The organism is Pelagibacterium mangrovi (assembly GCF_036662815.1).
GTDB classification, from domain to species: Bacteria; Pseudomonadota; Alphaproteobacteria; order Rhizobiales; family Devosiaceae; genus Pelagibacterium; species Pelagibacterium mangrovi.
Genome location: NZ_JBAFXA010000004.1, coordinates 112425 through 165519 on the forward strand (window position 1 = coordinate 112425; position 53095 = coordinate 165519).

The 53095-nt window shown below is 61.2% G+C and carries 71 protein-coding genes and 1 tRNA gene (2 of these 72 only partly in view); 27 read left to right on the forward strand and 45 right to left on the reverse strand.

Features of this window, described 5'->3' with window-relative positions; translation table 11 throughout:
• The 7 genes from pyrC to rpmG all read left to right on the forward strand — a co-directional run.
• Positions 1 to 302, forward strand: partial view of a dihydroorotase gene (pyrC, locus tag V4T21_RS08145; protein ID WP_332715303.1) — the 3' portion only. The gene continues 1024 nt to the left of window position 1, outside the view; 302 of the gene's 1326 nt are visible here — the last part of the coding sequence; its start codon lies beyond the left edge, outside the window; its stop codon occupies positions 300 to 302.
• On the forward strand, positions 299 to 901 hold the full coding sequence (plsY, locus tag V4T21_RS08150) for a glycerol-3-phosphate 1-O-acyltransferase PlsY (protein WP_332715306.1): 603 nt from the start codon (positions 299 to 301) through the stop codon (positions 899 to 901). Before pyrC ends, plsY begins: the two co-directional genes overlap by 4 nt.
• Positions 902 to 914: 13 nt before the next feature.
• Positions 915 to 2027: a DNA-processing protein DprA gene (gene dprA / locus V4T21_RS08155; RefSeq protein WP_332715308.1), complete on the forward strand. Its 1113-nt coding sequence runs from the start codon at positions 915 to 917 to the stop codon at positions 2025 to 2027.
• A gap of 163 nt (positions 2028 to 2190) precedes the next feature.
• Positions 2191 to 4770, forward strand: coding sequence for a type I DNA topoisomerase (gene topA / locus V4T21_RS08160; RefSeq protein WP_332715310.1), 2580 nt, complete (start codon positions 2191 to 2193; stop codon positions 4768 to 4770).
• Positions 4771 to 4779: 9 nt separating this feature from the next.
• Complete coding sequence (gene rnr / locus V4T21_RS08165; RefSeq protein WP_332715312.1) at positions 4780 to 7074, forward strand: ribonuclease R; 2295 nt, start codon at positions 4780 to 4782, stop codon at positions 7072 to 7074.
• A 3-nt stretch (positions 7075 to 7077) separates the two neighbouring features.
• Entirely contained in the window at positions 7078 to 7506 is a 429-nt protein-coding gene (locus V4T21_RS08170; protein WP_332715315.1) for a DUF983 domain-containing protein, read from the forward strand.
• A gap of 102 nt (positions 7507 to 7608) precedes the next feature.
• Positions 7609 to 7776 (forward strand): 50S ribosomal protein L33, encoded by a 168-nt coding sequence (rpmG, locus tag V4T21_RS08175; RefSeq protein ID WP_332715316.1) that lies wholly within the window; start codon positions 7609 to 7611, stop codon positions 7774 to 7776.
• Positions 7777 to 8168: 392 nt separating this feature from the next.
• On the opposite strand, the gene V4T21_RS08180 is transcribed toward rpmG, so the two are convergent.
• Both V4T21_RS08180 and V4T21_RS08185 read right to left on the reverse strand, forming a co-directional pair.
• On the reverse strand, positions 8169 to 9539 hold the full coding sequence (locus V4T21_RS08180) for a PleD family two-component system response regulator (protein WP_332715317.1): 1371 nt from the start codon (positions 9537 to 9539) through the stop codon (positions 8169 to 8171).
• Positions 9540 to 9575: 36 nt separating this feature from the next.
• Positions 9576 to 9950 carry a response regulator gene (locus V4T21_RS08185; protein ID WP_332715319.1) on the reverse strand — a complete coding sequence of 125 codons (375 nt, stop codon included), beginning with the start codon at positions 9948 to 9950 and terminating at the stop codon, positions 9576 to 9578.
• Positions 9951 to 10049: 99 nt separating this feature from the next.
• On the opposite strand from V4T21_RS08185, the gene V4T21_RS08190 reads away from it, so the two are divergent.
• The 6 genes from V4T21_RS08190 (at position 10050) to V4T21_RS08215 (ending at position 14671) form a co-directional block, all read left to right on the forward strand.
• Positions 10050 to 10325: a DUF3572 family protein gene (locus V4T21_RS08190; RefSeq protein WP_332715322.1), complete on the forward strand. Its 276-nt coding sequence runs from the start codon at positions 10050 to 10052 to the stop codon at positions 10323 to 10325.
• Between the two features lie 3 nt (positions 10326 to 10328).
• Positions 10329 to 11657 (forward strand): DNA polymerase IV, encoded by a 1329-nt coding sequence (locus V4T21_RS08195; protein WP_332715324.1) that lies wholly within the window; start codon positions 10329 to 10331, stop codon positions 11655 to 11657.
• The gene (locus V4T21_RS08200) at positions 11632 to 12084 is read left to right on the forward strand and encodes a RidA family protein (protein WP_332715326.1); all 453 of its coding nucleotides are present in this window, start codon (positions 11632 to 11634) and stop codon (positions 12082 to 12084) included. The genes V4T21_RS08195 and V4T21_RS08200 overlap by 26 nt, the downstream gene beginning before the upstream one ends.
• A 3-nt stretch (positions 12085 to 12087) precedes the next feature.
• A complete protein-coding gene (locus V4T21_RS08205) occupies positions 12088 to 12843 on the forward strand; it encodes a glycerophosphodiester phosphodiesterase family protein (RefSeq protein WP_332715329.1) in 756 nt (251 codons plus the stop codon).
• Positions 12844 to 13033: 190 nt separating this feature from the next.
• On the forward strand, positions 13034 to 14194 hold the full coding sequence (locus tag V4T21_RS08210) for a GNAT family N-acetyltransferase (RefSeq protein ID WP_332715331.1): 1161 nt from the start codon (positions 13034 to 13036) through the stop codon (positions 14192 to 14194).
• A 57-nt stretch (positions 14195 to 14251) separates the two neighbouring features.
• Positions 14252 to 14671, forward strand: coding sequence for an HIT family protein (locus tag V4T21_RS08215; RefSeq protein WP_332715334.1), 420 nt, complete (start codon positions 14252 to 14254; stop codon positions 14669 to 14671).
• A gap of 134 nt (positions 14672 to 14805) precedes the next feature.
• Here the strand turns inward: V4T21_RS08215 and V4T21_RS08220 are convergent, their stop codons facing one another.
• The 3 genes from V4T21_RS08220 to clpS all read right to left on the reverse strand — a co-directional run bounded on the left by V4T21_RS08220 (position 14806) and on the right by clpS (position 18159).
• On the reverse strand, positions 14806 to 15252 hold the full coding sequence (locus V4T21_RS08220; RefSeq protein WP_332715336.1) for a pseudoazurin: 447 nt from the start codon (positions 15250 to 15252) through the stop codon (positions 14806 to 14808).
• Positions 15253 to 15357: 105 nt separating this feature from the next.
• Entirely contained in the window at positions 15358 to 17742 is a 2385-nt protein-coding gene (gene clpA / locus V4T21_RS08225) for an ATP-dependent Clp protease ATP-binding subunit ClpA (protein WP_332715338.1), read from the reverse strand.
• A 9-nt stretch (positions 17743 to 17751) separates the two neighbouring features.
• A complete protein-coding gene (gene clpS / locus V4T21_RS08230; RefSeq protein WP_440589641.1) occupies positions 17752 to 18159 on the reverse strand; it encodes an ATP-dependent Clp protease adapter ClpS in 408 nt (135 codons plus the stop codon).
• 288 nt (positions 18160 to 18447) lie between these two features.
• On the opposite strand from clpS, the gene V4T21_RS08235 reads away from it, so the two are divergent.
• The 3 genes from V4T21_RS08235 to V4T21_RS08245 all read left to right on the forward strand — a co-directional run bounded on the left by V4T21_RS08235 (position 18448) and on the right by V4T21_RS08245 (position 21220).
• Positions 18448 to 20025, forward strand: coding sequence for a serine hydrolase (locus tag V4T21_RS08235; RefSeq protein WP_332715343.1), 1578 nt, complete (start codon positions 18448 to 18450; stop codon positions 20023 to 20025).
• 46 nt (positions 20026 to 20071) lie between these two features.
• The gene (locus tag V4T21_RS08240; RefSeq protein WP_332715346.1) at positions 20072 to 20353 is read left to right on the forward strand and encodes a hypothetical protein; all 282 of its coding nucleotides are present in this window, start codon (positions 20072 to 20074) and stop codon (positions 20351 to 20353) included.
• 87 nt (positions 20354 to 20440) lie between these two features.
• The gene (locus V4T21_RS08245; protein ID WP_332715349.1) at positions 20441 to 21220 is read left to right on the forward strand and encodes an SDR family oxidoreductase; all 780 of its coding nucleotides are present in this window, start codon (positions 20441 to 20443) and stop codon (positions 21218 to 21220) included.
• A 3-nt stretch (positions 21221 to 21223) separates the two neighbouring features.
• Here the strand turns inward: V4T21_RS08245 and V4T21_RS08250 are convergent, their stop codons facing one another.
• The 4 genes from V4T21_RS08250 to mgtE all read right to left on the reverse strand — a co-directional run bounded on the left by V4T21_RS08250 (position 21224) and on the right by mgtE (position 24948).
• Positions 21224 to 22096, reverse strand: a complete 873-nt coding sequence (locus V4T21_RS08250) for a division plane positioning ATPase MipZ (protein WP_332715351.1) — start codon at positions 22094 to 22096, stop codon at positions 21224 to 21226.
• Between the two features lie 182 nt (positions 22097 to 22278).
• A complete protein-coding gene (locus tag V4T21_RS08255; RefSeq protein ID WP_332715353.1) occupies positions 22279 to 22680 on the reverse strand; it encodes a PRC-barrel domain-containing protein in 402 nt (133 codons plus the stop codon).
• Positions 22681 to 22774: 94 nt separating this feature from the next.
• Complete coding sequence (locus V4T21_RS08260; RefSeq protein ID WP_332715356.1) at positions 22775 to 23197, reverse strand: DUF1489 family protein; 423 nt, start codon at positions 23195 to 23197, stop codon at positions 22775 to 22777.
• A gap of 341 nt (positions 23198 to 23538) precedes the next feature.
• A complete protein-coding gene (gene mgtE / locus V4T21_RS08265; protein WP_332715359.1) occupies positions 23539 to 24948 on the reverse strand; it encodes a magnesium transporter in 1410 nt (469 codons plus the stop codon).
• 223 nt (positions 24949 to 25171) lie between these two features.
• On the opposite strand from mgtE, the gene V4T21_RS08270 reads away from it, so the two are divergent.
• Positions 25172 to 25756, forward strand: coding sequence for a DNA-3-methyladenine glycosylase (locus V4T21_RS08270; protein ID WP_332715361.1), 585 nt, complete (start codon positions 25172 to 25174; stop codon positions 25754 to 25756).
• A 30-nt stretch (positions 25757 to 25786) separates the two neighbouring features.
• Here the strand turns inward: V4T21_RS08270 and V4T21_RS08275 are convergent, their stop codons facing one another.
• On the reverse strand, positions 25787 to 26422 hold the full coding sequence (locus V4T21_RS08275) for a L,D-transpeptidase (RefSeq protein WP_332715363.1): 636 nt from the start codon (positions 26420 to 26422) through the stop codon (positions 25787 to 25789).
• 456 nt (positions 26423 to 26878) lie between these two features.
• Here V4T21_RS08275 and V4T21_RS08280 point away from each other — a divergent pair, with 456 nt between their 5' ends.
• Positions 26879 to 27250 carry a DUF983 domain-containing protein gene (locus tag V4T21_RS08280; protein ID WP_332715365.1) on the forward strand — a complete coding sequence of 124 codons (372 nt, stop codon included), beginning with the start codon at positions 26879 to 26881 and terminating at the stop codon, positions 27248 to 27250.
• Positions 27251 to 27409: 159 nt separating this feature from the next.
• On the opposite strand, the gene V4T21_RS08285 is transcribed toward V4T21_RS08280, so the two are convergent.
• A tRNA-Leu gene (locus V4T21_RS08285) sits at positions 27410 to 27496 on the reverse strand.
• Between the two features lie 115 nt (positions 27497 to 27611).
• A complete protein-coding gene (locus V4T21_RS08290) occupies positions 27612 to 27845 on the reverse strand; it encodes a FliM/FliN family flagellar motor switch protein (RefSeq protein WP_332715367.1) in 234 nt (77 codons plus the stop codon).
• Between the two features lie 134 nt (positions 27846 to 27979).
• Here V4T21_RS08290 and lipB point away from each other — a divergent pair, with 134 nt between their 5' ends.
• The 6 genes from lipB to folK all read left to right on the forward strand — a co-directional run bounded on the left by lipB (position 27980) and on the right by folK (position 32450).
• The gene (gene lipB, locus V4T21_RS08295) at positions 27980 to 28657 is read left to right on the forward strand and encodes a lipoyl(octanoyl) transferase LipB (protein WP_332715370.1); all 678 of its coding nucleotides are present in this window, start codon (positions 27980 to 27982) and stop codon (positions 28655 to 28657) included.
• 31 nt (positions 28658 to 28688) lie between these two features.
• On the forward strand, positions 28689 to 29243 hold the full coding sequence (locus V4T21_RS08300; RefSeq protein ID WP_332715372.1) for a DUF4282 domain-containing protein: 555 nt from the start codon (positions 28689 to 28691) through the stop codon (positions 29241 to 29243).
• Positions 29244 to 29430: 187 nt separating this feature from the next.
• Entirely contained in the window at positions 29431 to 30765 is a 1335-nt protein-coding gene (gene rimO / locus V4T21_RS08305) for a 30S ribosomal protein S12 methylthiotransferase RimO (RefSeq protein ID WP_332715823.1), read from the forward strand.
• Positions 30762 to 31613, forward strand: a complete 852-nt coding sequence (folP, locus tag V4T21_RS08310; RefSeq protein WP_332715375.1) for a dihydropteroate synthase — start codon at positions 30762 to 30764, stop codon at positions 31611 to 31613. The genes rimO and folP overlap by 4 nt, the downstream gene beginning before the upstream one ends.
• Positions 31614 to 31617: 4 nt before the next feature.
• Positions 31618 to 32004: a dihydroneopterin aldolase gene (gene folB / locus V4T21_RS08315; protein ID WP_332715378.1), complete on the forward strand. Its 387-nt coding sequence runs from the start codon at positions 31618 to 31620 to the stop codon at positions 32002 to 32004.
• Positions 32004 to 32450 carry a 2-amino-4-hydroxy-6-hydroxymethyldihydropteridine diphosphokinase gene (folK, locus tag V4T21_RS08320; RefSeq protein ID WP_332715380.1) on the forward strand — a complete coding sequence of 149 codons (447 nt, stop codon included), beginning with the start codon at positions 32004 to 32006 and terminating at the stop codon, positions 32448 to 32450. The genes folB and folK overlap by 1 nt, the downstream gene beginning before the upstream one ends.
• On the opposite strand, the gene V4T21_RS08325 is transcribed toward folK, so the two are convergent.
• From V4T21_RS08325 to V4T21_RS08350, 6 genes are all read right to left on the reverse strand, one after another.
• Complete coding sequence (locus tag V4T21_RS08325) at positions 32442 to 33215, reverse strand: ATP12 family chaperone protein (protein ID WP_332715383.1); 774 nt, start codon at positions 33213 to 33215, stop codon at positions 32442 to 32444. The two genes, folK and V4T21_RS08325, sit on opposite strands and share 9 nt — an antisense overlap.
• Positions 33215 to 33883: an HAD-IA family hydrolase gene (locus V4T21_RS08330; protein WP_332715386.1), complete on the reverse strand. Its 669-nt coding sequence runs from the start codon at positions 33881 to 33883 to the stop codon at positions 33215 to 33217. The genes V4T21_RS08325 and V4T21_RS08330 overlap by 1 nt, the downstream gene beginning before the upstream one ends.
• Positions 33883 to 34881, reverse strand: a complete 999-nt coding sequence (locus V4T21_RS08335) for an RluA family pseudouridine synthase (protein WP_332715389.1) — start codon at positions 34879 to 34881, stop codon at positions 33883 to 33885. The genes V4T21_RS08330 and V4T21_RS08335 overlap by 1 nt, the downstream gene beginning before the upstream one ends.
• 138 nt (positions 34882 to 35019) lie before the next feature.
• The gene (locus V4T21_RS08340; protein ID WP_332715391.1) at positions 35020 to 36348 is read right to left on the reverse strand and encodes a replication-associated recombination protein A; all 1329 of its coding nucleotides are present in this window, start codon (positions 36346 to 36348) and stop codon (positions 35020 to 35022) included.
• 47 nt (positions 36349 to 36395) lie between these two features.
• A complete protein-coding gene (locus V4T21_RS08345; RefSeq protein ID WP_332715393.1) occupies positions 36396 to 36530 on the reverse strand; it encodes a hypothetical protein in 135 nt (44 codons plus the stop codon).
• Positions 36527 to 36916 (reverse strand): trypsin-like peptidase domain-containing protein, encoded by a 390-nt coding sequence (locus tag V4T21_RS08350; RefSeq protein ID WP_332715395.1) that lies wholly within the window; start codon positions 36914 to 36916, stop codon positions 36527 to 36529. Before V4T21_RS08350 ends, V4T21_RS08345 begins: the two co-directional genes overlap by 4 nt.
• A gap of 231 nt (positions 36917 to 37147) precedes the next feature.
• Between V4T21_RS08350 and V4T21_RS08355 the strand changes: the two genes are divergently transcribed.
• From V4T21_RS08355 to V4T21_RS08365, 3 genes are all read left to right on the forward strand, one after another.
• The gene (locus V4T21_RS08355; protein WP_332715398.1) at positions 37148 to 38299 is read left to right on the forward strand and encodes a type III PLP-dependent enzyme domain-containing protein; all 1152 of its coding nucleotides are present in this window, start codon (positions 37148 to 37150) and stop codon (positions 38297 to 38299) included.
• A 142-nt stretch (positions 38300 to 38441) separates the two neighbouring features.
• Positions 38442 to 38696, forward strand: coding sequence for a type II toxin-antitoxin system Phd/YefM family antitoxin (locus V4T21_RS08360; protein ID WP_332715399.1), 255 nt, complete (start codon positions 38442 to 38444; stop codon positions 38694 to 38696).
• Entirely contained in the window at positions 38693 to 39127 is a 435-nt protein-coding gene (locus V4T21_RS08365) for a type II toxin-antitoxin system VapC family toxin (protein WP_332715825.1), read from the forward strand. Before V4T21_RS08360 ends, V4T21_RS08365 begins: the two co-directional genes overlap by 4 nt.
• Positions 39128 to 39175: 48 nt before the next feature.
• Here V4T21_RS08365 and rplQ read toward each other — a convergent pair whose 3' ends face one another.
• The 27 genes from rplQ to rpsJ form a co-directional block, all read right to left on the reverse strand.
• Positions 39176 to 39604, reverse strand: a complete 429-nt coding sequence (gene rplQ / locus V4T21_RS08370; RefSeq protein ID WP_332715401.1) for a 50S ribosomal protein L17 — start codon at positions 39602 to 39604, stop codon at positions 39176 to 39178.
• 37 nt (positions 39605 to 39641) lie between these two features.
• Positions 39642 to 40658, reverse strand: a complete 1017-nt coding sequence (locus V4T21_RS08375) for a DNA-directed RNA polymerase subunit alpha (RefSeq protein ID WP_332715828.1) — start codon at positions 40656 to 40658, stop codon at positions 39642 to 39644.
• A 99-nt stretch (positions 40659 to 40757) separates the two neighbouring features.
• On the reverse strand, positions 40758 to 41150 hold the full coding sequence (gene rpsK / locus V4T21_RS08380) for a 30S ribosomal protein S11 (RefSeq protein ID WP_309161017.1): 393 nt from the start codon (positions 41148 to 41150) through the stop codon (positions 40758 to 40760).
• Between the two features lie 126 nt (positions 41151 to 41276).
• Positions 41277 to 41645 carry a 30S ribosomal protein S13 gene (gene rpsM / locus V4T21_RS08385; protein WP_014130814.1) on the reverse strand — a complete coding sequence of 123 codons (369 nt, stop codon included), beginning with the start codon at positions 41643 to 41645 and terminating at the stop codon, positions 41277 to 41279.
• A 183-nt stretch (positions 41646 to 41828) separates the two neighbouring features.
• Positions 41829 to 42395, reverse strand: coding sequence for an adenylate kinase (locus V4T21_RS08390; RefSeq protein ID WP_332715412.1), 567 nt, complete (start codon positions 42393 to 42395; stop codon positions 41829 to 41831).
• Positions 42392 to 43726, reverse strand: a complete 1335-nt coding sequence (secY, locus tag V4T21_RS08395) for a preprotein translocase subunit SecY (protein WP_332715414.1) — start codon at positions 43724 to 43726, stop codon at positions 42392 to 42394. Before secY ends, V4T21_RS08390 begins: the two co-directional genes overlap by 4 nt.
• Positions 43727 to 43923: 197 nt before the next feature.
• Positions 43924 to 44403, reverse strand: a complete 480-nt coding sequence (gene rplO / locus V4T21_RS08400) for a 50S ribosomal protein L15 (protein WP_332715416.1) — start codon at positions 44401 to 44403, stop codon at positions 43924 to 43926.
• 16 nt (positions 44404 to 44419) lie between these two features.
• Complete coding sequence (rpmD, locus tag V4T21_RS08405) at positions 44420 to 44608, reverse strand: 50S ribosomal protein L30 (RefSeq protein ID WP_332715418.1); 189 nt, start codon at positions 44606 to 44608, stop codon at positions 44420 to 44422.
• 22 nt (positions 44609 to 44630) lie between these two features.
• Positions 44631 to 45161: a 30S ribosomal protein S5 gene (gene rpsE / locus V4T21_RS08410; RefSeq protein WP_332715421.1), complete on the reverse strand. Its 531-nt coding sequence runs from the start codon at positions 45159 to 45161 to the stop codon at positions 44631 to 44633.
• A gap of 47 nt (positions 45162 to 45208) precedes the next feature.
• The gene (gene rplR, locus V4T21_RS08415) at positions 45209 to 45562 is read right to left on the reverse strand and encodes a 50S ribosomal protein L18 (protein WP_332715423.1); all 354 of its coding nucleotides are present in this window, start codon (positions 45560 to 45562) and stop codon (positions 45209 to 45211) included.
• Position 45563: 1 nt separating this feature from the next.
• Positions 45564 to 46097: a 50S ribosomal protein L6 gene (rplF, locus tag V4T21_RS08420; protein ID WP_332715425.1), complete on the reverse strand. Its 534-nt coding sequence runs from the start codon at positions 46095 to 46097 to the stop codon at positions 45564 to 45566.
• Between the two features lie 46 nt (positions 46098 to 46143).
• Positions 46144 to 46542: a 30S ribosomal protein S8 gene (rpsH, locus tag V4T21_RS08425; RefSeq protein ID WP_332715427.1), complete on the reverse strand. Its 399-nt coding sequence runs from the start codon at positions 46540 to 46542 to the stop codon at positions 46144 to 46146.
• 12 nt (positions 46543 to 46554) lie between these two features.
• A complete protein-coding gene (gene rpsN, locus V4T21_RS08430; protein WP_332715429.1) occupies positions 46555 to 46860 on the reverse strand; it encodes a 30S ribosomal protein S14 in 306 nt (101 codons plus the stop codon).
• A gap of 36 nt (positions 46861 to 46896) precedes the next feature.
• Positions 46897 to 47451 (reverse strand): 50S ribosomal protein L5, encoded by a 555-nt coding sequence (gene rplE / locus V4T21_RS08435; protein ID WP_332715431.1) that lies wholly within the window; start codon positions 47449 to 47451, stop codon positions 46897 to 46899.
• Complete coding sequence (rplX, locus tag V4T21_RS08440) at positions 47444 to 47758, reverse strand: 50S ribosomal protein L24 (RefSeq protein WP_332715433.1); 315 nt, start codon at positions 47756 to 47758, stop codon at positions 47444 to 47446. The genes rplE and rplX overlap by 8 nt, the downstream gene beginning before the upstream one ends.
• Positions 47758 to 48126, reverse strand: a complete 369-nt coding sequence (gene rplN, locus V4T21_RS08445; protein ID WP_114644921.1) for a 50S ribosomal protein L14 — start codon at positions 48124 to 48126, stop codon at positions 47758 to 47760. The genes rplX and rplN overlap by 1 nt, the downstream gene beginning before the upstream one ends.
• A 69-nt stretch (positions 48127 to 48195) precedes the next feature.
• Entirely contained in the window at positions 48196 to 48429 is a 234-nt protein-coding gene (rpsQ, locus tag V4T21_RS08450) for a 30S ribosomal protein S17 (protein WP_332715441.1), read from the reverse strand.
• Between the two features lie 10 nt (positions 48430 to 48439).
• Positions 48440 to 48637: a 50S ribosomal protein L29 gene (gene rpmC / locus V4T21_RS08455; protein ID WP_332715443.1), complete on the reverse strand. Its 198-nt coding sequence runs from the start codon at positions 48635 to 48637 to the stop codon at positions 48440 to 48442.
• A gap of 15 nt (positions 48638 to 48652) precedes the next feature.
• Positions 48653 to 49066, reverse strand: a complete 414-nt coding sequence (gene rplP / locus V4T21_RS08460) for a 50S ribosomal protein L16 (RefSeq protein WP_332715445.1) — start codon at positions 49064 to 49066, stop codon at positions 48653 to 48655.
• Positions 49067 to 49071: 5 nt separating this feature from the next.
• Entirely contained in the window at positions 49072 to 49788 is a 717-nt protein-coding gene (gene rpsC / locus V4T21_RS08465) for a 30S ribosomal protein S3 (RefSeq protein WP_332715447.1), read from the reverse strand.
• Positions 49788 to 50168 (reverse strand): 50S ribosomal protein L22, encoded by a 381-nt coding sequence (gene rplV, locus V4T21_RS08470; RefSeq protein WP_332715449.1) that lies wholly within the window; start codon positions 50166 to 50168, stop codon positions 49788 to 49790. The genes rpsC and rplV overlap by 1 nt, the downstream gene beginning before the upstream one ends.
• Before the next feature lie 2 nt (positions 50169 to 50170).
• A complete protein-coding gene (rpsS, locus tag V4T21_RS08475; RefSeq protein WP_332715451.1) occupies positions 50171 to 50449 on the reverse strand; it encodes a 30S ribosomal protein S19 in 279 nt (92 codons plus the stop codon).
• Between the two features lie 5 nt (positions 50450 to 50454).
• Positions 50455 to 51294 (reverse strand): 50S ribosomal protein L2, encoded by an 840-nt coding sequence (gene rplB, locus V4T21_RS08480; RefSeq protein ID WP_332715453.1) that lies wholly within the window; start codon positions 51292 to 51294, stop codon positions 50455 to 50457.
• A gap of 23 nt (positions 51295 to 51317) precedes the next feature.
• Positions 51318 to 51611 carry a 50S ribosomal protein L23 gene (locus V4T21_RS08485; protein WP_332715456.1) on the reverse strand — a complete coding sequence of 98 codons (294 nt, stop codon included), beginning with the start codon at positions 51609 to 51611 and terminating at the stop codon, positions 51318 to 51320.
• On the reverse strand, positions 51608 to 52228 hold the full coding sequence (gene rplD / locus V4T21_RS08490) for a 50S ribosomal protein L4 (RefSeq protein ID WP_332715458.1): 621 nt from the start codon (positions 52226 to 52228) through the stop codon (positions 51608 to 51610). The genes V4T21_RS08485 and rplD overlap by 4 nt, the downstream gene beginning before the upstream one ends.
• Positions 52228 to 52923, reverse strand: a complete 696-nt coding sequence (gene rplC / locus V4T21_RS08495) for a 50S ribosomal protein L3 (RefSeq protein ID WP_332715459.1) — start codon at positions 52921 to 52923, stop codon at positions 52228 to 52230. Before rplC ends, rplD begins: the two co-directional genes overlap by 1 nt.
• Positions 52924 to 53013: 90 nt before the next feature.
• Positions 53014 to 53095 carry the 3' portion of a 30S ribosomal protein S10 gene (gene rpsJ / locus V4T21_RS08500; RefSeq protein WP_309160994.1) on the reverse strand. 227 nt of this gene lie beyond the right edge of the window, so only the last 82 of its 309 coding nucleotides appear in the window; the start codon falls outside the window, past its right edge; its stop codon occupies positions 53014 to 53016.

Sequence of the window (53095 nt, forward strand, 5' to 3'; positions counted from 1 at the left end):
TGGAAACACTGCTTTCCGCCGCGCTGCGCCTTGTCCATTCGGGCGATGTCGACCTGATGACGGTCCTGCGCGCCATGACGGCGCGGCCCGCCGAAATCCTGGGATTGCAGGCCGGGCGCATCGCCAAGGGCGCCAAGGCCGATCTGTGCCTTTTCGATCCGGACTATCCCTGGGTCGTGGAGGAGGCTAGACTTCGCTCGCGTTCGACGAACACGACCTTCGAGAACGCTCGCATGACCGGCAAGGTCATGGCGACGCTGGTTGGGGGAAATATCGTTCATAGAGAGGAAGGCTTCGCATGATCCAGTATGCGCTGGCCGTGGTAATTGGATATCTGCTTGGCTCGGTCCCCTTCGGGGTGATCGCCACGAGGCTGGCAGGGCTTGGCGACGTGCGCTCGATCGGCTCGGGCAATATCGGCGCGACCAACGTGCTGCGCACCGGCCGTCGCGATCTTGCGGCGCTGACACTGGTCTGCGACGCGGGCAAAGGCGCCCTTGCGGTTGCCGTGGCCGGCTGGCTGTGGGGCTATGAGGCGGCGCTTTTCGCCGGCGTCGCGGCGTTCATCGGCCATATTTTCCCAGTCTGGCTGGGTTTCAAGGGGGGCAAGGGTGTAGCGACCTATATCGGCATCCTCCTGGCCCTCGATTGGGTCATCGGACTGATCTTTTGCGCGGTCTGGCTGCTGATTGCCTTCGCCCAGCGCTATTCGTCGCTCGCCGCGCTGACAGCGGCGGCCACCGCGCCGATGTTCGCCTTTGCGTTCTCCGGCCCGCAATTGACCTGGGCGACCTTCGTATTGTCCATCGCGCTGTTCATCACCCATCGCGAAAACATCAAGCGGCTGATAGCAGGGACTGAAAGCAAGATCGGCGACAAGAAACCAACCGAACAGGTCTAGGATCGACCGACAGATGACGCGCTCTCCCCTTACTCCGGCCCAGCGCGTCAGTTGGCTTCGCCTCATCCGCGCCGACAATGTCGGCCCCGCCACGTTCCGCACGCTCGTCAACCGCTTCGGCTCGGCCGAGGCCGCGCTGGACGCCCTGCCCCATCTCGCCCGGCGTGGCGGCGGGCGGCAGGTGACCATTCCGACGCTGGCCGAAGCCGAGGACGAAATCGCGCGGATGGAGGCTGTAGGGGCGCGGCTGGTAACGATCAACGATGCCGACTATCCTCCGCATCTGCACCATATCGCCGGTCCGCCGCCGGTGCTGACGATCATGGGCGGGGAGGCTCATGCCAACAAGCGCGCGGTGGGCATCGTGGGGGCGCGAAACGCCTCGGCGGCCGGGCGCCGCATGGCCCAGCTCCTGGCCACCGATCTGGGGCGAGAGGGTTATACGATCGTCTCCGGCCTGGCGCGGGGAATCGACGCGGCGGCTCATCAGGCATCGCTGGATACAGGAACCATCGCCGTCATGGCGGGTGGTCTGGACCGCATTTATCCGCACGAGAATTTGGGGCTGGCCCAAGCGGTCGTCGACGCCGGAGGCACGCTGCTCACCGAAATGCCGATGGGCTGGGAGCCGCGAGCGCGGGATTTTCCGCGCCGGAACCGGCTCGTTGCGGGAATTTCTCTCGGCGTGGTGATTGTCGAAGCGGCCAAACGGTCGGGATCGCTGATCACGGCGCGGCTGGCGCTGGAACAGAATCGCGAGGTTTTCGCGGTGCCAGGCTCGCCGCTCGATGCGCGGGCCGAAGGCGGCAATCATCTGATCCAGCAAGGGGCGCGGCTGGTCACGGGAGCGCATGATATCATCGCCGAACTCACCCACGCCGATCCGGCCCGCCTGCCGCTGTTCGAGAATGAGGATGCCCATCCGGCCTCTCTCGAATCCGCCGACCCCACCGAGGACGAACGCGGCCTTCTGCTCACGGCGCTGAGCCATGCGCCGACGGCGACCGACATGCTGATCGAGGCCACGGGCATTTCGGCGCCGGCCATGCAAATCCTTTTGCTCGAACTCGAGCTGGCCGGGCGGATCGAGCGTTCAGCGGGGCAGCAATTCGCTTTGCGGGTCTGATTTTACCGGGCGATAGTTATCCCCCAAACTCTCTCGCGGACCTGCTGCGATTGACAGAACGGAACGTTATCACCATTTTGCGCGGACCTTGAGGGCGGGCGTTCGCCGCCCTATCTCCCCGGTTCAAGGCCATTTCTCTTTTAGTCGCGGAGCCTTTTCAGGCATGAAAGTCGTCATCGTCGAAAGCCCGGCCAAGGCAAAAACCATCAACAAATATCTGGGCAAGGACTTCGAGGTTCTCGCCAGCTTTGGCCACGTGCGCGATCTGCCTGCCAAGGACGGATCGGTGCGCCCCGACGAAGATTTCGCCATGAGCTGGGAGGTCGATTCCCAGTCCAAGAAACGGCTGGCCGACATCACCCGCGCGCTCAAGGGCGCCGACGAACTGATTCTGGCGACTGACCCTGATCGCGAGGGTGAGGCAATCTCCTGGCACCTGCTCGACGCCCTCAAGGACAAGAAGGCGATCAAGAAGGATTTGCCGGTCAAGCGCGTGGTGTTCAACGCCATCACCAAGGACGCGGTGACCGAGGCGATGAAAAAGCCGCGCGATATCGATGCGCCGCTGGTCGATGCCTATCTGGCGCGCCGGGCGCTCGACTATCTCGTGGGTTTCACGCTTTCCCCCATCCTGTGGCGTAAGCTGCCCGGCTCACGCTCGGCGGGGCGCGTGCAGTCGGTGGCGCTGCGGTTGGTGACCGAGCGGGAGGAAGAGATCGAGCGCTTCAAGCCGCAGGAATACTGGAGCGTGGCGCCGACGCTCAACCAGTCCGGCAAGAGCTTCGTGACACGGCTTTATTCGGTCGATGGCGACAAGACCGACAAGCTGGCGATCAAGACCGGGGAAGACGCCGAGGCGCTGAAAGCCGCTATCGAAAAGGGCAATTTCAAGGTTGCCAATGTCGAGCGTAAGCCGACCAAGCGGAACCCCTACGCCCCGTTCACGACCTCGACGCTGCAGCAGGACGCGTCGTCGCGACTCTCGCTGTCCCCCTCGCGGACGATGCAGATCGCCCAGCGCTTATATGAGGACGGACTTATAACCTATATGCGAACCGACGCCGTGCAGATGGCGCCCGAGGCGATCGAAGCGGCCCGGCGCGTAATCGGCAAGGAGTTCGGGCCCGAATACGTGCCGGAAAAGCCGCGCCTCTACCAGACCAAGGCCAAGAACGCGCAGGAAGCCCACGAGGCGATCCGCCCGACCGATCTTGGCAAGCATCCCGACACACTGCGCAACATCGATCCCGACCAGCACAAACTCTATCAACTGATCTGGCGGCGTGCGCTGGCCAGCCAGATGCGCTCGGCGGAAATCGAGCGGACCACCGCCGATATCGATGTGCTGGCGGCGGGGCGCGCGATCGCGCTGCGCGCTACCGGCTCGGTCGTGACCTTCCCCGGTTTCCTCGGCGTCTATGGCGTCGAAAAGACCGACGAGGACGATGAGGACGGACTCGATCTGCCCGCGCTCAAGGTCGGCGATACGCCCGCGCTCGAAAAGGTCGATATCGAGCAGCACTTCACCCAGCCGCCTGCCCGCTATACCGAAGCCAGCCTCATCAAGAAGATGGAAGAGCTGGGTATCGGGCGACCTTCCACTTATGCGGCAACGCTGGGTACGCTCAAGGACCGCGACTATATCCGCCTCGATAAACGCGCCATCGTGCCCGAGGATCGCGGGCGGCTGGTCACGGCGTTCCTGCAGAGCTTTTTCACCAAATATGTCGAATACGGTTTTACCGCCGGACTCGAAGAAGAGCTCGACGAGATTTCGGCGGGCGAGATCGACTACAAGGAAGTGCTGCGGCGCTTCTGGAAGGATTTTTCCCATCAGGCCGAAGAGATCAAGGACCTGCGGGTTTCCGAAGTTCTCGACGCCCTCAACGAGCTTTTGGGCCACCACATCTTCCCGCCCAAGGCCGACGGCTCCGACCCGCGCCTGTGCCCGACCTGCGGCACCGGCCAGCTCTCGCTGAAACTGGGCAAGTACGGCGCCTTTATCGGCTGCTCGAACTATCCCGAATGCCGGCACACCCAGCAACTGGCCGAAAGCGCCACCGGCCAGGCGTCCGAGGCTGCTGCCGGCGATGGCGTGCTGGGCGCCGATCCGGAAACCGGTGCGGAAATCTATCTCAAGACCGGCCGTTTCGGCCCCTATGTGCAGCTTGGCGAGGATGCCAAGGACGCCAAGCGCTCCAGCCTGCCCCGTGGCTGGAACGCGGCTGACATGGACCTCGAAAAGGCAATCAAGCTGCTCTCGCTGCCGCGCGAGGTGGGTGCCCACCCCGAGGACGGCAAGCCGATTACGGCGGGGATCGGCCGCTACGGGCCGTTCGTGCTCCATGAGGGCACCTACGCCAATCTTCCCGATGTGGAAGAAGTGTTCTCGGTGGGCCTCAACCGCGCGGTGGACCTGCTGGCCCAGAAAAGGGCCGGTGGTGGACGAGGCGGTCGCGGCGCGGCAGCCGCCGCTATCCAGACCTTCGCCCATGATGACGGCCCGATAACGGTTCGCTCGGGACGCTACGGGCCCTATGTCAATCAGGGCAAGGTCAACGCGACCCTGCCGCGCGACCTGCCGCCTGAGAGCGTGACCTTGGAAAAGGCGCTGGAACTCATCGCCGCCAAGGCGGGTTCAAAAGGCAAGACGACCAAAGCGAAAGCCAAGCCCAAGGCAGCGGCCAAAGCAAAGGCGACCCCCAAAACCAAGGCGACGGCCAAGAAGAAAGCCGAAGCTTAAAGGACGAAAATGGCCAAACGCGAAGTCTCCCCATCCAAGGCTCCTGCCCCGCGCAAGAGCCGGCGTTCGGCCAGTTTCACCCCCGGCGAACTCCCCAGCCGGGAGGCCATTCTCGAAGCGATCGCCGATTTCCCCGAAATCAATTCCAAGCGCGAGATCGCCCGGCATTTCAATATCAAGGGCGATGACCGCGTCGCGCTCAAGGTGCTGCTGCGCGATATGGAAAAGGAAGGCCTTCTGGCGCGCAAGCGCAAGGAACTCCGCCCGGTCGGCGAGCTGCCGGCGGTCACGGTGCTGGACATTCCTTCCGATGCCGACCCCGACGATCTCTATGCTTTCCCGGCCAAATGGGATGAGGAAGACGGCGAAAAGCCCCGCGTGGCGGTGACTGTGGGCAAGGACGCACGCGTGGCCCCGGCGCCGGGCGACCGCATTCTCGCCCGCATCCAGCGCGAGGGCGGCGTGGTGCCGGTCTATACGGCCCGCCCGATGAAGGTGCTGGACAAGCCGCGCAAGGCCGATCTGGGCATTGTCCGCATGGATGACGACGGCGCGCGTCTGGTGCCCATCGAGCGCAAGGCGCGCGAGATGCGTATTTCCGCCGGCGATCTGGGCGAGGCCAAGGATGGCGATCTCGTCGAGGTCGAGGTGACCGTTTCGGGCCGGCTGATGATTCCGCGCGCCAAGGTGGTGAGCGTCGTCGGCAACCCGCAATCGGAAGGCGCGGTCAGTCTGATCGCGCTGCATTCCCTCGATATCCCCTATCGCTTCCCCGCCTCGGTGCTCACGGAGGCCAAGGAAGCCCAGGAAGCAACGCTCAAGGGACGCGAGGACTGGCGCGACATTCCGCTCGTCACCATCGATCCGGCGGACGCCAAGGACCATGACGACGCCGTTCATGCCGAGCCCGACACCGATCCGAACAATCCCGGCGGCTTCATCATCCGGGTGGGGATCGCGGACGTCGCCTATTACGTCCGCACCGGGTCGGCGATGGATCGCGAGGCATTCCTGCGCGGCAATTCGGTCTATTTCCCCGATCGCGTGGTGCCGATGCTGCCCGAGCGCATTTCCAACGATCTGTGCTCCCTGCGCGAAGGCGAGAACCGGGCATCGATGGCGCTGCGGATCGTCATCGACGCCGAAGGCAACAAGAAGAGCCATTCGTTCCACCGCGTGATGATGCGCTCGGCCGCAAAGCTGAGCTACCAGCAAGCCCAGGCCGCGATCGACGGCGACCCCGACGACAAGTCCGGGCCGCTGCTCGAACCCGTTCTCAAGCCGCTCTGGGCCGCTTATGCAGCCTTGGCCAAGGCCCGCGACCGCCGTGGTCCGCTGGCACTGGACCTGCCCGAGCGGCGCATCCGGCTCGATGAGAACGGCATGGTCAAGGACGTGTACGTGCCCGACCGCCTCGAAGCGCACAAGCTGATCGAGGAGATGATGATCCTCTCCAACGTGTGCGCCGCAGAGACGCTGGAAAAGCACAAGGTGCCCCTGCTCTACCGCGTCCATGATGCGCCGAGCCGGGAAAAGATCGTCGCGCTGGGCGAGTTCCTGAAATCGCTCGACCTGCCGGTTCCGCGCAGCGAGTCGCTGCGGCCCAGGGATTTCAACCAGATCCTGTTCCGCGCCGAAAAGGCCGACAAGAGCCAGCAGGTCAATGAGATGGTGCTGCGCAGCCAGGCGCAGGCCGAATATGCGCCGGGCAATTACGGCCACTACGGGCTCAACCTCGACCGCTATGCACACTTCACCTCGCCCATTCGCCGATATTCGGATTTGATCGTCCACCGCGCCCTGATCCGGGCGCTCGATCTGGGCGACGATGGGCTGACGGGAGCAGAAGAGCATCGGCTGGGCGCAATCGGCGAGCACATATCGGCGACCGAACGCCGGGCGATGGCCGCCGAACGGGAAACCTCCGACCGGCTTTTGGCCCAATATCTGGCCGCCCATATCGGCGCGCGCTTCAGAGGAACGATTTCCGGACTGGTCGGCGCCGGGCTGTTCGTGCGGCTCGATGAAACCGGCGCCGATGGATTCGTACCCGTGTCCACGCTGGGGCAGGATTATTTCCGCTATTTCGAGGACCAGCAGGCGCTGATCGGCGAACGCACCGGCGAGCGGTTCAGAATCGGCGACAAGGTCGACGTGCGACTGCTTGAAGCAGCGCCGATGGCTGGCGCGTTGCGATTCGAAGTTTTATCTGAGGGCGAACGGGTAAAGGCACCCGGCCCGGGCCGTGGACGCCGGAACGTCAAGGGTAAACCCGCGCCGCGCGGACGCCGCGCAAGGAAGTAGCACATGCCGGTTACCGATCTGAGATTGAGGCCAGCGCGCCCGCTTTGGCCCGCCATGCTCAAGGGCATGAAGTGCCGTTGTCCCAATTGCGGGCAAGGCAAGCTGTTTTCGCGGTACCTCAAGGTCGTCGACCAATGCGATGTTTGCGGAACCGAGTTGTTCCACCACCGCGCCGACGACGCCCCGCCCTATCTGGTGGTCACGATTGTCGGCCACATCGCGGTGGGAGCGGTGCTGCACATGGAAATGAGCTCGACGCCGCTCCCTCCTCTCACTTATCTCTGGATCATGATTCCGCTGATCATCATCTCGTCCCTCGTCCTGCTCCCGGTCATCAAGGGCGCGATCGTCGGATTGCAATGGTCGCGCTATATGCACGGCTTCGATCCGGCCGGCATCGATGATGAATTCGAGAGCAACGGCTACTCCTGACGCGCTTGACTTTTGGCGCGAAATGCATAGTTTGCGCCCAACTCATTTTCGAGCCGTGCGCAGATCCGTCGCGCGGCCTGTTTGTTTAAAAGGCTACCCGCGATGGCAAAGTCCAACACGATCAAGATCAAGCTGGTTTCGACCGCCGACACCGGCTTCTACTACGTGACCAAGAAGAACACCCGCACCGCGACCGAAAAGCTTGCCTTCCGCAAGTACGATCCCGTTGCGCGCAAGCACGTCGAATTCAAGGAAGCCAAGATCAAGTAATTCTGCTTGATCTGGAGCGCTTCCAGAAAAAGTGGATACCACTTTTTCGGTTCGGAAGCGCGACAATACACAAAGCACCGAAAGAAAAGCCCCGCCTTCGAGCGGGGCTTTTCTTTATGCGCAAGGCGGTTGGATTGCCGCCGAATGTGGCTGACCCGGCCCCGGTTGTCGAAGAGGCCACTCTTGCCCGAAGCCGAGCCAGCCGCCCTACGGAACAGGAGTTGCGGCGGACCTGAAAACCGTAGGGTTTGGGTGAACGGATTTATGCGTTTCGCGTCCGTTTCTGTGCCTGGACACTACTCTCCGGGCGGAAAAACGCCAAGCGTTCCGGGCGCTTTCGCCGTCGGATTTGACATTAATAATGAAAGGTTAACCTTACCGCCCAGCCGAAACTAGGCCGCGTCGTAAACAACGCGGTTGCGGCCGGTTCGCTTGGCGCGATAGAGCGCCACATCGGCGCGCTTGGTCACCGATTCCGGAGTATCGTTTTCCCGCTCGTTGAGCGCCAGCCCGACGCTGACCGTGATCTTGAGCGGCTTGTCGAGCCCCACATTGAACCCCTCGTCGCAAACCGCGCTGCGAACGCGCTCGGCAACGCCCTGCGCCTGCCCCATATCGGTATCGGGCATGACCACCACGAACTCTTCTCCGCCGAAACGGCAGGCAAGATCGACGCCGCGAATATTGCGCTGCAGCCTGTTGGCGAACTCCTTGAGCACCGTGTCACCCACGTCATGCCCATAGGTATCGTTGACGGGCTTGAAGTAGTCGATATCGAGCAGCATCAGCGCCATGTCCCGGTCCTGCTCTTCGGCCTTGCCGAGAACCATGGCCAGATGCCGGTCGAAATAGCGGCGGTTGTAGAGGCCGGTCAGCTCGTCGATGACCGCCATGGCCATTGTCGAATTGAGGCTTTCGCGCAGTTCGACGGTGTAGCGCTGCCGGCGAATCTGGGTTTTGACGCGAGCGGAAAGCTCATGACGCTCGATGGGCCGCATGATGAAATCGTTGACGCCCAGATCGAGCGCCTTGACGATCTGCGATCGGTCCCGCTCCTCGGCGACGAGGATGATGGGAATCGACCGCGTCTGGTCAGCAGTGCGGATTTGCGAGCAGATGCGGAGCGGGTCGAAACCGTCCAGGGCCATCGAAACGATGGCCAGCTCGAACTCTCCCCCCGACATCTGGAACACCGCCTCGGCCGGTTCGGTAAGGATCGAAACCTTGTGCATGTCGCCAAGATGGCGCTCGATTCTCTCTGCCCTGCTCCGCTCCGTATCGACGATCAGAATGCGGCCGCCATCCACCCGCACGCCGTATTCCGAACGGCTGGCATCTTCCAGCGCGATCTGATGGCTGGTCCGGGAGCGGGCCCGCAATTCGTCACTGAGTCCCTTGAGGCGCACGAGGCTTTTGACCCGCGCCAGGAGTTGCATGTCATCGACGGGTTTGGTCAGGAAATCGTCGGCCCCCGCTTCAAGCCCGCGCACGCGGTCGGAGGGTTGGTCGAGCGCCGTGATCATCACGACGGGGATGTGAGCGGTCTGAGGGTCGTTCTTGAGAATTTGGCAGCAGGTAAAGCCGTCCATCTCGGGCATCATCACATCGAGCAGGATGATGTCGATATCCTCGCTGCGGCAGATCTCGATGGCCTGCGCCCCCGACGAAGCGGTGGCGACGTCGAAATATTCGGCGAGCAGCCGAGCCTCGAGCAATTTCACATTTGTGGGGATATCATCGACGATGAGCACTCGTGCGGTCACGGCGCGTCCTCTCGACCTGAAATGATAAAGTGATTGCTACCGGGCCTTGCCAATGTAGCTTTCAATGGTTTCCAAAAAGTGTGGCACGGAGATCGGCTTGGAGATGTAGCCTTCGCACCCCCCCTGCCGGATGCGCTCCTCGTCGCCTTTCATTGCGAAAGCGGTGACGGCGATGACCGGGATGGGGGCCAGGTCTTCGTCTTCCTTGAGCCATTTGGTGACCACCAGCCCGGAAACCTCCGGAAGCTGGATATCCATGAGGATCAGGTCGGGCCGGTGTTCGCGCGCAAGATCGAGCGCCTCCATCCCGTTGCGGGTCTGGATGGTGCGGTAGCCGCGGGATTCAAGCAGGTCATGGAAGAGCTTCATGTTGAGCTCATTGTCTTCCACGATCATCACGGTCTTGACCATGTCACCTCGCCCGGCACCGGTCGCGCGATGCTTTGAGTTGTCATTGCGTTGCGGTAACAGCAATATGTTACGAAACCAGAAATAAGCTGAGTCTGGCGATTGAGCGATAGGGTCGACACTGCCGAATTGCTTGCCGTTGGCGATGCCTGCCTGTCCTGGCTGGCCGCCGATGTGAACGAACTCGAGCGTTTCATGGCGCTCGCGGGTTATTCGCCCCAACGCCTGCGGGAATCGGTGGGCAGCAGGTCGCTGGCCGAAGGGCTCGTCGACTATTTCGGGCGCCACGAATCCCTTCTGCTCGCCATGTGCGCCAATGCCGGCATCGACGTCTCCCGGGTCATGCGCCTCTGGCACGGCCTCAACCCGCAGAGCTGAACGATGGCGACCGGCGGACATCTGTGCCGCGATTGCCTTGCCACGGGAGAAACCAGCGTGGCGCCGTCGCGCTGCCCCAAATGCGGCTCGCCGCGCGTCCTTCATCATGCCGAGCTGTTCTCGCTCTCGATCGCCCATATCGACTGCGACGCGTTTTATGCCTCGGTGGAAAAACGCGACGACCCGAGCCTGCTCGACAAGCCGCTGATCGTGGGCGGCGGGCAGCGCGGCGTGGTGGCGACCTGCTGCTACATCGCGCGCATGAGCGGCGTGCGCTCGGCGATGCCCATGTTCCAGGCGAAAAGACTGTGCCCCCAGGCGGTGGTCATCAAGCCCGACATGGCCAAATATGTCGGGGTGAGCCGCCAAATCCGCGCGCTGATGGATTCGCTGACCCCGCTGGTCCAGCCGCTTTCCATCGACGAGGCCTTTCTCGATCTTTCAGGGACGGAGAAGACGCACAAGGCGCCACCGGCGCTGACCCTGGCCCGCCTCGCTAAGCGGATCGAAGAGGATATCGGGGTCAACATCTCGATCGGGCTCTCTCACAACAAATTCCTCGCCAAGATCGCGTCCGAGATCGACAAGCCACGCGGATTTGCGGTGATCGGCAAGGCCGAAACCGTTTCCTACCTCGCCGACAAGCCGATAACCGTTATCTTCGGGGTGGGCAGGGTGATGGCGGAGACGTTGCGCAAGGATGGGCTGGTTACCATCGGGCAGCTTCAGGAGCGCTCGCCCGAAGATCTCATGCGCCGCTATGGCGAGATGGGCGCCCGCCTGGCCAAGCTGGCACGGGGCGAGGATTACCGGCGGGTCTCCAGCACGCGTGAGACCAAATCGGTCAGCACCGAAACCACGTTCTTCACCGACCTTTCCGATTTCGATTCGCTTTCCACCGCCCTGCTCTCCCTCAGTGAGCGACTGTCCGAACGGTTGAAGAAACAGGGGCTGGTCGGCGATACGATAACCGTCAAGCTCAAGACCGCCGGGTTCAAATCCCGCACCCGCGCGCAGCACATCATGCTGCCGACTCAATTGGCCACGACGCTTTATGAAACCGGCGTGCAATTGCTGGCGCGCGAAGTGGACGGCACCGCCTTTCGCCTGCTCGGGATCGGTGTTACCGGTCTCGAAGCGGCCGACGGCAGCGATCCGACCGATCTGATCGAGCCGGGCGTCGCGCGCAAGGCGGCGGCGGAGCGCGCCATGGACAGGGTTCGCGACCGGTTCGGGCGTGAGGCGCTGGTCCGGGGCAAGCTCTACCGCCGACCCAAGACCAAAGAGATCAAACCGGAGAGCGATGATGACGATCGACCAGAAACTCAATGATCTGGGCTACACCCTGCCCACCCCGGCGGCGCCTGCAGCCAGCTATGTGCCGGTGCGCCAATCCGGAAAGCTGCTCTATGTCTCGGGACAGATTTCCGCCGATGCGGATGGCGTCGTGAAGGGCCGGCTGGGCGATGGCACAGACGTTGCGGCGGGCCAGAAGGCCGCCGAGCTTTGCGCCGTCTCCATCCTGGCTCAGGTCAATCAGGTCACCGCGCTTGCCAACATCAAGGCGATCCAGAAACTGACCGTTCTCGTCGCCTCCACGCCCGATTTCAACGAGCAGCATCTGGTTGCCAACGGGGCTTCGGATTTGTTCATAAAACTGTTGGGTGACAAGGGTAAGCACGCCCGCGCCGCGTTCGGCGTGGCTTCCCTCCCCCTCGGCGCCGCCGTTGAAATCGACGCCATCATCGAGATCGAATAATCCATGGCCAATCCCCCGTTCGACCGTCCCATCGCCCATCGCGGACTGCATGACAGGGAACGGGGGATCATCGAGAACTCGCGCTCGGCCTTCGCCGCCGCCATCGAACGCGGATTCGGGATCGAGTGCGACCTCCAGCTTTCGGCCGACGGCGAGGCGATCGTCTTTCACGATGACGGCCTGGAACGGCTGGTGGGGCGAACCGGGCTCGTCCGCTCGCGACTGAGCGACGAGTTGATCGTCACTCCCTTGACCGGCAGCAGCAGCGCGGATTGCCCGCAGACGTTTTCCGAGATGCTCGCGCAGATCGCTGGTGCCGCGCCGCTGGTGGTCGAGGTCAAAAAGCAGGCCAACGCCAAAGACACCGACGCGCTTGCGGCCCGTGTCATGGAGTGCGTGAAAAGCTATCAGGGGCCGTTGGTCATCAAATCCTTCGACCCGCTGATGCTGATTGCGCTGCGTCGCGCGGGCTATACCGGGCCACTGGGGATCATCACCTATGGTTACGACAAGCCTGAATGGTATGGCGACATGCCGGCCGGCACGCGGTTCGTCCTGAGGCATTTGTTGCATTATCCAAGATCGCGATTCACCTTCATTTCCTGCGAACGCACGGCACTGGGCTTGCCGGCGGTGCGGTTGTTCCGGGCCTTGGGGTTCAAGGTGATGAGCTGGACGATCCGCTCGGAAACCGAGGCGGCCGATGCCCGACGCGGCGCGGATCAGATCGTCTTTGAGGGTTTTGATCCGGACGCCTGATAGTCGTTCCGCGAAATTTGCGGCAGCGCCCGTTCTACGATTGAATATACCGGCACGAATGCTGCATACTTGGAGCGTGCCTGCGCCGATCATGGCGGACAAATCTCGGTGAACGACCGGGACCGCGCCCTTACACCACCCGGCGACGAGGACTATTTCTACCAGACCAGTTGAATCGTCCGACCGCACCTTGGCAGACCAATCCGAAATCACGATCGCTATCCACCCCAGCACGGCGAGCATTCCAGCCCGAGTGTGGAATTCGCTCGCGTCGGGCGATGGGGCCAATCCCGGCAATCCGTTTCTCGACCACGCTTTCTTCCTCGCGCTCGAGGAAGCGGGCTGTGCCACGGCCCAAACCGGATGGCAGCCCCAGCATATCCTGATCTCGCGCGGCGATAGGCCAATCGGGATGATGCCGCTGTTCCTCAAATCGCACTCGATGGGCGAGTATGTCTTCGATCACGCCTGGGCCGACGCCATCGAACGGGCCGGCGGAAATTATTATCCCAAGCTCCAGTCCTCGGTGCCCTTTACCCCGGCAAGCGCGCCCAAGCTGCTCACGGCTGACGGGAGCGCCGATACGCGGACATTGCTGTTGCAGGCTGCCGAAGCGCTCGCGGAAAGGCTGGGGGCATCGTCAGTGCACGCCACCTTCGTGACCGATGAAGAGGAAGCCATCGCCGCGCAAGCCAACTGGCTGGTGCGCCACGATACGCAGTTTCATTGGACCAACGACGGGTTCGGCAATTTCGATCAGTTTCTCGACACTCTGCAATCGCGCAAGCGCAAGGCAATTCGGCGCGAGCGCCGCGAGGCGCTGATCGACGGGATCGCGTGCGAATGGATTACCGGCAGCGATCTGACCGAAGCCCATTGGGACGCATTCTATCAATTCTATATGGATACGGGGTCGCGCAAATGGGGCCGGCCATATCTGAACCGCGAGTTCTTCTCGCGCATTTCGGCGACAATGGCCGACAAAATTGTGCTGATGCTCGCCCGGGAAGGCTCCGAATACATCGCCGGCGCCTTGAATTTCCTTGGAGACGACACGCTCTATGGCCGCAACTGGGGGGCGATCAAGGACGTGCCGTTCCTGCATTTCGAGCTGTGCTACTATCAGGCCATCGATTTCGCCATCGCGCACGGATTGAAACGCGTCGAGGCAGGAGCGCAGGGGCAACACAAGCTGGCGCGCGGCTATGCCCCCGTGACGACGCGATCGATCCATCACATCGTTCATCCCGGGCTGCGGCGCGCGGTGGCGGACTATCTGGAGGACGAACGCCGGATGGTCGCCATGCAGAACGAAGAGCTGACCGACTATACCCCCTTCCGCAAAGGCTAGCGCTTGCCCGCCCTCCTCATTTCGCTATAGCTCAGGGGACAGCGAGAGGAGTTTGCGATGGCCGAATACGATCCCGACAACATTTTCGGAAAGATCATCAAGGGCGACATTCCCAGCCACAAGGTGTTCGAAGACGACGATACCCTTGCCTTCATGGACGTGATGCCGCAATCGCGCGGGCATACCCTGGTGATCCCCAAGACAGGCTCACGCAACCTGCTCGATGCAGACCCGCAGGTTCTCGCCAACCTGATTCAGAAGACACAGAGGGTCGCGCGCGCCGTGATGGCGGCGATGAAGGCGGATGGTCTGCGGATCATTCAGTTCAACGAAGCGCCCGCCGGTCAGACGGTGTTTCACCTGCACTTCCACATCATCCCCATTTACGACGGCGTGGCCCTCAAGCCCCATTCGGGCGCCATGGCCGACGCCAAGGAACTCGCCGATCAGGCCGAGAACATCCGTTCCGCACTTTGATTGTGGAAAAGCCTGTGGACGACAGCGGGAATAACTCCGGGGAAAATTTCCGGAGCCGTTGATCCAAGCCCTTGAAAAACAAAAGCGGCCCGCCATCGATGGCAGGGCCGCTTTCTATCGGATCGCGCTGTGGATTACTGCGCTTCGACCTGTGCAAAAAGGGCGTCGATACGCTCCTGCGCACCTTCGGGCACTTCAACGGCCTTGGCTTCTTCGAGATTGACCGGATCGCCGACGACGATCATGGCAACCATGCCCATCATGAAGTGCGGGTCGCAGCGAACGCCATAAACACCCGGCTCATCGAAAGTGATGGTCAGGCGCTCATCGATTTCGCCGGTGAACGGCTCGGCACCCTCAGGCAGCATGCCGTCGATGGTGGCCGCGTTGTGGAAAGCGTCGGTCGGAACGAACGTTACGGTATCGCCCGGCTCGATCTCCAGGAACGCTGGCTCGAAAACCATCATTTCACCATCGCTGCCCTCGTTGAGCATTTCGATCTCATGATCGGCAGCCATCGCCATGGGAATGGCAAACGCGGAAAGGGCCAGCGCCACAACAGCACTCTTGAAGATACGCATTCGAGTCTCCTTTATAATATGACAACTCGCGTCATGTTTTAGCCCCCATCCCATCAAAAAACAAGCCGACGCCCGAAGGCGTCGGCTCAGCCATTTAACGAATGATCACGAGTTCTGTTCCGCGTCCTTCGGCTTGGATTTCCGCGCGGGCTTCTTGCCGCCCTTGGGACCGGTGATCGCCTTGGGACGCGCGGGACGCGGCGGTATGGAGACCAGTTCGAGGCGTGCCTCGTTCCCCTCGCCCACCACGGTCACCTTGACCGAACCGCCCTTCTGCAAGAGGCCGAACAACACCTCTTCGGCCAGCGGCTTCTTGACGTATTCCTGGATAACGCGGCTCAACGGACGCGCACCCATCTTTTCGTCATAGCCGCGAGTGGCCAGCCAATCGGACGCCTCGGGCGTCAACTCGATGGTGATGCCACGTTCGGCGAGCTGACCTTCGAGCTGGAGAATGAACTTTTCCACCACGCGGTTGACCGTCGAGGGCGGCAGCGGGGCGAACGAGATGATCGCGTCGAGCCGGTTCCGGAACTCGGGCGTGAACATCCGGTTGATCGCTTCTTCATCGTCACCTTCCTGACGCACGCGGCCGAACCCGATCGGCGATTTCGCCAGCTCGGAAGCGCCCACGTTGGACGTCATGATCAGGATGACGTTGCGGAAATCGACCTGCTTGCCCGAATGGTCGGTCAGCTTGCCGTGGTCCATGACCTGAAGGAGGATATTGAAGAGGTCCGGATGGGCCTTTTCGATTTCGTCGAGCAGCAAGACCGAATGGGGATGCTGATCGATGCCATCGGTCATCAGTCCGCCCTGGTCGAATCCGACATAGCCCGGAGGGGCACCGATCAGGCGCGACACCGTGTGACGCTCCATATACTCCGACATGTCAAAGCGCAGCAGTTCCACGCCGAGCGTATCGGCGAGTTGCTTGGCGACTTCCGTCTTGCCGACGCCGGTGGGACCGGTGAAGAGATAGGAGCCGATGGGCTTTTCAGGTTCACGCAAACCGGCACGGGCCAGCTTGATCGCGGACGAAAGCGCGTCGATGGCCTTATCCTGCCCGAACACCACCCGCTTGAGGTTGGTTTCCAGATTGCCGAGCAGTTCGGTATCGGATTTGGACACCGATTTGGGCGGAATCCGCGCGATGGTGGCGACAGTCGCCTCGATATCCTCGACGTTGATCAGCTTCTTGCGTTTGTCCTCTGTCACCAGCATCTGCCGCGCACCGGTTTCGTCGACCACGTCGATGGCCTTGTCGGGCAACTTGCGGTCGTTGATGTAGCGAGCCGAAAGCTCGACGGCGGCCTTGAGCGCGTCATCGGTGTATTTGAGCTTGTGGTAATCCTCGAAATAGGGCCGCAGGCCCTTCATGATCTCGATAGCGTCTGGGATCGTAGGCTCGTTGACGTCGATCTTCTGGAAACGACGCACCAGGGCCCGGTCCTTTTCGAAGAACTGGCGATACTCCTTATAGGTGGTCGAGCCGATGCAACGGATCGCGCCCGAAGCCAAAGCGGGCTTGAGAAGGTTCGAAGCATCGAGCGCACCGCCAGAAGTCGCGCCGGCGCCGATCACCGTATGGATCTCGTCGATAAAGAGGATGACGTTATCCTTCTTTTCGAGCTCCTTCATGATCGCCTTGAGGCGTTCCTCGAAATCGCCGCGATAGCGGGTGCCGGCCAGCAACGCGCCCATATCGAGCGCATAGATCACAGCGGTTTCCAGAACCTCGGGAACGTCACCCTCGATGATGCGGCGCGCCAAACCCTCGGCGATGGCGGTCTTGCCCACACCGGGGTCGCCCACATAGAGCGGATTGTTCTTGGAGCGCCGGCACAGCACCTGAATGGTGCGTTCGAGCTCGGTGGCCCGGCCGATCAGCGGATCGATCTTGCCGGCCCGAGCCTTGTCATTGAGGTTGATGCAGAAATCGGCCAACGCCGAGCTTTGCTGCGGCCCGGCTCCGCCGCCGCGTTCCTGCTCACCCTCAAAGCCCGAGCCGCCCTCTTCCGCCCCGCGCACGGGACGGTCGGCACCACGACCCGATTTCGCAATGCCGTGAGAAATGAAATTGACGGCATCGAGCCGGGTCATGTCCTGCTGCTCGAGGAAATAGGCGGCGTGGCTCTCGCGCTCGGCAAAGATCGCAACGAGCACGTTGGCCCCGGTCACTTCCTCGCGGCCGGACGATTGAACATGGATGACGGCGCGCTGGATGACGCGCTGGAACGCCGCCGTGGGGCGGGCGTCCTGTCCGTTGGGAACGACGAGGCTGTCGAGTTCCTCGTCGATGAATTCCTCGAGATCGGTCCTAAGGGCTTCGATGTCGACATCGCAACCGGTCAGGACCGAAATCGTATCGCGATCTTCCGTCAAGGCGAGCAGCAGGTGTTCGAGCGTCGCAAACTCATGGCTACGCTCCCGGGCCAAATTCATGGCCTGATGCAACGCCTTTTCGAGACCGCGAGAGAATGAAGGCATGTTGGTATCCTATTGCTTTTCCATCACGCATTGCAGCGGATGCTGGTTTCGGCGCGCGGCGTCCATGACGCGGGTGACCTTGGTTTCGGCCACCTCGTACGGAAACACCCCGCATTCCCCCACACCTTGATTATGGACGTGCAGCATAATGCGCGTCGCATCCTCACGGGATTTGTTGAAGACCTCCTCCAAAATGAGGATGACGAACTCCATGGGCGTGTAGTCGTCATTGAGCAGCAGCACACGATAGAGGCTGGGCTTTTTGGTCTTGGGCCGGGTCTTGGTCACGACGCCGGTTTGCCCTTCGCCCTCATCATCGCTATCGCGCCCGCCATCTCCTGGGCCGGCCAGAACGGCAGGCCACGCAAGCGGACCTCCGCGGCGCAGCAATCGGTTTTCAGGAGAGTGAGCAAGCATTTTCAAGAGTCTTCGTCCCAAATCGTCAAAGGCAAGACGGCCCCATTATGTAGGCAAAATCTTGATCATGTTAAGGGGCGAAAAGGCGATCAATCAGGTGTGAACCATGACGCACGAAATTTGCTGCAAGTTTTAAGCACTTTACCGATTTGTAACCGCATCGCCCTATCGTGACCCACAGTTGGGGATTGTGCGGCGTGCTTTTCGGGGGACGGGCGCGGACAATCCAGAGATTGAGTAACGGTGCGGCGTTTTTCGTGCCGGTCCAGTAAAGAGTTGGAGTATCGGGTGCCGACCCTACTGCGTATCGATTCCGCACGCGCCCCTTTTGCGCGCTTCGTTCTATCGCTTTTCATCGCCGCGATCACCATTGCGGCCTTGTCCATTCCTGCCTCTGCCCAAAACGTGCCGCGCGCTTATGCCGGCATTGCAGTCGACGCCAAGACCGGCCAGGTCCTTTATCAGGACAACGCCAACGACCTGCGTTATCCCGCCTCGCTCACCAAGGTGATGACGCTCTATATCCTGTTCCAGGAATTGGAAGCAGGCCGGCTTCGCCTCGACAGCAAGCTTTCGGTTTCGGCGCACGCAGCAGCGGCGGTTCCCACCAAGCTCTATGTCCAGCGCGGTTCGACCATCAAGGTCGAAGACGCCATCAAGGCTCTCGTGACGCTTTCGGCCAACGACGTGGCCCGTGTCATCGGTGAAAACATCTCGGGCACCGAGAGCAAATTCGCCGAACGCATGACGCAGACGGCGCGTGCCCTGGGCATGAGCCGCACGACCTACAAGAACGCATCCGGCCTTCCCGACAGCGGCCAGGTGACCACGGCGACAGACCAGGCGATTCTGGCGCGCGCCATCTATCTGCACTTCCCCGGCTATTACGAATATTTCCAGACCCGTAGCTTCACCTACGGCTCCAAGACCTACGGCAATCACAACGCATTGCTCGGCCAGAACGGCGTCGACGGCATCAAGACCGGCTACATCAACGCCTCCGGCTACAATCTGATGACCGCGGCCCGCTCGAACAACCGTCATATCGTCGTGATCGGCCTGGGCTTCAACACCGGTGCGTCGCGCAATGCCCGGGTGGCCGAACTGGTACGTGAGTATCTTCCGGATGCCCGTCAGGGCGATTATTGGCGCGAAGCCATGATCCCGCGCCCCACCCTGCTGGGCAATGGAATTGCCGTGGCATCGGCTGGAGCAGCCGTGCCGCTCAACCGCCTGCCGCCCGTGCGCCCGGTCAGCCTTCTGCCCGTCATCACAGAAGAGCAGGCCATGCAGGTGGCCGGCCTCACGCCGGAAACCTCGAACCAACCCGAAACGATCCCCTTCCAGGTCGTGTCCGCCGAGGATATTCCCTCCCGACCGGGTGATAACGCCCTCGACCAGGCCACCTATGTGGCGACGGGGGTAATGCCGTCCGACCAGCCGGTCTATCCCGCCAACGACCCCATCGGCGCCTGGATCGCCGAGACCATGAAGCTGGGGCCGGCCCCTTCGGATATCACCGCGCAGCCCGGACAGATATTGATCCCCCCTGCTCCGATCGCGCGTCCCGAAGGGCTTGAAGTCGATATGATGAGCACCAACGCCTCGAACACCGTGCCGGCCGGCGGCTGGATCGTTCAGGTCGGCGCCGCCGACAGCGAGGATGGCGCCAACGATATGCTCTCCGAAGCGACCCAGACCTATGACCAGTTGGCCAACCTGCGGAGCTATGTCGAAACTTTCGAGCGCAATGGCGTCACTTACTACCGCGCCCGCTTCGCAGGATTTGCCGACCGCACCCAGGCGCGCACCACTTGCGATGCCTTGGCCACCGCTTCCATCAACTGCCTCACAGTACAGGGATAATCCCCTCGCCCTCTCGACAATTGGCGCAAGTGTATGGAGTAGCCCAATGAGCGAATGGAACCGACTGTCGGACCTCAGCCAGTTCGAACCCCGCTCTCCCCTCGCCTCGCAGGACGACGCGGTGCGCAGCGAAGCGCTGCGCTCGCTGATGCGCGGGCTGGAGCCACACAAGCCGGTGCGGCGGCGAATGTCCGACATGCTGTCGGTCGTGCTCGCACTATCGGCCCGCACGCGGCGCGTGGTGCTGCCTCGCGTTTCGATCGACGTCGATGTGTTCGATCCCAACGGCAAGCGCGCCCTGCGCATGTACCTCCCGCACGACGAATAATTCCCTTCCCGCCTGCTCGCCGAATTGGAGCAGGAACGGAGTAAAGCTCTCCGCGTTGCTGAACCACACCCGACGCGGAGGTTCAGCATGATGCTCGAAGGCAGAATCGCACTGGTCACGGGAGGCGGTTCGGGCCTCGGCAAGGCCAGCGCCCTCAAACTCGCAACCGACGGCGCCGATATCGCACTTCTCAGCCGCAGCAAGGAAGAGGTCGATCGGGTCGCCACCCAGATCGCGAACCTGGGCCGCAAGGTTCTTCCCCTCTACGCCGACATTTCCGACACCTCGGACATGCAATCCGCTTTCGACCAGATTACCGAGACGTTCGGGCGACTCGACATCGTCTTCGCCAATGCCGGCATCAACGGCACCTGGGCGCCGATCGACGAGCTCCCCATCGAGGATTGGGACACGACCATCGCGGTCAATCTCCGAGGCACGTTCCTGACCCTGCGCCACGCCGTTCCGCTGATGAAGGAACGCGGCGGCTCGATCATCATCACCTCCTCGATCAACGGAACGCGCACATTTACGACCGCCGGTGCCTCCGCCTATTCCACCACCAAGGCAGGTCAGTTGGCGCTGGCACAGATGACCGCGCTTGAACTCGCCAAATACCGTATCCGGGTCAACGCCATTTGCCCCGGCGCCATCGAGAGCGAAATCGATGAAAACACCAATCGGCAGAACGTGGAAAAGGCCGCAGTGCCGGCGAAATATCCAAAGGGCGAGATACCGCTCACGGGGGGCGAACCGGGCAAGGCCAAGGACGTGGCCGACCTGGTCTGCTTTCTGGCGTCCGATGCGGCGCGCCACATCACGGGCACGCCGATCTGGATCGACGGCGCGCAATCGCTGCTGGTTTGAACGTTAGACAGTTCCGGCGAGAAGGTGCGGGTCCGGCGAGGTTTTTGTCTCGGAGTTTCGATTACGCAGGTCGAGATTGAGCACCTCGGCCAACAGACGGTATTCCTGACGCGCCCCGATATGACTCATGGTCGGCGCGCCGCCCAAGGCTTCGGAATCGAGAGGATCGAAAACGGTCATGCCGATGGGAAAGAGCGAGCGGAAGATCACGCGTTCGGCAATTCCCTCGGCGACGCGGCACCCTACCCGCTCGGAGATATTTTCAAGCCCGGCGCTCATGAGACGCGCATTGCGCGATTTGAGCATCGACATGCGGTTGCGCACCAGAATCCAATCGATAGTCCGTCCGTCGATCGCCAGCCGCTCACGCCGGGAGCGCTGGACGAGCCGCGTATAGTGGCTCAGTTCCAGGACGGCGCCGGTATCGGGCTCTATCCGCGCGATGACGTCGAGATCGATCAGGCTGTCGTTGAGCGGGGTGATCAATGTATCGGCCAGGGAATGGGCGATGCGCGTGAGATGGGTATCGAAGCCGGGCGTATCGATGATGAGGTAATCGACCTGCGTTTCGACCTCGGCGACGGCTTGGCGGAACATCTCGAAATCGAGACGCGCATTTTCCTCGACCGACTCGCTGCGCGTCTGGGGCAGATGGAAATGGGTCGGATGCGGTACGTCCAGGCCGTGGACCTTCGCCCATTCGCGACGGTTTCGGACATAGGTGGTGAAGGTATGCTGGCGGCTGTCGGCGTCGATCGTCGCAACCCGGAAACCTTCATAAAGGAGGTGGACGGCCAGATGGATGGCGGTTGTCGATTTTCCCGAGCCCCCCTTCTCATTGCCCAGAACAATCACATGCGCGTTGGATCGCTGCATTCTCGTTATCTCCGAACCCCGACCGGCCCCACGGCGGGCACAGAATGTGTGCTTCGCGTCAGCGGCACAAGGGCGTATTTACCCTCGTCCAGAGAGCTTAGTTTGCATTTGATTTAGATTTTATAAACGAATTGGCCGGTGCCAAATGTGGCGCCGGCCAGCGATTCGCACTTGGTGTTCGCTTAGATCCAATACGGCGGAACACCGTAATAGGTGTAGATATCCATCGCGCGCTGGCGATCGTTCCATTCGAAATCATCCTCGGCATCATAGCGAGGCGCCTCGTCGAGCTCGGCCTTGGAAAGATCGGTGCGATAGCCGCCGATGCTTTCGTCATAGGTCAGCTTGGCCCACGGAATCGGATAGTGATCGTCGCCGATTCCGAGGAAACCGCCAAAACTCAGGACGGCATAGGCGACCTTGCCGCTCAGCTTGTCGATCATCACCCGCTCGATGGTGCCGATCTTTTCGTCATCCATGCCGTAAACGGCGGTTCCTTCCACCTTGTCGCTGCCGATGAGGTTTCCGGACTCGCGGCGGTCAAGGTCTCGGGCGCGAAGCCCATTGTCAGTTGTCGGATCCATGGTCAGTCTCCGTTGCTGTTTGCACGCGGAGTCAACGAACGAGAATCCCGAACGTTCCTGAATTGCTGTGTGGATCATCGCGCTCGGAGAGAGACTAAATCAGCCCGAGCTGCGCCAGTTCCTCCGCCATGCCCTCGGGCGGCGCTTCCTCCCCCGGCCGCCCCAGATCGGGCGGTGCGTCCTTGGCGGCAAGATAGCGCCACCCCTGGAACGGGCGACGCGGATAGGGAGTGGTGCGGATCAGTTCGGGTTCGAGAAGAATGTCGCAGCACGAACGCCCTTCGGCGTCGGTGGCGGCCTCTAGACCGGCGATGAGCTGGCGGCAGCGTATGACGCCGCCCATCACCCAATAGAGCGAACCCCGACCGACGATCTCGTCGGCCTTTTTCGGCATCATCCGGGTGCGATGTACGTTAAGGCCATCCGGTCGGCCAAACCCCTGGGCGCGGCGCTGGGCACGCCACTCGGCCAGTTCCTCGACGGAAGAAACGCCAACGCACAGCTTGATGATATGCATATCGATCCGGGAAAAAATTAATGGGGCGACCGTTCACCGGGCACCCCATCATTGTACTTGACCCAAGTCTCTACCGAAAGGCCGTATCAGGCGCCGGCAATGACCGAGACAATGAAACCGAGCGAGATCAAGCCGACACATGTCCAGCTTGCGGCTCGCCAGCATACGGCCTTGGATTGGCTACGCATGCAAGCTCCTTGTATTGTTGCACTCCCGACGCCAAGCCTTCAGGCCTGCGCGCCGGAAACGCTTAATTAACTATCGCGACGGCATTCGACAAGCCATGTTTGCGCCACATTGGTGCAAATCTCGCTTGCGCCGGACGCATGGCGGCGAATCACTCAAAACAGCCCGAACCACAACCCCGCAAGGGTAAGAAAGGCAAAAAAGCCGATGACGTCGGTCAAAGTCATCACGAAGGTCGAGGACGCAACGGCCGGATCGACGTTGAGCTTTTCGAGCGCCAGCGGGATCAAAATACCGCAACCGCCGGCAACGATCATGTTGACCAACATTGCCATGCCGATCACCAGACCCAGCGAGACATCGGAAAAACGGAAGGCGGTGACCAGCCCCAGAAGCACGGCAAAAACCACACCATTGGTGAGGCCGACGAGCAGTTCGCGCCGGATGAGACGCCGCGTACTGTTCTTATCGAGTTCCTTTTGCGAAATGGCGCGCACGGTCACCGTCATGGTCTGCGTGCCGGCTACGCCACCCATGGAGGCGACGATCGGCATGAGCACGGCCAGAGCCACCATTTGCTGAATGGTGCTATCGAACAGCCCGATCACCAGGGACGCCAGCGTGGCCGTAAAGAGGTTGACGAGAAGCCAGGTCGCCCGGCTGCGCACCACGCCGGGTACGGTGCGCGAAATGTCTTCGTCGCCCACGCCGCCCAGACGGTGGATATCTTCGGCCGCCTCTTCATTGATGACGTCGACGATGTCGTCAATGGTCAGGACACCCACCAGCCGCTTGCTTTCGTCGACGACGGCCACTTCGACCTGGTCGTATCGCTCGAAGATGCGCGCCGCCTCTTCCTGATCGAGCGCCGCATCGATCTGGCGTACCTGAGTGTTCATGATCTCTTCGATCCGCGTAGCGCGCTGGGAGCGCAATATACGGTCGAGAGGGATGGTGCCGAGAAGATTGAACCCAGGGTCCACCACATAGATCTGGTAGAAATCGTCTGGCAGATCGCTATCCGTACGCAGATAGTCGATCGTCTGCCCGACGGTCCAGAACGGCGGAATGGCGATAAATTCGGACTGCATCCGCCGGCCGGCGGACTCCTCGGGGAAATCGAGGCTGCGCTTGAGCGAGATACGCTCGAACACAGGCATCTGCTCGAGAATCTCGTTGCGGTCCTCTTCCTCGAGGTCTTCGAGGATGTAAACGGCGTCGTCGCTGTCGAGGTCGGCCATGCCGCGCGCAATGTCGGCGTTCGGCAGCTCTTCCATGAGCTCGATACGGACGGAATCATCGACTTCGGTCAGCGCGGAATAATCGAATGCATCGCCCAGCAGCTTGACCAGACGCACGCGATCTTCCGCCGGTAGCGCCTCGATCACATCGCCCGTTTCGGACTCGTGAAGCGGCTCCATACGCGCCCGCAGGGCAGCGGCGTCGCCGGCCTCGATTTCAGCGTACAGGGCCTCATACCAGTCCTGCCGCAGGCGGCCGTCTTCGTCGTAGATGGTGTTCTGATTGGGCTCGGTATCCGGGTCAGCCGATGCAGGATTGTCCATTGCAGCTCTCCTTCCCGGTTGGCGCAAGCGCGACTCTCTGGCTCAACTTGGCGTAGCGCATCCGCTCGCGCTTTGCCACTGCACAACGCTCATCTTACCGACCTGCCTGCACAATTTGGCCCCGCTCGCACTTCGGCGTTGTCGCCAAGCTGGGCTACAGCAATGTGACAGACGCTGCGGCGGCCTTTGCAATTTTTCGGCGCGACGTTATCTAACGCGGACAATGAGTTCAGATGCCATCCTAGACCCCGATTATTTCGACGCCGATGTCGTTGACGTCGCGCGCCGGCTCATTGGCGCGATCTTTCTGGTCGATGGCGTGGGGGGGACAATCGTCGAGACCGAGGCCTACGCGCCCGACGATCCCGCTTCGCACAGCTTTCGCGGCCCTACCCCGCGCAATGGCTCCATGTTCGGAGAACCGGGCACCGTCTATGTCTATCGCAGCTATGGCATCCACTGGTGCGCCAATATCGTCTGTCGCCCCGGATGCGCCGTGTTGATCCGCGCCCTGGCACCGACGAGCGGCATCGAAAGGATGGCCGCCAGACGCGGCCTCGATGAGATTTATAAACTCTGCGGCGGCCCGGGGCGTCTTACGCAGGCGCTGGGGATCGACGGTGGCCATGACGGCGAAAGCTTATATAAGCCGCCCTTCATGCTGAGCCCGCCACCGCTTCAGGGACCCATCGTCACCGGGCCCCGCATCGGCATCACCAAGGCCGTGGACCTGCTCTGGCGATTTGGCCTGCCGAACAGCAAATACCTTAGCCGTCCGTTCAAAAGCAGCGGCCCCTCACCGAAGTAAGGGGCCGCGCACAAATCCAATCGAGCGCTGTCAGGCCTGGATGACCACGACGCGGCTGCCGGTCGGCACGCGCTCGTAAAGATCGATGATGTCGTGATTAAGCATGCGGATGCAGCCCGACGACATGGCCAGGCCGATCGACTGCGGCTGGTTGGTGCCGTGGATGCGGAACATCGTGTCCCCGCCATTGCGATAGAGATAGAGTGCGCGCGCGCCCAGCGGATTGTTGGGGCCGCCCGGCATGCCGTTTCTGTACGGCCCATTGGTTTCCGGATCGCGCCGCAGCATGTTGGCGGTCGGCGTCCAGTTGGGCCATTGGGCCTTGCGCCCGATATATGCGTTTCCGCGCAGAGCCAGCCCTTCCCGGCCCACGCCCACGCCGTACCGCATCGCCTTGCCGTCGCCCTGAACCAGATAAAGGAAACGGCTGGGCGTATCGACGACAACGGTGCCCTTGGCATGGTTCCCATCATAATCAACCGTCTGCCTGCGCAGTTCGGGCTTGATCAGCCGTGCATTGAAACCAGGCACGGGAAACGGCTCATCGGTGATGGGACCGTAAGCACTGAGCATTGAACTGGTGCCCGTGGTGCTACGTGTGGTGGAGGAACACGCGGCCAGGAGAAGTGGAAGGCCGATAAGAAACCCGCGTCGCGTCAGACTCATCGATAGTTACCCAAGCAAAAGAATCAACAATATGGGTCAAGATTAACCATAAGAGTTAAAACTTCTCTCACCATAAATGAGGCGCATCGGCGCCCAAATGGCCGTCGCTTTCATTGCATCGCCGCACAGAAGCAAATCTGCAACACCTATCGAAGGGGCACCCGAGCCAGCCGGAAGCGAGAAACAAAAATCCTGGTGCTGCGTTATCGGATGCGGTTGATTGACCTTCAGCAATCGCTGAGCCGCCTGCGTATGCCCCCAAGTAACGCAGGCGGCTTATTTTATCTCCTGCGCTCCTCCCGGACGGTGATATCGAGCCTTTCCTGCGGCCATGTGCTAATGTGGCAGTGTCCGGAAGGCCGCCGCACGTGCGACAAATCGGCACTGCGACGGCACTGTGGCAGCGCCCCGAACCACAAATGCCTATCTAGGAGGCGTTCCAGGGAGATAAATGGCATGATGACTGATACCCCCACATGGAAATCCGGCCTGCTTGGCAGATGCCCGCATTGCGGTGAGGGGCATTTGTTCGCCGGTTTTCTGCGGATGCGCGACAAGTGCGAGGTGTGTGGCCTCGATTATAAGTTTGCCGATCCGGCGGACGGACCGGCCTTTTTCGTGATGATGTTCGGATGCATTCCCGTTGTGATCTTCGGGCTGTGGATGGAAGTGTCATTCCGGGCGCCGATGTGGGTGCATCTGGTGACCACGCTGCCTCTGCTCTTTCTGACATGCGTCCCCCCGCTCCGCCCGATCAAGGGCCTGCTGATTGCCCACCAGTACAAGAGCAAGGCTGAAGAGATTCGGGCCGACCAGCGCCTTCATTGATGCTAATTCCACCGGTCGCTGCAGGACCGGACGTATAAAGCCACTCACCATGAAGCCATGGGAGTGGCTTTTTCTTTGGAAGCGAACGCCATTATCCCGCGTCAACGGGACGGTACAAATCGCTATTGTCTTTGGGATTTCGCGAGGAACCCAGAGAGATGGTGCGGTCGAGAAGACTCGAACTTCCACGGGAGTTACCCCACAGCGACCTCAACGCTGCGCGTCTACCAATTCCGCCACGACCGCACTGTCTGGGGAATGCTTGCGCCCTTGGGGCGAAGCGAGGCTGCATGTAGCAAATGGTTTTGCGTCCCTCAAGAGCTATTTGAGAGAATGGGGATAAAGTTTTGCCCGGCCCAGCTCAGGCGGGCTTGATGACCTTTTCCGTCACCACCACATTGAGCTGGCCGTCATCAACCTGCACCTCGCCCTTGGCGATCAGGGTATTGTTGGCATAGATACGCATGGGATCGTTTTCGAAAGCGTCGAGTTCGATCACCGCGCCGCGGCCCATGCGCAGCAGATGATGGATCGGCACTATGGCGGCGCCGAGTTCCACGGAGACGTCGATTTCGATGGTTTCGAGCGTATTCATACAAGATCCGGCTGACGGGGATAACGCCGCGCAGGGGAATCGTTCCGGCTCCCACCGTGCGCCTGCAACATTGAATTGCCATGGTTAGTGAAGCGTTAAGAACCGAAGCCCCCCAGCCATCCGCAAGTGCGCCCATGCTGCGCACCGACGGAATACCCGCCGATTGGACGATTGCCGACCGTCTCGTCCCCTACCCGACCGCGCTCGAAACGATGCGGGAGCGCGCCCGGGCCATCGCCGCCGGCGAGGCTGGCGAAGCGCTCTGGCTGCTCGAGCACCCGCCGCTCTATACCGCCGGCACTTCCGCCAAAAGCGAAGATCTGCTGGTTCCTGACCGTTTTCCCGTTTTCGAGGCCGGACGCGGCGGGCAGTTCACCTATCACGGGCCCGGCCAGCGGGTTGTCTATGTCATGCTCGACCTGCGCGAGCGCGAGCGCGATATTCGTCGTCTGGTATCGGGGTTGGAAAACTGGGTGATCGACACCCTCGCCGCTTTCAACATAAAGGGCGAAAAGCGCGACGGGCGGATCGGCGTCTGGGTCCGGCGGCCGGAAAAAGGCCCGTTCGCCGAGGACAAGATCGCCGCCATCGGCGTGCGCGTCTCGCGCTGGGTGAGCTTTCACGGCATTTCGCTCAATGTCGCCCCCGATCTCGACCATTATTCAGGTATCGTGCCCTGCGGCATAAGCCAGCACGGCGTGACGAGCTTTGAGGATCTGGGCCACCTCGTGAGCATGGAAGAGGTGGATCTGGTTCTCAAATCCACCTTCGAGAAACACTTCGGCCCAGTCAGGGTTGCCTCCGCGCTGTGAGCGCGACAAGGTGCATTTAACGATTCCAGGGATGCAAAAGGACGACGAAATGCGGTTCGATGACCTGCGCAAACTCGCCACGGGCAATGTGCTGTTCAACCTTCGGCGCATCCTGTCGCCGCGGCTGGTGACCATCCTCTATCTGCTCGGGCTGGCCGGAATTCTGGTTTGGGCGGTTCGCCATTTCTTTTCCAGCTTCCGCTTCGGTTTCGGCAACGGACTGTGGGGCCTGCTCGAGATTGCCGTTTTCGGACTTCTGGCTTTCGTCGCGCTTCGGATCGTCTGCGAGGGCGTGATCGTGTTCTTCCGTTCCCATGCGGACGAAGGCGAAATCCTCGAACCCGAGCACCCCAACACCTCCCTGCTCGATGAGGTTCGCGACGCGATCGAGGAACTGGCCGAGCGCGAGCCGGACCGTATCGAGCCCGAAGCACCCTCGCCCGTCGCCCCGGCAAGACCTGCGGTGACGCCGCAACCTGTGCCGACGCCAGTTGCCGAGGAGCCGGCAATCATGGACGATCCCGAAGCGCCCAAGCCGAGCGAAAAACCGGACGAAGCGCCCTCAAAGACAACGCCCGAGACTTGAAATCGGCGCGCCCTGCCCTCAAATCATGGCTGGCTTGAAGCGCGCGAAGATTGACCTTTGCGCGCTTTCCGCTATGACACGCGCTAATTCACGCGAGTTTCGATCCCGTTGGCGCCGCCTACTTCCGTGCGGCGCCTTTGGCAATCTCGCCATTGCAAGGATTTGATGGACGCCCATGAGCGCGCCAATGCAGAACGCCCCCAAGATCGGCCTCGTGAGCCTGGGTTGCCCCAAGGCTCTGGTGGATTCCGAACGCATCCTCACCACCCTGCGCGCGCAGGGCTACAGCTTCTCGCCCTCCTATGAGGGCGCGGACGTCGTGATCGTCAACACTTGCGGCTTCCTCGACAGCGCCAAGGCCGAGAGCCTGGACGCCATCGGCGAGGCGATCAACGAAAACGGACGCGTCATCGTTACCGGCTGTCTGGGCGGCGAGGAAGAGCTGATCCGCAAGACCCATCCGGGGGTTTTGGCCGTGTCCGGCGCCCATCAGTACGAAGCCGTTGTCGAGGCCGTCCACGAAGCCGTGCCGCCCGTGCCCAACGCCTATGTCGACCTGGTGCCTGAACAGGGCCTGCGCCTGACCCCGCGCCATTATGCTTATCTCAAGATTTCAGAGGGTTGCAACAATCGCTGCACCTTCTGCATCATCCCCTCGATCCGCGGCGATCTCGTTTCGCGACCCATCGCTTCGGTGCTCTATGAGGCCGAACGGCTAGTGAAAGCCGGGGTCAAGGAGATCATGGTGATCTCGCAGGACACCAGCGCCTATGGCGTGGATCTCAAATACGCCACCTCTCCCTATCGCGGCCGTCAGGTCGAGGCGCGTTTCCAGGCGCTTGCCGAGGAACTGGGACAGCTCGGCGCATGGGTTCGCATGCACTATGTTTATCCCTATCCGCATGTGGACCATGTGATCCCCCTGATGCGCGATGGGGTGATCCTGCCCTATCTCGACATTCCCTTCCAGCACGCCAGCCCGCAGGTGCTCAAATCCATGCGGCGGCCGGCCAATCAGGAAAAGACCGCCGACCGCATCCGCAAGTGGCGCGAAATCTGCCCTGACCTCGCCATCCGCTCTACCTTCATCGTCGGCTTCCCCGGCGAGACGGAAGAAGATTTCGAGATGCTGCTCGACTGGGTCAAGGAGACCAAGATCGACCGCGCCGGCGCTTTCCCCTACGAGCCAGTGACCGGTGCCAGGGCCAACGATCTGGGCCTCGATGAAATCCCCGACGAGGTCAAGCAGGAGCGCTATGGCCGCCTGATGGAAGCCCTGCAGGAGGTTTCCGCCGAGCGCCTTGCCAGCCGCGTGGGCCGCACTATCGACGTCCTGGTGGACGACGTGGAGCCCGAAGAACAGCGCGTCATCGCCCGCTCGCAATGGGATGCGCCCGAGATCGACGGCAATGTGATCGTCGAGAATGCCACGGGCATCAAGCCCGGCGACATGATCTCGGTGACAGTGGTGGATTCGGACGAATATGATCTCTACGCCGTCCCGGCTGGGACCGTGCAGTGAACCATATTGCCTATGACGTGCCGATGGGTGACGGCCTGCTGAAACTGGGCCGTAACCCGCTCGTCATGGGCATCCTCAACGTCACGCCCGACAGCTTTTCGGATGGCGGTGAATTCTCCCAAGTGGAAGCGGCCGTGGCGCACGCGCGGCAACTGGTGGCCGAAGGCGCCGATATTCTCGATATCGGCGGAGAAAGCACCCGGCCCGGATCGGAAGAAGTGCCGGTTCAAGACGAGCTGGACCGCCTGCTGCCCGTGCTCGACGCATTGGCCGGAGACGGCTTCGACACGCCCATTTCCGTCGACACCTACAAGGCGCTGGTGGCTGATCAATCCATCCAGGCCGGGGCAAAAATCGTCAATGATGTATGGGGCCTACAACGCGATCCCGAAATTGCCGATGTGGCGGCGCACCATGGCGTGCCGGTCATTGCCATGCACTGGGACACCGAGCGCGACACCGCGCGCGATATCGTCGACGAGATGAAGCGCTGGCTGGAGCGTTCGATCGATATCGCGCTGAAGGCGGGCGTGGCGCGGGAAAAAATCATTCTCGATCCCGGCTTTGGCTTCGCCAAATCATTCGAGGAAAACTACAGCCTGCTCAATCGCCTGGACGAATTGCACGCGCTCGGCTTTCCCCTCCTCGTCGGAACCTCGCGCAAGCGCATGATCGGCAACCTCCTCGACGTACCCCCTCGCGAACGCGTCGCCGGAACAATTGCCACCTCGGTTCTGGGCTATATCAAGGGCGGCCACATCTTCCGCGTTCATGACGTGCGCGCCAATCGGGACGCCTTGCGCGTTGCGGCGGCCACACTTTATGGTCCACCTGCCACAGGGGAATAAAGCGATGACCCAGTTCGCCGATAGCGACCGCATCATATTGGCCGACCTTGCTTTTTACGGCTATCACGGCGTGATGCTGGAGGAGAACAAGCTCGGCCAGCGCTTCCGCATCGATCTCGAGCTGGGCCTCGACATGACCGAGGCCGCGCGGACCGACGAGGTCGCTTTCACGATCTCCTACGCCGATGTTTACGACCTGGTCAAAGAAGCCTTCGAGGAGAAGCGCTTCAAGCTGATCGAGGCGCTTGGGCACCATATTATCGTGCGGCTTTTCGGGCATTTCGACCGGCTTGACTGGATCAGGATCAAGGTTCGCAAACCCGAAGCCCCCCTGCCCATCGTCGCTGGCGAAGCGGCGATCGAGATGCTCAGGACGCGGGATCAGGTGTGATGGCGCGTGCCGTTCTGGCGCTGGGCGCCAATATGGGCGACCCGACGCGTCAGATCGAGCAGGCGATTGAGGCTATTGCGGATCATCCGCAAAATTCGCTTTTGAAACAAAGCACAGTGATCGTCACCCCACCCTGGGGAAAAACCGATCAGGCCGAATTCCACAATGCTGCCGTGCTGATCGAAACCACCCTCGAACCGCTGGAACTGCTGGACTTCTGCCTTGCGACGGAAGCCGAAATCGGCAGAGTGCGGGTGGAGAAATGGGGCCCGAGGGCCATCGATATCGACGTGATTGCCTATGACGATCTCGTGCTCGAATCCGAACGCCTTACCCTACCCCACCCTTATGCCCATGAGCGCGATTTCGTGCTCGATCCGGTGCGCGAAATCGCACCGGAGATTGCCGATTGGCTCGTGAATCGAACGAGCAGGAAATCAGGCTAAGAGCCTGATAACATTGGCCGCCGCGTCGAATTCCCGCCAGCGCTGCTTGCGCTTTTCGGAGGCTTCGTAGTCCTCGCCCCAAAGGGAAATCTGATAGTCCTCGTCCACATGCGCCGCGGTCCATGCAGCGTCCGGATTAACCAGCTTCTCGCGCAGGGCCATGGTTAGAAGTCCGGAGCCCGTAAGGCCGGTCATAGAAACCATCGCCGTGGCCGGCAAGAAGTGCAGATCGGTGAGCGACGCCTTGAGGCGCGAGAGCATTTCCGGAGATTGCTCCTTGTGGAGTATCCCCACAGTGGGCTGAAAACTTACGGAAAAATGGCGCGCGAGCTTAACCAGGACATCGTCCCAGAACTCATCCTGCCGCGCAACGAGCTCTCGCGGCGAGTCCGCTCGATAGAGCAATAGATCGTTGCCGGCGTATTTGATGATCTCATCGACAAGCGCCGCCTGAGCCTCCTCACCGGCTTCGACGGCGGAGTTCACGAGCTTGACGTGCGGCATGGTATCGGGATCGATGAACTCGCCCTGCGCCTCCCATTCGTGCCGCATAAACGAGGCGAGTTCGGCGTTTGTGGTCGTAACGCTCTTGCCTGTTGGGGTTTTCGTGACACGATTGTTCAAGGTGACGGTATAGACGCCGTCGTCTTCCCTCACCTCGACCGAATCGTAGAACCGCTTAGGCAGTTCGACCAACCGATCTTTCTGCTGGCGGCCAGCACCGGCGTCCTGATGGCTGAGGGCATCTTCGAGAAATTCGCGCATCAGCTCAGAACCTTTTCAATGGCGTCGTCGAGATCGGCGTAATCATCGATGATGATATGGGCGCCAGCTTCCTCGAGTGCAACACGGGCGTGATAGCCCCAGGTGACGCCGATGGTTCGGGCACCGGCGGAACGACCCAGTTCCATATCGAATGTGGTGTCGCCGATCATGACGGTCGCGGCCGGGTCGATGCCGGTCTGGGCGCAGGCCCGCAGAATCATGCCGGGGTGCGGCTTGGAGGGATTGTGGTCGGGTGTCTGCAGCGTCACGAAATGATCGGACAGCGCATGAAGCGCAAGGATGCGGTTGACGCCGGTAAGCCCCTTCCCCGTGGCGATGCCCAAGAGCGATGCTTCATGCGCGCGGAGGCGCGCGAGGGCCTCGAGCGCGCCGACATAAAGCGGCTCGTGGCGCTCGCCGGTGGCCAGCATGGCCCGGTAATGGCCGCGATAGGTATCGGCCATCGCCAAAGCGAGCTCGGGATCGCATCCGGCAAGATTCTGCATGGCAATTTCCAGCGATAACCCGATGACCGAATGGGACATTTCGCGCGTGGGCTCGCTCAATCCGTGATCGCGGAACGTCGTCGCCATGTTCTCGGCAATGATCGCGCCGGAGTCGATCAGGGTACCGTCCATGTCGAACATGATGAGGCGAGGTTCGGACATCAGGCGTCATCCTCCGGATCGACATTCTGGGCATCGTACTGGTTGGCGTCGAAACCCAGAACGTCGAAGGTCTTTTTCATATGGGGCGGCAGCGGAGCGGTGATGTCGAGGCGCTTGCCGTTTCTCAGGGGAAGCGCCAGACGGCGGGCGTGAAGATGCAGCCCCTCGCCCACATCATCGGGGCGTTCCCAATTCCAGTTGTCGAGCGTGTTGTAGCGCGGGTCGTCGAGGATCGGGGTGCCCAACTCCATCATGTGCACGCGCAACTGATGGGTGCGGCCGGTGACGGGCTTCAAGGTGACCCAGGCGAAATGGTTGGCGGCGGTGTCGGTGACCGAATAATAGGAAACCGAGTGCTGGGCGCCCTCGACGCCATTGTCGACCACCACCATCTGCTCGCCATCCTGGGTCGACTGACGGGTGAGAAAGCACGAAATGCGGCCCTGGCGCGGATTTGGGACTCCGATGGTCACGGCCCAATAGATCTTGCGGGCCGAGCGCGAGCGGAACACCGTGCCGAAATGGCTGGCGGCGGCACGCGTCTTGGCGACCAGCAGACAGCCCGAAGTGTCGCGATCGAGGCGGTGGACAAGGCGCGGCGGCTCACCCTTCTTGTTGGGCAGCGATTTCAGCATGCCGTCGAGATGGCGCTTGGTGCCCGACCCACCCTGCACGGCAAGGCCATGAGGCTTGTTGAAGACATAGACATCATCGTCTTCATAGATGATCAGATCGCGCAAGAAGGCTGCGTCTTTTTCGTTGACGCGCGGTTTGTCCGAGGGCGGGGGCATGTCGCCCAAGGGCGGCACGCGCACGGTCTGCCCGGCGACCAGCCGCGTATTGGTCTGCACGCGCCCGCTATCGACGCGGATCTGGCCCGAGCGCAGGAGCTTCTGCAACCGGCCGAAGCTCAGCTCGGCGAAATGGACGGAGAACCAGCGGTCGAGCCGCATTCCGTCCTCGTCCCGCGCCACTTCCCGCAATTGCACACCGCTCATCGAAATAACCTCTATTCGTTCGGGACCTTCTAGCGGGAAATGGGAGCGCCGTCACGCTTGGGTGCATGGAAACGGTGTTACTGGATTTCGGGAATAAATCCTGGAATCCAGTGCAGAGCACGCTAAATTACCGGCGACCTAGTCGCCCTTTTTCGCTGCCCGAAGCTTTCCAAAATAGTCCAGGCGCTTCTTGATTTCGCGTTCGAAGCCGCGTTCGACGGGTTGGTAGAAATCCTGGCGGCCGATCTTTTCGGGGAAATATTCCTGGCCGGAGAAGCCTTCGGGCGTGTCGTGGTCGTAGATGTAGCCCTCGCCATAGCCTTCGGACTTCAAGAGCTTTGTGGGGGCGTTGAGGATGGCCATGGGCGGCGTGGGCGAGCCTGTCTTTTTCGCAAGCGCCAGAGCCTGATTATAGGCGTTGTAGAGGGCGTTCGATTTCGGAGCCGTGGCGAGATAGACGACGACCTGCGCCAGCGCCAGCTCACCCTCGGGCGAACCGAGCATGTGGTAGGCATCCTTGGCCGCTATCGCAAGCGGCAGCGCCTGTGGATCGGCCATGCCGATATCTTCGGCCGCCATGCGGATGAGGCGGCGGGCGAGATACATGGGGTCCTCGCCGGCATCGACCATGCGGGCGAAATAATAGAGCGCGGCATCCGGGTCCGAGCCGCGTACGGTTTTGTGCAGCGCGGAAATCAGGTTGTAATGGCCATCCTGGCTTTTGTCGTAGATCGGCGCCCGACGCTGGACCAGACGGGCGAGTCCGGCGGGATCGAGGATTTCGTCGGGGCCTGTGGCGGCGATGGTCTCTTCGATCAGGCCCAGCAACGCGCGCCCGTCCCCATCCGCAAGCCCGATAAGCGTTTCGCGGGCGTCGGCATCTAGCGGCAGGGGCTGCCCGATCTCGGCTTCGGCGCGCTCGGCGAGCGCGGCCAGATCGTCGCGGTCGAGACTGGTGAACTTAAGCACCTGCGCCCGGCTCAAGAGAGCGGCGTTGAGCTCGAAGCTGGGATTCTCTGTCGTGGCGCCGACGAGAACTACCGTGCCATCCTCCATAACCGGCAGGAAACTGTCCTGCTGGGCACGGTTGAAGCGATGGATTTCGTCGACGAACAGCAGCGTGCGCTGCCCGGCCCGGCGGGCGGTGCGGGCCGTTTCGAAGACTTTCTTCAGATCGGCGACGCCGGAAAAGATCGCCGAAATCTGCTCGAACCGGTAATCGACGGCATCGGCGAGCAACCGGGCGACAGTGGTCTTGCCAGTGCCCGGCGGCCCCCAGAGGATGAGCGAGCCCAGCCGACCCGAAGCGAGCATGCGGCGCAGCGTGCCATCGGGACCGATGATATGGCTCTGCCCGATCACTTCATCGAGTGTTTTGGGCCGCAACCGATCGGCCAGTGGCCGGTCGGCTGAAAGCTCATCGGTGGGGCGGGACGACGGCAGGTCGTCGGGGAAAAGATCGCTCATATCCGTTCTCTTGGCACGGGCCGGCGCCAAAGCCAACTCCAGGCCCCCTAGCCGCTCACCACCGAACGGATGACGTTGCCGCTCCGTTGCATGATGATCTGCCAGGACCGCGGACGTTGGCTGGCAATGTGTTCGAAGGTCTCGATATCACGAATCTCCATGCCGTTGAGCGCCAGGATCACATCACCCTCCCGACCGGGTATTCGCGGCCGTCATTGACGACGACCCGGATATCGGTGGCGCCTTCCACGACGTGATTGTTGGTGAGGATCATGCCCTCCTCACTGACAATCACGCCCGAGCCGAGCGACTGGGAGGTTTGCGGGCGCTGTTCGAACAACGGGGAGCGGCCGAAGAACCGGTCGAAGAAGGGATCGCCGAAGGTCACCTGGCGCTCCGCGACTCGGGTGGCATAGACGTTGACGACGGCGGGGGCCACTTCACGGACGATCGGGGCGTAGGAAAGCTGGATCTGCTGCTGGGTTTGCGGCACCTGGCGCTCGGCCTGCGCGTGGGCGGCGAAAGGGGCGATTGCAATCAGGGTCGCGAGGGCAAACTGGCGAAACATGCTGAAACTCCAAAGCCTTGGAATGTGCCATAGAGGTTAGGATTTGCGTCGGCGGATGCAAGTGACAAAGCGGTAAGATTGACGCGGAACATTGGTGTTGAATGGGACGTTGATGCCGATGTGCAAAGAATCGTCACACGTTGAAGCTATAGGCCGGAATCGGCATTGCAGAGGGGGGCAATGCAGCCTATACAGCGCCGCTTTCAACCCCCGTACAAGGTATCAAGGTCAATGGACCACGCGCCGTCTCGCCGCTACGCGAACACAGCCGAACTGATTGCCACCGAGGAGCCCGATTACCCGAGCTTCCTTTTTTCCGAGAGACTTCTGGTCCAGGCCATCGATACCTTCAAGAAAGGGTTCGATGGGCTGCTGACCTATGCGGTGAAATCGAACCCCTCCCCGCATCTCCTCGAGATCATGCACCGCGAGGGGCTCAAGGCGTTCGACGTGGCGTCTAATACCGAAATGGCGCTGATCGAGAAATACGCGCCCGGCGCGGGGATGCACTACAACAACCCGATCAAATCGCGGCGCGAAATTGCCCGCGCTTATGAGGAATTCGGGGTGCGCTCGTTCACCATCGACCACGTGGCCCAGCTCGACCAGCTCGCCGCAGTGATCCCGCCATCGGAAGATGTCGAGGTGACCGTGCGGTTCAAGGCGGGCAAGGCGCTCAAATCCTATGATTTCGGCACCAAATTCGGCGTGATGGAAGACGGTGCGATCGCCATCTGCACGCTGGCCAAGGCCATGGGCTACTCCACCTCCCTGTGCTTCCACGTCGGCAGCCAGTGCGAGGAAGCCTATGCCTATGAACGCCACATCGCGGCGGCCGGGCGCATTGCGCAGGCCTCGGGGATTGAACTCAAGCGCCTCAACATCGGTGGCGGCTTCCCTGCTCCCTACATCACCAACACCGCCCCGCCCCTGGACGTCTATTTCGAGACCATCCGCAACGCGGTGACCGATACGTTCGGGTCGGCCAAGCCCGACCTGATCGCCGAGCCGGGTCGTGCGCTCTCGACGGGCTGCACGTCGCTGCTGTTGCGCGTCAAGCACGTGCGCGGCGAGCAATCGGTTTACGTCAACGACGGGGTCTATGGCTCGTTGATGGAGGCGATGATCCTTGAGTTTATGCCGCCGATCCGCGTGTGGCGCGGGGACAAGGTGTTGACCGGAGAAAGCTGGGATTTCAAGATTTTCGGGCCGACTTGCGACAGCTATGACGTGATGCCCCAGACCTTTATCCTCCCCGCCGCCATCGCCGAGGACGACTATATCGAATTCGGCCTGATGGGCGCCTATACGCAGGCCTCGCTGACCCCGTTCAACGGCTTCGACCGGCGGGATCTCTATTGGGTCGATGATATTCTGGTGTGATCGCCACCGGTATAAGCCAATTGGACGCCCGGCCCGAAACCCTCGGGCCGGGCGTTTGTATTTTCGGCCCCAGGGCTTGACGATTGCGTGTTGCCATACAATGTTCTAACGTAAGAACATTATAGCATACCGGAGCACGCCAGTGACCATCACGACGCTTTCAAGCCGGGAATTCCAGCAGAACGCCAATCGGGCCCAGAAGGCGAGCCGCCAGGGCCCTGTGTTCATCACCAATCGCGGCCAGCCGACGCAGGTGCTGCTCAGTTACGAAGACTATCGGCGGATGACGGGGCAACGGCGAACGCTTGTCGAGACCCTTGCCATGCCCGGGCTCTCCGATATCGAAGTGGATTTCGAAGCGCCGCATGACGCCCCTCGCCCGGCAGATCTGAGCTGATGTATCTGCTCGACACCAACGTCCTCTCCGAACTGCGCAAGCTCGGAGATGGAAAAGCCGACGGCAACGTAACGGCCTGGTTCGCCGAGCGAGACGCAGCGCTGTGCTATGTGTCGGTCATCTGCCTCATGGAAATCGAACTCGGCATTCTCCTCGTCGAGCGGCGTGATCCCGTGCAGGGAGGGCGACTGCGCCAATGGATGGACAATCATGTGCTGCCCGAATTCGCCGAGAGGACACTGCCGGTGGATACGACCGTCGCGCTGCGCTGTGCCAGCCTGCACGTCCCCGATCCACGCTCCAACCGCGACGCTTTCATAGCGGCAAGTGCGCTGGTGCATGGGATGAGCGTAGTGACCCGAAACGTACGCGACTTCGAGCCGACGGGAGTTCGAGCCATAAATCCGTGGATGCCTGAGAGCCAAAAATAAAAAGGCCCGGCAATGCCGGGCCTTCTCATATTCCAAAACGACCGCGGATTACGCCGCTTCGTTTTCCTCGTCGCGCGTGAAGTCGGCGGTGGGGCCGGAGTCCTGGCCCTTGGCGTCGACGTCGCGGTCCACGAATTCGATCACGCCGACCGGCGCGTTGTCGCCGTGGCGGAAGCCGGCCTTGAGGACGCGGGTGTAGCCACCGTTACGGTCCTTGTAGCGCGGGCCGAGGATGTCGAACAGCTTCTTGACCATCGCTTCATCGCCGATCTGGGCAATGGCCTGGCGGCGGGCATGCAGATCGCCGCGCTTGCCGAGCGTGATGAGCTTTTCGACGATCGGACGCAGTTCCTTGGCCTTGGGCAAGGTCGTCACGATCTGCTCGTGCTTGATCAACGATGCGGACATGTTCTTGAACATCGCCTTGCGATGCGAAGAGGTCCGGTTCAGTTTGCGGCCGGCTTTACCGTGGCGCATGGTACTCTCCTAATATGCTCTTTTAGCCCGCGGACGATCAGTAGTGATCTTCGTAACGCTTGGCGAGGTCTTCGATGTTTTCGGGCGGCCAGTTGTTGACGTCCATCCCGAGATGGAGGCCCATCTGAGCCAGCACTTCCTTGATCTCGTTCAAAGACTTGCGTCCGAAGTTCGGGGTGCGGAGCATTTCCGCCTCGGTCTTCTGGATGAGATCGCCGATGTAGACGATGTTGTCGTTCTTGAGGCAGTTCGCCGAACGGACCGACAACTCGAGCTCATCCACCTTCTTGAGCAGCGCCGGGTTGAAGGCGAGCTCGGGAGCCGAATCCTCGGCCTTTTCCTTGGTGGGCTCTTCGAAGTTCACGAACACCGAAAGCTGGTCCTGAACGATGCGGGCGGCGAATGCCAGAGCATCTTCGGGGCTGATGGCGCCGTTGGTTTCGATCTGCATGGTGAGCTTGTCGAAATCGAGGTTCTGGCCCTCACGGGTCTTCTCGACCTTGTAGCTGACGCGCTTGACAGGCGAGAACAGCGCATCGACGGCGATATAGCCGATCGGGGCGTCTTCAGGCTTGTTGCGGTCGGCCGGGACATAGCCCTTGCCGGTGTTGACAGTGAACTCGATATTGATCTCTGCACCATCGTCGAGGTGGCAGATCACGAGCTCGGGATTGAGGATTTCGATATCGCCGGTGGTCTTGATGTCGCCAGCGGTGACGGCACCCGGACCCTGCTTGGAAAGCGTGAGGCGCTTGGGCCCCTCGTCTTCCATCTTGACCGCGATTTCCTTGATGTTGAGGACGAGATCGGTCACGTCCTCACGCACGCCGGGAATCGACGAAAATTCATGCAAAACGCCATCGATCTGGATGGCGGTGATTGCAGCGCCTTGCAGCGACGAGAGCAGAACCCGGCGCAGCGTGTTGCCCAGGGTCAAGCCATAGCCGCGTTCGAGCGGCTCGGCGACCACGGAGGCGACGCGCGCGGAATCGCTGCCCGGAACGACGTCGAGCTTGGTCGGCTTAATCAGTTCCTGCCAGTTTTTCTGGATCATCACGTCCAACTTCCTTCTTAAAATCGCGGCCCTGCCCCGGCCGCCATGCCGCAAACCGTAAACGAACCTCGGCTGGCCCTGCCGAGGTTCGTTTCACTTTTAGACGCGACGGCGCTTGCGCGGCCGGCAGCCATTGTGGGGAATGGAGGTAACGTCCCGGATGGAAGTGACGGTGAAACCGGCAGCCTGCAGGGCACGCAGAGCAGACTCACGACCCGAACCCGGACCGCGAACCTCGACCTCGAGGGTCTTCATGCCATGTTCCTGCGCCTTCTTGGCGGCATCTTCAGCAGCCATCTGGGCCGCATAAGGGGTCGACTTACGCGAGCCCTTGAAACCCATCATACCGGCGGAGGACCAGGAGATCGCGTTGCCCTGAACGTCGGTGATGGTAACCATCGTGTTGTTGAACGAGGCGTTTACGTGTGCAACGCCAGCACTGATATTCTTGCGCTCGCGGCGGCGAACGCGGGTGGTATCTGCTTTAGCCATTTACTTCCTCAACTCGATATCGAGCGCCGCCGTGGTGCCAGCGGCTACACCTGGGAGAAAACCGAAAACGAGACGATAAGGACGGACGATACTGCCCTGCCCCACACGAACCCGCGCCCGGCCTTCTTATTTCTTCTTGCCAGCGATGGCCTTTGCCGGACCCTTGCGGGTACGGGCATTGGTATGGGTACGCTGACCGCGCACCGGCAGACCGCGACGGTGACGCAGGCCGCGATAATTGCCCAGATCCATCAAACGCTTGATGTTCATGGCAACCGAACGGCGAAGATCACCCTCGACCTGATAGTCACGGTCGATGGTTTCGCGGATCTGGATAACTTCTGCGTCCGTCAGCTCATTCACGCGCCGTTCGGCCGGAATGGAAACCTTCTCGCAAATTTCAGAGGCCATCTTCGGCCCAATCCCGTGAATATACTGCAACGCGATAACCACGCGCTTGTTCGTCGGGATGTTGACGCCAGCAATACGAGCCACGCCGGATCTCCTAAATTGGTGTGAGAGCTTATCGCCCTACGTCGTTCAACAACAAGGGACCGGCATCCGACCCCCTTCACTTAGCGGAAGGAACCGAATCCAGCCCTCGAAATTTCTGAGACTGGGCGCGGTTCTAAGGACTCGCGGCGAATAAGTCAACAGCGCCGCGTGTACTCTTCTGGTTTAGTCAATAGCTGCCTTGATCGCAGCAGTGACTTCTTCGATCGGAGCCATGCCGTCGACGGACTTCAGCAAGCCGCGTTCGGCATAGAAGCTCACCAGCGGCGCGGTTTGCCGGGTGTAAACGTCGAGGCGCTTGCGCAGCACTTCCTCATTGTCGTCCGCCCGGGCTCCGCCCGATTCCTTGGCGCGATTGATGATGCGCTCGACGAGCACATCGGGATCGGCCTTGATTTCGACGACCGCATCGAGGTGAAGCCCCTTGCGGTCCAGCATATGGGTCAGCGCCTCGGCCTGCGCAATGGTGCGCGGGAAGCCATCGAGGATGAACCCGTTGGCGCAATCGGCCTGGTCCATGCGCTCGGAGATGATCCCCGAAACGATATCGTCGGAAACCAGGTCGCCACGATCGACGATCGCCTTGGCTTCGAGCCCCAGAGGGGTCTTTGCGGCGATGGCCGCGCGCAGCATGTCACCGGTGGAAAGCTGCGGGATATCGTAGGTCTTGACCAGTATCTGGGCCTGAGTGCCCTTCCCCGCGCCCGGAGGCCCTAAAAGTACGAGTCTCATCTTTTCCGTCCCCCTAGACGCGATTTCTTGACCATGCCCTCATATTGCTGCGCGATCAGATGGCTCTGGATCTGGCTCACCGTATCGAGCGTCACAGTGACCATGATGAGCAGTGACGTACCACCCAGGAACGCCGAGATGTTGAGCTGGCTCAGGAACACCTCTGGAATAAGGGCAACAACGGTAAGATAGATCGCGCCAACGACCGTGATGCGGGTCAGCACGTAGTCGATATGTTGAGCGGTGCGCTCACCCGGACGAATACCCGGAATGAAACCACCGGACCTCTTGAGATTGTCCGCCGTCTCGGTCGGGTTGAACACGATCGAGGTGTAAAAGAACGCAAAGAAGATGATCATCGCGGCGAACAGGCCCAGATAGAGCGGCTGGCCACGGCCGAGCAGCGCCGAAATGTACTGGAGCCATTGCGGGGCGTCGCCCTGCGCCGAGAAGGTGGCGATGGTCGCCGGCAGCAGCAGCAGCGAGGACGCAAAGATCACCGGAATGACGCCCGCCGTATTGAGCTTGAGCGGCAGGTGCGAGGTGTCGCCCTGGTACATCTTGTTGCCGACCTGGCGCTTTGGATACTGGATCAAAAGCCGGCGCTGGGCACGCTCGAAGAAGACGATGACGCCGATGACGGCAATCGCGCCGATCAGGATGCCCACGACTGCGATGGTCGGCAGCGCGCCCGTACGGCTCAATTCGAGCGTCTGGGCGATGGTGCCCGGCAGCGAGGCCACGATGCCCGCAAAGATGATCAGCGAAATGCCGTTGCCGATGCCGCGCGCGGTCATCTGCTCGCCCAGCCACATCAGGAACATGGTGCCGCCGACCAGCGTGATGACGGTCGAAATGCGGAAGAACCAGCCCGGATCGGCCACGACGCCTTCGCTGGCCTCAAGGCCGACGGCGATGCCGTATGCCTGAACCGCGCAGAAGACGACGGTGAGATAGCGCGTGTACTGATTGAGCTTGCGCCGCCCGCTCTCGCCTTCCTTCTTGAGCGCCTCAAGACGCGGAGAGGCGGTTCCCATCACCTGGATGACGATCGAGGCGGTAATGTAGGGAATAAGGTTCAGCGCAAAGATCGCGAGGCGCTCGACTGCGCCGCCCGCGAACATGTTGAAAAGCCCGAAAATACCGCCCTGGGCCTGCTGGAAGGTCGCGGCGAAGGCGTCCGGATCGATACCGGGGATCGGAATATAGGTGCCGAGCCGATAAACAAGCAGTGCGCCAAGGGTGAATAAAATCCGCTTCTGGAGATCCTTGGCCTTGGAAAAGGTCGAGAAGCTCAAATTGCGGGCCAGTTGCTCGGCTGCAGACGCCATGACGGCTCCCTCTGAGATTTAGAGCAAGGGAACGGGCCGCTGGCCCGTCAAAAAGAATTCTTGTGGTCGCGCTTCCGAACCGAAAGTGGCGTGCACCCTTTCCGGAAGCTCTCCAGTGCTCTGATATAGTCAGAGCGCGCCCTCATGCAATCCCCGGAATGGGATGACTGCGAGGGCGCGCTCCAAAGTCGCAGAAATTACTCGGCGTCGGCGGCCTTGCCGATCACGTCGACCTTGCCACCGGCCGCTTCGATGGCGGCAACGGCACCAGCCGAAGCGTGATTGACCTTGAAGGTCACCTTCATGGCCTTGAACTCGCCGCCATTGATCAGGCGCACACCGTCCTTGACGCGGCGGATGACGCCGGCCTTGACGAGAGCTTCGGCATCCACGACGCCCTTGGCATCGAGCTTGCCGCTATCGATATAGGCCTGGATGCGGTCGAGACGGACGGCATTCCACTTCTTGGCGAACGCGTTGTTGAAGCCGCGCTTGGGCATCCGCATGTGGAGCGGCATCTGCCCGCCTTCGAAGCCGTTGATGGCTACGCCGGAACGGGACTTCTGGCCCTTGACGCCACGGCCGCCGGTCTTGCCCAGCCCCGAACCGATGCCACGGCCCACACGGACCTTGGCTTTGGTGGCGCCGGCATTGTCAGCGATCTGATTGAGTTTCATTGTACCGAAATCCCTCTTACTTCCCGTCCACGACGCGGACGAGGTGAGCGACCTTGGAAATCATGCCGCGAATCGACGGCGTATCTTCCAGCTCGCTGCGGCGATGCATCTTGTTGAGCCCGAGGCCAACGAGGGTCGCGCGCTGATCTTCCTTGCGGCGGATCGGCGATCCGATCTGCTCGACGATGATGGTCTTCTTAGCCATTGAACTTCTCCTCGAGCCTCGATCAGGCTTCGACGGCGGCTTCGCCGCGACGGGCCTGCAGCTCGGAAACCTTCAGACCACGACGGCCAGCGACCGAACGCGGGCTGTCGACGTTCTTGAGCGCGTCGAACGTGGCGCGAACCATGTTGTAGGGATTTGCCGAACCCTGGCTCTTGGCGACGATGTCGTTGATGCCCAGGGTTTCGAACACGGCGCGCATCGGGCCGCCGGCGATGATGCCGGTACCGGCCGGAGCGGCGCGCAGGATGACCTTGCCGGCGCCGTGGCGGCCCGCAACGTCATGGTGCAGCGTGCGGGCTTCGCGCAGCGGCACGCGGATCATCTGACGCTTGGCCTGTTCGGTCGCCTTGCGGATGGCTTCCGGCACTTCACGCGCCTTGCCATGACCGAAGCCGACGCGGCCCTTCTGATCACCGACGACGACGAGCGCGGCAAAGCCGAACCGCCGACCGCCCTTAACCACCTTGGCGACGCGATTGATGTGTACCAGGCGATCTACGAATTCGCTGTCGCGTTCTTGAAAGTCTTTCATCGTTCCTACCAGTCTTTTTTCTCTTTTATCTTGTAAGGAGCGTTCGCTTAGAAGCTCAAGCCGCCCTCGCGGGCAGCATCGGCCAGGGCCTTGACGCGGCCATGGAAATTGTATGCGCCGCGATCGAAGACGACCTCGGTGACGCCGGCCTTGGTAGCGCGCTCGGCGAGTGCCTTGCCCACTTCGGTGGCGGCAGCCTGATTGGCGCCATTGGCGATCTTGAGATCTTTCTCCAGCGAGGAGGCCGACGCAAGGGTCACCCCGTTCGCATCGTCGATGATCTGCGCAGAGATGTTCTTTTCCGAACGGAACACCGACAGCCGCGGACGGCCATAAGCCCGGGCCTTGACTGCCCGACGAACACGCGCCTTGCGGCGATCGATACCAGAAAGCTTTGCCATTTTATTTCTTCTTGCCTTCCTTGCGGTAGATGACCTCATCCGCATAGCGCACGCCCTTGCCCTTATAGGGCTCCGGCGGCCGGAACTCACGGATGTTGGCCGCAACCTGGCCAACCTGCTGCTTGTCGATACCCGTCACGACGATCTCGGTCTGGGTCGGTGCAGCAAGAGTGATCCCATCGGGAGCCTTGAAGATGACTTCGTGGGAGAAACCCAGCGAAAGCTTCAAGTCCGAACCCTGCATCTGGGCACGATAACCAACGCCGGTGATGGCGAGCTTGCGCTCAAAGCCAGTGGATACACCTGCGACGATGTTCTGCACGAGCGTACGCGACATGCCCCAGGCCGAACGGGCCTCGCGGCTGTCATTGACGGGCGTGACGACAACGCCGTCATCGGTCAGCTCAGGCTTGACCAGATCGACGAGCACCACCGAGAGCTCTCCCTTGGAGCCCTTGGCAGTAACCTTCTGGTCATCGACTGTGACCGTCACGCCGCTGACCGGGGCTACCGGCTGTTTGCCAATACGCGACATTTTTCTTTGCCTTCTCTTCGTTGGTGGGGTCTCCTCTGGACGCGTCTTAGAAGACGCGGCAGAGGACCTCACCGCCAACATTTTCAGAACGCGCCTGATGATCGGCCATCACACCCTTGGGGGTGGAGAGGATCGAAACACCCAGGCCGTTACCGACTACGGGGATATTCTTGACGGACGCATAAACCCGGCGGCCGGGCTTGGACACGCGCTGCAGCTCACGGATCACCGGCTGGTTCTCCGAGTACTTGAGCTCGATGGCGAACTCGGGCAGGCCCGTGTCACCGGTCTCTTCCGAATAGCCACGGATGTAGCCTTCGGACTTCAAAACATCGAGCACGTGAGCGCGCAGGGTCGAAGCGGGCGTACGAACAACATCGCGACGGCGCATCTGCGCGTTGCGGATGCGGGTCAGCATATCGCCAAGCGGATCGCTAAGAGTCATTTTTCTTCTTCCTTACCAGCTCGACTTGACCAGGCCCGGGATCTTGCCCATCGAGCCAAGCTCGCGAAGAGCCACACGGCTCAGCTTGAGCTTGCGATAGTAACCGCGCGGGCGGCCCGAAACCTCACACCGGTTGCGGATGCGAACCGGGGAAGCGTTGCGGGGCAGCTCGGCAAGCTTGAGCTGAGCGGCGAAACGCTCTTCGAAGCTCAGCGACTCGTCCTTGGCCTTAGCCTTGAGCGCGGCGCGCTTACCGGCATACTGCTTGGCGAGCTTGGCGCGGCGCTTGTTCTTCTCGATGGAGCTAACTTTAGCCATCTAAGTCTCTCTTTCGTCTCTCTTCCCGTTATCCGCTTACTGGCGGAACGGGAAATTGAAAGCCTTGAGAAGCGCACGCGCTTCGTCGTCGGTCTTTGCCGTGGTGCAGACGATCACGTCCATGCCCCAGACCTGATCGATCTGGTCATAGTTGATCTCGGGGAACACGATGTGCTCCTTGATGCCCATGGCATAGTTGCCGCGGCCATCGAAGCTCTTGGGGTTGAGCCCACGGAAGTCACGAACGCGCGGCAGGGCAACGTTCACGAGACGATCGATGAACTCGTACATCTGGGCACGACGCAGCGTGACCTTGACGCCAAGCGGCATGCCTTCGCGAACCTTGAAGCCGGCGATCGACTTGCGGGCGTAGGTGATGACTGCCTTCTGGCCGGCGATCTTCTCGAGATCGGCCAGGGCGGCCTTCACTTTCTTGGAATCGCCGACCGCTTCGCCGACGCCCATGTTGAGAACGACCTTCTCAAGTTTGGGAACCTGCATGGGGTTGGCATAGTTGAAGGTCTCGGTGAGACCGGCGCGCACCACATCATCGTAATGTGTGCGCAGGCGCGGAACGTATGTCTCAGCCATCGATCACTTCTCCGGAACGCTTAGCGACGCGCTTTTTCACGCCGTCTTCGATCTTGAAACCGACGCGGGTCGGCTTGTTGTCCTTGGCATCGACCAGCGCGATGTTGCTCAGATGGATCGGAGCTTCGCGCGTGATGATACCGGCATCCTGGTTCGCCGTCTGCTTCTGGTGGCGGCGGATCAGGTTGACGCCCTGAACCAGGGCCTTGGTATCGGACGGCATCACCTGCAGCACAGTGCCGGTCTTGCCCTTGTCCTTGCCAGTCAGAACGATGACCTTGTCACCCTTTTTGATCTTGGCAGCCATTACAGCACCTCCGGCGCGAGCGAAATGATCTTCATGTGATTTTTCGCACGCAGCTCACGAGGAACCGGGCCAAAGATACGGGTGCCGATCGGTTCCTTGTTGTTGTTGATGATGACCGCCGCATTGCGGTCGAAACGGATCACTGTGCCATCGGGACGACGGATGTCGGATGCGGTGCGAACCACCACGGCCTTCATCACCTGGCCCTTCTTGACGCGGCCGCGCGGGATGGCATCCTTGACCGACACCACGATGATGTCGCCAACCGACGCATACTTGCGATGCGAACCGCCCAGCACCTTGATGCACATAACACGACGAGCGCCCGAATTATCGGCGACGTCGAGGTTCGTCTGCATCTGAATCATGACTGGCTGCCTTCTTATTCTTTATGGTTTCCGCCACCGTCATCGGGTACGGACCTGACCTCTTTTGCGTTAAGCCGACGTTACGACGGTCCAACGCTTGTTCTTGGAGATCGGGGCGCATTCCTGGATCTGCACCAAATCGCCGACCTTGGCCGAATTGGCCTCGTCATGAGCATGGTACTTCTTGGAACGGCGCACCGTCTTTTTCAGGATCGGGTGAGTGAAGCGACGCTCCACGGTCACAACGATCGTCTTGTCGTTCTTGTCGGAGACCACTGTCCCCTGCAGGATACGCTTGGGCATTTGTGTCTCCTTACTTTGCTTCCGCGGCCTTCTCGGCGAGCACGGTCTTGACGCGCGCGATGTCGCGGCGGACCTTTTTCACCTGAGAGGTGTTTTCCAGCTGCTGGGTAGCGCGCTGGAAACGCAGATTGAACTGCTCTTTCTTGAGGCTGACGAGCTCATCCTTGAGTTCATCGGCCGTCTTGGCCCTAACGTCGCTCGGCTTCATCGCGGCATCCGTCCTTTAGTCTGCAATGCGGCTGATGAACCGCGTCTTGATCGGCAACTTCATGGCCGCAAGACGCAGAGCTTCACGCGCAACTTCTTCACTTACGCCGTCGATCTCGAACATGACCCGGCCGGGCTTGACGCGGGCTGCCCAATATTCGGGAGCACCCTTACCTTTACCCATACGGACTTCAGTCGGCTTGGACGACACGGGCACATCCGGGAAAACCCGGATCCACACACGGCCTGCGCGCTTCATGTAACGAGTCATCGCGCGGCGTGCTGCCTCGATCTGGCGGGCGGTTATACGCTCAGGTTCCTGAGCCTTCAAGCCATATTCGCCAAAGTTGAGATCGAAGCCGCCTTTGGCGACACCGTGGATCCGGCCCTTATGGGCCTTACGGAACTTTGTACGTTTCGGTTGCAGCATTTGTCTTAATTCCTGTCAGCAGCCGGACGACGGCCCTGCCCGCTCGAATCGCCGCCACCTTCAGTGGCGCGACGCTCGTGGGCCATCGGGTCGTGTTCCATGATCTCGCCTTTGAAGACCCAGACCTTGATCCCGATGATGCCGTAGGTGGTGGAAGCTTCGGCAACGCCATAGTCGACGTCGGCACGAAGCGTATGAAGCGGCACGCGGCCTTCGCGATACCATTCGGTACGCGCGATGTCGGCACCGCCGAGACGACCACCAACATTGACGCGAATGCCCTGGGCGCCCATGCGCATTGCCGTCTGCACGGCGCGCTTCATGGCCCGGCGGAACGCCACGCGGCGTTCGAGCTGCTGGGCGATGCCCTGGGCGACGAGGGTCGCATCGGTTTCCGGCTTGCGCACTTCAACGATGTTGATGTGCACTTCGGAGTTGGTGAACTTCTTGACCTTGTTGCGGATCTTCTCGATGTCCGCGCCCTTCTTGCCGATCACGATGCCCGGACGAGCCGAGTGGATCGAGATGCGGCACTTGCGGTGCGGACGCTCGATGACGATCTTGGAAACAGCGGCCTGCTTGAGCTCTTCCTCGAGCATCTCGCGGATCTTGAGATCTTCCTGCAGAAGCGAACCATATTCGCCCTTGTTGGCGTACCAACGGGAATCCCAGGTGCGGTTGATGCCGAGGCGAAGCCCGATCGGATTAACTTTCTGGCCCATCAGACGGCCTCCTCGACTTCACGGACGACGATGGTCAGGTGCGAGAACGGCTTCTCCACACGTGCGCCGCGACCGCGGGCACGAGCATGGAACCGCTTCATCACCAGAGCCTTGCCGACGAAGGCTTCGGAGACCACCAGGGAGTCCGTATCCAGACCATGGTTGTTTTCAGCGTTCGCGATGGCGCTTTCGAGGGTCTTCTTGACCGACGTAGCGATACGCTTGCGCGAGAACTCGAGCTCGGCCAGAGCGCGCTCGACCTTCTTGCCGCGGATCTGTGCGGCAACCAGGTTCAGCTTCTGGGGGCTCGTACGCACCATGCGAAGGACGGCTTTCGCCTCATTGTCCTTGAGCGTGCGTTCACGCTTTTCCTTGCCCATCGTTACTTCCTCTTCGCCTTCTTGTCGGCCGCGTGCCCGTAATAGGTGCGCGTGGGCGAAAACTCACCGAACTTGTGGCCGATCATGTCTTCCGAAACGGATACCGGAACATGCTTCTGGCCGTTATAGACGCCGAAGGTGAGGCCAACGAACTGCGGCAGGATCGTGGAACGACGGCTCCAGATCTTGATCACTTCGTTGCGGCCCGATTCCCGGACCTTGTCTGCCTTCTTCAGCAGATACCCGTCGACAAACGGGCCTTTCCAGACGGAACGTGCCATGGCCCTTACCTGCCCTTCTTCTGGTGACGCGAGCGGACGATAAACTTGTCCGTCGACTTGTTGGTGCGGGTGCGCTTGCCCTTGGTCGGCTTGCCCCACGGGGTAACCGGGTGACGGCCACCCGAAGTGCGGCCTTCACCACCACCGTGCGGGTGGTCGATCGGGTTCATCGCGACACCGCGGACGTTCGGACGCTTGCCCAGCCAGCGAGCGCGGCCGGCCTTGCCGATCGAGGTGTTCGAGTGATCCGGGTTGGACACCGAACCGACCGTTGCCAGGCAGGAGCCGTGCACCAGGCGCTGCTCGCCCGAGTTGAGGCGAAGGATCGCCCAACCGGAGTCGCGGCCAACATACTGAGCATAGGCACCGGCCGAACGGGCCATCTGGCCGCCCTTGCGGGGCTTCATCTCGATGTTGTGCACGATCGTGCCGACCGGCATGCGCTCGAGCGGCATGGCGTTGCCCGGCTTCACGTCGACGGCATTCATCGATGAGATCACCTTGTCGCCGGCAGCGAGACGCTGCGGAGCCAGGATATAGGCCTGCTCGCCATCTTCGTAGTTGACCAGCGCGATGAATGCGGTCCGGTTGGGATCGTATTCGAGGCGCTCGACAGTGCCCACGACGTCGAACTTGGTGCGCTTGAAATCGACGATGCGATAGCTGCGCTTGTGACCACCACCCCGCGAGAACGCGGTGATGCGGCCATTGTTGTTACGGCCACCCGACTTGGTGAGACCTTCGGTCAGCTTCTTGACCGGAGAACCCTTCCAAAGCTCGGACCGATCGATGCCGACAAGCTGACGGCGGCCCGGCGAGGTGGGATTGTACTGCTTCAAAGCCATTTGAACTCTTCCTTCTCGCCTTCTTACAGACCGGTCGAAATATCGATGGTCTGACCGTCAACGAGGGTCACGACGGCCTTCTTGACGTCTTTGCGGGTGCCGAGCATGTTGCGAAACCGCTTGACCTTGCCCTTGCGGACGATGGTGTTGACGGCCTTGACCTTCACCTCGAACAGCGCCTCGACGGCAGCCTTGATCTCAGGCTTGGTCGCATCGATCGCCACGTCGAAAACGACCTGGTTGTATTCCGAAGCCATGGTCGACTTTTCAGTCACGACCGGGTTGCGGATGATGTCGTAATGCTTGAGCGCGCTCATTGGAACCGGCCCTCCAGCGCAGCAAGAGCGTCCTTGGTCAGGACGAGCTTCTCACGACGCAGAATGTCGTAAACGTTGATGCCCTGAGCCGGAAGCACGTCGATCTGGGGAATGTTGCGCGCTGCGAGCGCGAAATTCGTATCCAGTTCGGCGCCGCCGATGATCAGCGCATTGGAAAAGCCCAGCTTTCCGAAGACTGCGCGCAGAGCGGCGGTCTTGGGGGCTTCGGCAACCGCGCTCTCGATGATCACGAGATCGCCGGCCTTGGCCTTGGCGGAAAGGGCATGCTTCAGTGCCAGCGCGCGGACCTTCTTGGGCAGCTCGATAGCGTGGCTGCGCGGGGTCGGACCGAAAGCGCGACCACCCGAGCGGAAGATGTTCGAGCGACGCGAACCGTGACGCGCACCGCCGCCGCCCTTCTGGCGACCGAACTTCTTGCCCGTCGCGGCAACCTCGGCACGATTCTTGACGTCGTGCGTACCGGCCATGCGCTTCAGGAGCTGATAGCGCACCATGCGCTGGATGAGGTCGGCGCGGGGCTCGAGACCGAAAACGGCGTCGTCGAGCGTTACCTTGCCGGCCGACTTACCCTCAAGGGTTGTGACCTGGAGTTCCATTATGCACTTTCCCCATTAGCAGCGGCCTTGAAAGAGCCAGGCAGCGCTACGCCTTCAGGGCGCGGCTTCTTGACCGCATCGCGGATCTGGATCCAGCCGCCCTTGGCGCCCGGAACCGAACCCTGAACCATGATCAGGCCACGCTCGACATCGGTCTTGACGACCTTGACGTTCTGGGTGGTGACGCGCGCGTCGCCCATGTGTCCGGCCATCTTCTTGCCCTTGAACACCTTGCCGGGGTCCTGGCTGTTACCGGTCGAACCGTGCGAACGGTGCGAGATCGACACGCCGTGCGAGGCACGCAGACCACCGAAATTGTGGCGCTTCATCGCACCGGCAAAACCCTTACCGATCGAGGTTCCGGTGACGTCCACAAGCTGGCCTTCGACGAAGTGATCGGCCTGAAGTTCGGCACCCACCTCGATAAGGTTGTCGTCCGACACGCGGAACTCGACGACCTTACGCTTGGGCTCGACCTTGGCGGCGGCGTAATGACCGCGCTGGGCCTTGTTCACATTCTTGACCTTGACGGAACCGGCGCCGAGCTGAAGCGCGACGTAGCCGTCCTTTTCCTGCGTCCGCTGGCCCACCACCTGGCACCCCTGAAGGGCCAGAACGGTAACGGGAACATGAGCGCCGTCATCGGTGAAGATGCGGGTCATTCCCAGCTTCTGTGCGATCAATCCAGAACGCATCGGTTGTTACCTTTTCTTTTGGGCGTTTTTCCGGGTCATTGTTTCCCAAGAGGACCCACCAGAATGAAAAACGCTAGAAACTCAGATTACTTAGAGCTTGATTTCGACGTCGACGCCGGCGGCGAGATCTAGCTTCATCAGTGCATCGACCGTCTGAGGGGTCGGGTCCACG

Coding starts and splice junctions, on each gene's coding strand:
- plsY (WP_332715306.1), top strand. CDS start 299: ATGATCCAGTATGCGCTGGCCGTGGTAATTGGATATCTGCTTGGCTCG.
- dprA (WP_332715308.1), top strand. CDS start 915: ATGACGCGCTCTCCCCTTACTCCGGCCCAGCGCGTCAGTTGGCTTCGC.
- topA (WP_332715310.1), top strand. CDS start 2,191: ATGAAAGTCGTCATCGTCGAAAGCCCGGCCAAGGCAAAAACCATCAAC.
- rnr (WP_332715312.1), top strand. CDS start 4,780: ATGGCCAAACGCGAAGTCTCCCCATCCAAGGCTCCTGCCCCGCGCAAG.
- V4T21_RS08170 (WP_332715315.1), top strand. CDS start 7,078: ATGCCGGTTACCGATCTGAGATTGAGGCCAGCGCGCCCGCTTTGGCCC.
- rpmG (WP_332715316.1), top strand. CDS start 7,609: ATGGCAAAGTCCAACACGATCAAGATCAAGCTGGTTTCGACCGCCGAC.
- V4T21_RS08185 (WP_332715319.1), bottom strand. CDS start 9,950: ATGGTCAAGACCGTGATGATCGTGGAAGACAATGAGCTCAACATGAAG.
- V4T21_RS08195 (WP_332715324.1), top strand. CDS start 10,329: ATGGCGACCGGCGGACATCTGTGCCGCGATTGCCTTGCCACGGGAGAA.
- V4T21_RS08200 (WP_332715326.1), top strand. CDS start 11,632: ATGACGATCGACCAGAAACTCAATGATCTGGGCTACACCCTGCCCACC.
- V4T21_RS08205 (WP_332715329.1), top strand. CDS start 12,088: ATGGCCAATCCCCCGTTCGACCGTCCCATCGCCCATCGCGGACTGCAT.
- V4T21_RS08215 (WP_332715334.1), top strand. CDS start 14,252: ATGGCCGAATACGATCCCGACAACATTTTCGGAAAGATCATCAAGGGC.
- V4T21_RS08220 (WP_332715336.1), bottom strand. CDS start 15,252: ATGCGTATCTTCAAGAGTGCTGTTGTGGCGCTGGCCCTTTCCGCGTTT.
- clpA (WP_332715338.1), bottom strand. CDS start 17,742: ATGCCTTCATTCTCTCGCGGTCTCGAAAAGGCGTTGCATCAGGCCATG.
- clpS (WP_440589641.1), bottom strand. CDS start 18,159: ATGCTTGCTCACTCTCCTGAAAACCGATTGCTGCGCCGCGGAGGTCCG.
- V4T21_RS08240 (WP_332715346.1), top strand. CDS start 20,072: ATGAGCGAATGGAACCGACTGTCGGACCTCAGCCAGTTCGAACCCCGC.
- V4T21_RS08245 (WP_332715349.1), top strand. CDS start 20,441: ATGATGCTCGAAGGCAGAATCGCACTGGTCACGGGAGGCGGTTCGGGC.
- V4T21_RS08250 (WP_332715351.1), bottom strand. CDS start 22,096: ATGCAGCGATCCAACGCGCATGTGATTGTTCTGGGCAATGAGAAGGGG.
- V4T21_RS08255 (WP_332715353.1), bottom strand. CDS start 22,680: ATGGATCCGACAACTGACAATGGGCTTCGCGCCCGAGACCTTGACCGC.
- V4T21_RS08260 (WP_332715356.1), bottom strand. CDS start 23,197: ATGCATATCATCAAGCTGTGCGTTGGCGTTTCTTCCGTCGAGGAACTG.
- mgtE (WP_332715359.1), bottom strand. CDS start 24,948: ATGGACAATCCTGCATCGGCTGACCCGGATACCGAGCCCAATCAGAAC.
- V4T21_RS08270 (WP_332715361.1), top strand. CDS start 25,172: ATGAGTTCAGATGCCATCCTAGACCCCGATTATTTCGACGCCGATGTC.
- V4T21_RS08275 (WP_332715363.1), bottom strand. CDS start 26,422: ATGAGTCTGACGCGACGCGGGTTTCTTATCGGCCTTCCACTTCTCCTG.
- V4T21_RS08280 (WP_332715365.1), top strand. CDS start 26,879: ATGATGACTGATACCCCCACATGGAAATCCGGCCTGCTTGGCAGATGC.
- V4T21_RS08290 (WP_332715367.1), bottom strand. CDS start 27,845: ATGAATACGCTCGAAACCATCGAAATCGACGTCTCCGTGGAACTCGGC.
- lipB (WP_332715370.1), top strand. CDS start 27,980: ATGCTGCGCACCGACGGAATACCCGCCGATTGGACGATTGCCGACCGT.
- V4T21_RS08300 (WP_332715372.1), top strand. CDS start 28,689: ATGCAAAAGGACGACGAAATGCGGTTCGATGACCTGCGCAAACTCGCC.
- rimO (WP_332715823.1), top strand. CDS start 29,431: ATGCAGAACGCCCCCAAGATCGGCCTCGTGAGCCTGGGTTGCCCCAAG.
- folB (WP_332715378.1), top strand. CDS start 31,618: ATGACCCAGTTCGCCGATAGCGACCGCATCATATTGGCCGACCTTGCT.
- folK (WP_332715380.1), top strand. CDS start 32,004: ATGGCGCGTGCCGTTCTGGCGCTGGGCGCCAATATGGGCGACCCGACG.
- V4T21_RS08325 (WP_332715383.1), bottom strand. CDS start 33,215: ATGCGCGAATTTCTCGAAGATGCCCTCAGCCATCAGGACGCCGGTGCT.
- V4T21_RS08330 (WP_332715386.1), bottom strand. CDS start 33,883: ATGTCCGAACCTCGCCTCATCATGTTCGACATGGACGGTACCCTGATC.
- V4T21_RS08335 (WP_332715389.1), bottom strand. CDS start 34,881: ATGAGCGGTGTGCAATTGCGGGAAGTGGCGCGGGACGAGGACGGAATG.
- V4T21_RS08340 (WP_332715391.1), bottom strand. CDS start 36,348: ATGAGCGATCTTTTCCCCGACGACCTGCCGTCGTCCCGCCCCACCGAT.
- V4T21_RS08350 (WP_332715395.1), bottom strand. CDS start 36,916: ATGTTTCGCCAGTTTGCCCTCGCGACCCTGATTGCAATCGCCCCTTTC.
- V4T21_RS08355 (WP_332715398.1), top strand. CDS start 37,148: ATGGACCACGCGCCGTCTCGCCGCTACGCGAACACAGCCGAACTGATT.
- rplQ (WP_332715401.1), bottom strand. CDS start 39,604: ATGCGCCACGGTAAAGCCGGCCGCAAACTGAACCGGACCTCTTCGCAT.
- V4T21_RS08375 (WP_332715828.1), bottom strand. CDS start 40,658: ATGATCCAGAAAAACTGGCAGGAACTGATTAAGCCGACCAAGCTCGAC.
- rpsK (WP_309161017.1), bottom strand. CDS start 41,150: ATGGCTAAAGCAGATACCACCCGCGTTCGCCGCCGCGAGCGCAAGAAT.
- V4T21_RS08390 (WP_332715412.1), bottom strand. CDS start 42,395: ATGAGACTCGTACTTTTAGGGCCTCCGGGCGCGGGGAAGGGCACTCAG.
- secY (WP_332715414.1), bottom strand. CDS start 43,726: ATGGCGTCTGCAGCCGAGCAACTGGCCCGCAATTTGAGCTTCTCGACC.
- rplO (WP_332715416.1), bottom strand. CDS start 44,403: ATGAAACTCAATCAGATCGCTGACAATGCCGGCGCCACCAAAGCCAAG.
- rpmD (WP_332715418.1), bottom strand. CDS start 44,608: ATGGCTAAGAAGACCATCATCGTCGAGCAGATCGGATCGCCGATCCGC.
- rpsE (WP_332715421.1), bottom strand. CDS start 45,161: ATGAAAGACTTTCAAGAACGCGACAGCGAATTCGTAGATCGCCTGGTA.
- rplR (WP_332715423.1), bottom strand. CDS start 45,562: ATGGCAAAGCTTTCTGGTATCGATCGCCGCAAGGCGCGTGTTCGTCGG.
- rplF (WP_332715425.1), bottom strand. CDS start 46,097: ATGTCGCGTATTGGCAAACAGCCGGTAGCCCCGGTCAGCGGCGTGACG.
- rpsH (WP_332715427.1), bottom strand. CDS start 46,542: ATGACTCTTAGCGATCCGCTTGGCGATATGCTGACCCGCATCCGCAAC.
- rpsN (WP_332715429.1), bottom strand. CDS start 46,860: ATGGCTAAAGTTAGCTCCATCGAGAAGAACAAGCGCCGCGCCAAGCTC.
- rplE (WP_332715431.1), bottom strand. CDS start 47,451: ATGGCTGAGACATACGTTCCGCGCCTGCGCACACATTACGATGATGTG.
- rplX (WP_332715433.1), bottom strand. CDS start 47,758: ATGGCTGCCAAGATCAAAAAGGGTGACAAGGTCATCGTTCTGACTGGC.
- rplN (WP_114644921.1), bottom strand. CDS start 48,126: ATGATTCAGATGCAGACGAACCTCGACGTCGCCGATAATTCGGGCGCT.
- rpsQ (WP_332715441.1), bottom strand. CDS start 48,429: ATGCCCAAGCGTATCCTGCAGGGGACAGTGGTCTCCGACAAGAACGAC.
- rpmC (WP_332715443.1), bottom strand. CDS start 48,637: ATGAAGCCGAGCGACGTTAGGGCCAAGACGGCCGATGAACTCAAGGAT.
- rplP (WP_332715445.1), bottom strand. CDS start 49,066: ATGCTGCAACCGAAACGTACAAAGTTCCGTAAGGCCCATAAGGGCCGG.
- rpsC (WP_332715447.1), bottom strand. CDS start 49,788: ATGGGCCAGAAAGTTAATCCGATCGGGCTTCGCCTCGGCATCAACCGC.
- rplV (WP_332715449.1), bottom strand. CDS start 50,168: ATGGGCAAGGAAAAGCGTGAACGCACGCTCAAGGACAATGAGGCGAAA.
- rpsS (WP_332715451.1), bottom strand. CDS start 50,449: ATGGCACGTTCCGTCTGGAAAGGCCCGTTTGTCGACGGGTATCTGCTG.
- rplB (WP_332715453.1), bottom strand. CDS start 51,294: ATGGCTTTGAAGCAGTACAATCCCACCTCGCCGGGCCGCCGTCAGCTT.
- V4T21_RS08485 (WP_332715456.1), bottom strand. CDS start 51,611: ATGAGCGCGCTCAAGCATTACGACATCATCCGCAACCCGGTCGTGACT.
- rplD (WP_332715458.1), bottom strand. CDS start 52,228: ATGGAACTCCAGGTCACAACCCTTGAGGGTAAGTCGGCCGGCAAGGTA.
- rplC (WP_332715459.1), bottom strand. CDS start 52,923: ATGCGTTCTGGATTGATCGCACAGAAGCTGGGAATGACCCGCATCTTC.